The organism is Archangium lipolyticum, from assembly GCF_024623785.1.
Lineage (GTDB): Bacteria > Myxococcota > Myxococcia > Myxococcales > Myxococcaceae > Archangium > Archangium lipolyticum.
Genome location: NZ_JANKBZ010000002.1, coordinates 1 through 57,671, shown reverse-complemented (window position 1 = coordinate 57,671; position 57,671 = coordinate 1). Strand labels below are relative to the sequence as shown.

Annotated in this window: 48 protein-coding genes (1 of these 48 running past the window's edge); 23 read left to right on the top strand and 25 right to left on the bottom strand. The window is 68.6% G+C overall.

The window, feature by feature from the left end; genetic code table 11:
• A protein-coding gene (locus NR810_RS03905; RefSeq protein WP_257447935.1) for an extracellular catalytic domain type 1 short-chain-length polyhydroxyalkanoate depolymerase crosses the window boundary here: on the top strand, positions 1-528 show its 3' end. The gene continues 1,581 nt to the left of window position 1, outside the view; 528 of the gene's 2,109 nt are visible here — the last part of the coding sequence; its start codon lies beyond the left edge, outside the window; the stop codon is at positions 526-528.
• A 207-nt stretch (positions 529-735) separates the two neighbouring features.
• Positions 736-1,473, top strand: coding sequence for a CBM21 domain-containing protein (locus NR810_RS03900; protein WP_257447933.1), 738 nt, complete (start codon positions 736-738; stop codon positions 1,471-1,473).
• 3 nt (positions 1,474-1,476) lie between these two features.
• On the opposite strand, the gene NR810_RS03895 is transcribed toward NR810_RS03900, so the two are convergent.
• Positions 1,477-2,334, bottom strand: a complete 858-nt coding sequence (locus NR810_RS03895) for a hypothetical protein (RefSeq protein ID WP_257447930.1) — start codon at positions 2,332-2,334, stop codon at positions 1,477-1,479.
• Positions 2,335-2,512: 178 nt separating this feature from the next.
• Between NR810_RS03895 and NR810_RS03890 the strand changes: the two genes are divergently transcribed.
• On the top strand, positions 2,513-3,232 hold the full coding sequence (locus tag NR810_RS03890; RefSeq protein WP_257447928.1) for a sterol desaturase family protein: 720 nt from the start codon (positions 2,513-2,515) through the stop codon (positions 3,230-3,232).
• 215 nt (positions 3,233-3,447) lie between these two features.
• Positions 3,448-8,433 carry a protein kinase domain-containing protein gene (locus tag NR810_RS52000; protein WP_306817875.1) on the top strand — a complete coding sequence of 1,662 codons (4,986 nt, stop codon included), beginning with the start codon at positions 3,448-3,450 and terminating at the stop codon, positions 8,431-8,433.
• Here the strand turns inward: NR810_RS52000 and NR810_RS03865 are convergent.
• Positions 8,430-9,371, bottom strand: coding sequence for a class I SAM-dependent methyltransferase (locus NR810_RS03865; protein ID WP_257447926.1), 942 nt, complete (start codon positions 9,369-9,371; stop codon positions 8,430-8,432). The two genes, NR810_RS52000 and NR810_RS03865, sit on opposite strands and share 4 nt — an antisense overlap.
• Positions 9,372-9,645: 274 nt before the next feature.
• On the opposite strand from NR810_RS03865, the gene NR810_RS03860 reads away from it, so the two are divergent.
• Complete coding sequence (locus NR810_RS03860) at positions 9,646-10,776, top strand: LysM peptidoglycan-binding domain-containing protein (RefSeq protein WP_257447924.1); 1,131 nt, start codon at positions 9,646-9,648, stop codon at positions 10,774-10,776.
• Here NR810_RS03860 and NR810_RS03855 read toward each other — a convergent pair.
• Positions 10,743-11,288 (bottom strand): GspE/PulE/PilB domain-containing protein, encoded by a 546-nt coding sequence (locus NR810_RS03855; RefSeq protein ID WP_257447922.1) that lies wholly within the window; start codon positions 11,286-11,288, stop codon positions 10,743-10,745. The two genes, NR810_RS03860 and NR810_RS03855, sit on opposite strands and share 34 nt — an antisense overlap.
• A gap of 331 nt (positions 11,289-11,619) precedes the next feature.
• On the opposite strand from NR810_RS03855, the gene NR810_RS03850 reads away from it, so the two are divergent.
• Positions 11,620-13,557: a S9 family peptidase gene (locus tag NR810_RS03850; RefSeq protein ID WP_257447920.1), complete on the top strand. Its 1,938-nt coding sequence runs from the start codon at positions 11,620-11,622 to the stop codon at positions 13,555-13,557.
• Between the two features lie 49 nt (positions 13,558-13,606).
• Here the strand turns inward: NR810_RS03850 and NR810_RS03845 are convergent, their stop codons facing one another.
• The 3 genes from NR810_RS03845 to NR810_RS03835 form a co-directional block, all read right to left on the bottom strand.
• Positions 13,607-14,233 carry a hypothetical protein gene (locus NR810_RS03845; RefSeq protein ID WP_257447917.1) on the bottom strand — a complete coding sequence of 209 codons (627 nt, stop codon included), beginning with the start codon at positions 14,231-14,233 and terminating at the stop codon, positions 13,607-13,609.
• 28 nt (positions 14,234-14,261) lie between these two features.
• Positions 14,262-14,669 (bottom strand): hypothetical protein, encoded by a 408-nt coding sequence (locus tag NR810_RS03840; RefSeq protein WP_257447915.1) that lies wholly within the window; start codon positions 14,667-14,669, stop codon positions 14,262-14,264.
• 174 nt (positions 14,670-14,843) lie between these two features.
• Positions 14,844-15,170, bottom strand: a complete 327-nt coding sequence (locus NR810_RS03835) for a hypothetical protein (RefSeq protein WP_257447912.1) — start codon at positions 15,168-15,170, stop codon at positions 14,844-14,846.
• Positions 15,171-15,350: 180 nt separating this feature from the next.
• On the opposite strand from NR810_RS03835, the gene NR810_RS03830 reads away from it, so the two are divergent.
• From NR810_RS03830 to serA, 3 genes are all read left to right on the top strand, one after another.
• Positions 15,351-15,728: a SpoIIAA family protein gene (locus NR810_RS03830; RefSeq protein WP_257447910.1), complete on the top strand. Its 378-nt coding sequence runs from the start codon at positions 15,351-15,353 to the stop codon at positions 15,726-15,728.
• Positions 15,729-15,878: 150 nt separating this feature from the next.
• Positions 15,879-17,576, top strand: a complete 1,698-nt coding sequence (locus NR810_RS03825; RefSeq protein WP_257447908.1) for a trypsin-like serine peptidase — start codon at positions 15,879-15,881, stop codon at positions 17,574-17,576.
• 116 nt (positions 17,577-17,692) lie between these two features.
• Complete coding sequence (serA, locus tag NR810_RS03820; protein WP_257447905.1) at positions 17,693-18,943, top strand: phosphoglycerate dehydrogenase; 1,251 nt, start codon at positions 17,693-17,695, stop codon at positions 18,941-18,943.
• 60 nt (positions 18,944-19,003) lie between these two features.
• On the opposite strand, the gene NR810_RS03815 is transcribed toward serA, so the two are convergent.
• Together NR810_RS03815 and NR810_RS03810 are read right to left on the bottom strand one after the other, a co-directional pair.
• Entirely contained in the window at positions 19,004-20,404 is a 1,401-nt protein-coding gene (locus NR810_RS03815) for an FAD-binding oxidoreductase (protein WP_257447903.1), read from the bottom strand.
• A gap of 76 nt (positions 20,405-20,480) precedes the next feature.
• On the bottom strand, positions 20,481-21,395 hold the full coding sequence (locus NR810_RS03810; protein WP_257447901.1) for an SRPBCC family protein: 915 nt from the start codon (positions 21,393-21,395) through the stop codon (positions 20,481-20,483).
• A 204-nt stretch (positions 21,396-21,599) separates the two neighbouring features.
• On the opposite strand from NR810_RS03810, the gene NR810_RS03805 reads away from it, so the two are divergent.
• The gene (locus NR810_RS03805) at positions 21,600-22,292 is read left to right on the top strand and encodes an autotransporter outer membrane beta-barrel domain-containing protein (protein ID WP_257447899.1); all 693 of its coding nucleotides are present in this window, start codon (positions 21,600-21,602) and stop codon (positions 22,290-22,292) included.
• An 11-nt stretch (positions 22,293-22,303) separates the two neighbouring features.
• The gene (locus tag NR810_RS03800) at positions 22,304-22,870 is read left to right on the top strand and encodes a hypothetical protein (protein WP_257447897.1); all 567 of its coding nucleotides are present in this window, start codon (positions 22,304-22,306) and stop codon (positions 22,868-22,870) included.
• Here NR810_RS03800 and NR810_RS03795 read toward each other — a convergent pair.
• From NR810_RS03795 to NR810_RS03785, 3 genes are all read right to left on the bottom strand, one after another.
• The gene (locus NR810_RS03795; RefSeq protein ID WP_257447895.1) at positions 22,860-23,456 is read right to left on the bottom strand and encodes a hypothetical protein; all 597 of its coding nucleotides are present in this window, start codon (positions 23,454-23,456) and stop codon (positions 22,860-22,862) included. The genes NR810_RS03800 and NR810_RS03795 overlap by 11 nt on opposite strands.
• A 77-nt stretch (positions 23,457-23,533) precedes the next feature.
• Positions 23,534-25,135: a hypothetical protein gene (locus NR810_RS03790; protein ID WP_257447893.1), complete on the bottom strand. Its 1,602-nt coding sequence runs from the start codon at positions 25,133-25,135 to the stop codon at positions 23,534-23,536.
• Between the two features lie 81 nt (positions 25,136-25,216).
• Positions 25,217-25,858: a hypothetical protein gene (locus tag NR810_RS03785; RefSeq protein ID WP_257447891.1), complete on the bottom strand. Its 642-nt coding sequence runs from the start codon at positions 25,856-25,858 to the stop codon at positions 25,217-25,219.
• 141 nt (positions 25,859-25,999) lie between these two features.
• On the opposite strand from NR810_RS03785, the gene NR810_RS03780 reads away from it, so the two are divergent.
• Positions 26,000-26,551, top strand: a complete 552-nt coding sequence (locus tag NR810_RS03780) for a CBS domain-containing protein (RefSeq protein ID WP_257447889.1) — start codon at positions 26,000-26,002, stop codon at positions 26,549-26,551.
• Positions 26,552-26,569: 18 nt separating this feature from the next.
• Here the strand turns inward: NR810_RS03780 and NR810_RS03775 are convergent, their stop codons facing one another.
• On the bottom strand, positions 26,570-27,187 hold the full coding sequence (locus NR810_RS03775) for an RNA polymerase sigma factor (RefSeq protein ID WP_257447872.1): 618 nt from the start codon (positions 27,185-27,187) through the stop codon (positions 26,570-26,572).
• A gap of 334 nt (positions 27,188-27,521) precedes the next feature.
• Here NR810_RS03775 and NR810_RS03770 point away from each other — a divergent pair, with 334 nt between their 5' ends.
• Complete coding sequence (locus NR810_RS03770; protein WP_257447869.1) at positions 27,522-28,571, top strand: hypothetical protein; 1,050 nt, start codon at positions 27,522-27,524, stop codon at positions 28,569-28,571.
• 6 nt (positions 28,572-28,577) lie between these two features.
• Here the strand turns inward: NR810_RS03770 and NR810_RS03765 are convergent, their stop codons facing one another.
• Genes NR810_RS03765 through NR810_RS03745 form a run of 5 tightly spaced genes read right to left on the bottom strand, consistent with a single transcriptional unit; the run spans position 28,578 to position 32,782 of the window.
• Entirely contained in the window at positions 28,578-29,651 is a 1,074-nt protein-coding gene (locus NR810_RS03765) for a 3-deoxy-7-phosphoheptulonate synthase (RefSeq protein WP_257447866.1), read from the bottom strand.
• 56 nt (positions 29,652-29,707) lie between these two features.
• Positions 29,708-30,028 (bottom strand): hypothetical protein, encoded by a 321-nt coding sequence (locus tag NR810_RS03760; protein ID WP_257447863.1) that lies wholly within the window; start codon positions 30,026-30,028, stop codon positions 29,708-29,710.
• Positions 30,025-31,449 (bottom strand): radical SAM protein, encoded by a 1,425-nt coding sequence (locus NR810_RS03755; RefSeq protein WP_257447860.1) that lies wholly within the window; start codon positions 31,447-31,449, stop codon positions 30,025-30,027. Before NR810_RS03755 ends, NR810_RS03760 begins: the two co-directional genes overlap by 4 nt.
• 16 nt (positions 31,450-31,465) lie before the next feature.
• Positions 31,466-32,260: a prolipoprotein diacylglyceryl transferase gene (locus tag NR810_RS03750; RefSeq protein WP_257447856.1), complete on the bottom strand. Its 795-nt coding sequence runs from the start codon at positions 32,258-32,260 to the stop codon at positions 31,466-31,468.
• A gap of 24 nt (positions 32,261-32,284) precedes the next feature.
• A complete protein-coding gene (locus tag NR810_RS03745; protein WP_257447853.1) occupies positions 32,285-32,782 on the bottom strand; it encodes a sterol desaturase family protein in 498 nt (165 codons plus the stop codon).
• Between the two features lie 136 nt (positions 32,783-32,918).
• Here NR810_RS03745 and NR810_RS03740 point away from each other — a divergent pair, with 136 nt between their 5' ends.
• Both NR810_RS03740 and NR810_RS03735 read left to right on the top strand, forming a co-directional pair.
• Complete coding sequence (locus NR810_RS03740; RefSeq protein ID WP_257447841.1) at positions 32,919-33,626, top strand: TetR/AcrR family transcriptional regulator; 708 nt, start codon at positions 32,919-32,921, stop codon at positions 33,624-33,626.
• Between the two features lie 11 nt (positions 33,627-33,637).
• The gene (locus tag NR810_RS03735; protein ID WP_257447838.1) at positions 33,638-34,300 is read left to right on the top strand and encodes a lytic transglycosylase domain-containing protein; all 663 of its coding nucleotides are present in this window, start codon (positions 33,638-33,640) and stop codon (positions 34,298-34,300) included.
• On the opposite strand, the gene NR810_RS03730 is transcribed toward NR810_RS03735, so the two are convergent.
• Positions 34,288-35,577 carry a CotH kinase family protein gene (locus NR810_RS03730; protein ID WP_257447836.1) on the bottom strand — a complete coding sequence of 430 codons (1,290 nt, stop codon included), beginning with the start codon at positions 35,575-35,577 and terminating at the stop codon, positions 34,288-34,290. The genes NR810_RS03735 and NR810_RS03730 overlap by 13 nt on opposite strands.
• A gap of 169 nt (positions 35,578-35,746) precedes the next feature.
• Between NR810_RS03730 and NR810_RS03725 the strand changes: the two genes are divergently transcribed.
• Entirely contained in the window at positions 35,747-37,885 is a 2,139-nt protein-coding gene (locus NR810_RS03725; RefSeq protein WP_257447834.1) for a DUF3160 domain-containing protein, read from the top strand.
• A gap of 44 nt (positions 37,886-37,929) precedes the next feature.
• Here the strand turns inward: NR810_RS03725 and NR810_RS03720 are convergent, their stop codons facing one another.
• From NR810_RS03720 to NR810_RS03695, 6 genes are all read right to left on the bottom strand, one after another.
• The gene (locus NR810_RS03720) at positions 37,930-39,795 is read right to left on the bottom strand and encodes a type 2 lanthipeptide synthetase LanM (protein WP_257447832.1); all 1,866 of its coding nucleotides are present in this window, start codon (positions 39,793-39,795) and stop codon (positions 37,930-37,932) included.
• A 91-nt stretch (positions 39,796-39,886) separates the two neighbouring features.
• Entirely contained in the window at positions 39,887-40,036 is a 150-nt protein-coding gene (locus NR810_RS03715; RefSeq protein ID WP_257447830.1) for a hypothetical protein, read from the bottom strand.
• Between the two features lie 81 nt (positions 40,037-40,117).
• Positions 40,118-41,440, bottom strand: coding sequence for a cupin domain-containing protein (locus NR810_RS03710; RefSeq protein WP_257447828.1), 1,323 nt, complete (start codon positions 41,438-41,440; stop codon positions 40,118-40,120).
• 3 nt (positions 41,441-41,443) lie between these two features.
• Positions 41,444-42,688 (bottom strand): cupin domain-containing protein, encoded by a 1,245-nt coding sequence (locus NR810_RS03705; protein WP_257447826.1) that lies wholly within the window; start codon positions 42,686-42,688, stop codon positions 41,444-41,446.
• A complete protein-coding gene (locus NR810_RS03700) occupies positions 42,685-43,290 on the bottom strand; it encodes a DUF6624 domain-containing protein (protein WP_257447824.1) in 606 nt (201 codons plus the stop codon). The genes NR810_RS03705 and NR810_RS03700 overlap by 4 nt, the downstream gene beginning before the upstream one ends.
• Positions 43,291-43,306: 16 nt before the next feature.
• Positions 43,307-44,503 carry a cytochrome P450 gene (locus NR810_RS03695; RefSeq protein WP_257447822.1) on the bottom strand — a complete coding sequence of 399 codons (1,197 nt, stop codon included), beginning with the start codon at positions 44,501-44,503 and terminating at the stop codon, positions 43,307-43,309.
• A gap of 346 nt (positions 44,504-44,849) precedes the next feature.
• Between NR810_RS03695 and NR810_RS03690 the strand changes: the two genes are divergently transcribed.
• Both NR810_RS03690 and NR810_RS03685 read left to right on the top strand, forming a co-directional pair.
• Positions 44,850-46,121, top strand: a complete 1,272-nt coding sequence (locus tag NR810_RS03690) for a ThuA domain-containing protein (RefSeq protein ID WP_257447820.1) — start codon at positions 44,850-44,852, stop codon at positions 46,119-46,121.
• 94 nt (positions 46,122-46,215) lie between these two features.
• Positions 46,216-46,950 (top strand): copper homeostasis protein CutC, encoded by a 735-nt coding sequence (locus tag NR810_RS03685; protein ID WP_257447818.1) that lies wholly within the window; start codon positions 46,216-46,218, stop codon positions 46,948-46,950.
• 147 nt (positions 46,951-47,097) lie between these two features.
• Here the strand turns inward: NR810_RS03685 and NR810_RS03680 are convergent, their stop codons facing one another.
• A complete protein-coding gene (locus NR810_RS03680; RefSeq protein ID WP_257447816.1) occupies positions 47,098-48,264 on the bottom strand; it encodes an ankyrin repeat domain-containing protein in 1,167 nt (388 codons plus the stop codon).
• 368 nt (positions 48,265-48,632) lie between these two features.
• Between NR810_RS03680 and NR810_RS03675 the strand changes: the two genes are divergently transcribed.
• The 5 genes from NR810_RS03675 to NR810_RS03655 all read left to right on the top strand — a co-directional run.
• Positions 48,633-49,298, top strand: coding sequence for a hypothetical protein (locus NR810_RS03675; protein ID WP_257447814.1), 666 nt, complete (start codon positions 48,633-48,635; stop codon positions 49,296-49,298).
• 142 nt (positions 49,299-49,440) lie between these two features.
• Entirely contained in the window at positions 49,441-51,069 is a 1,629-nt protein-coding gene (locus NR810_RS03670; protein ID WP_257447812.1) for a peptide-N4-asparagine amidase, read from the top strand.
• 219 nt (positions 51,070-51,288) lie between these two features.
• The gene (locus NR810_RS03665; protein WP_257447810.1) at positions 51,289-54,114 is read left to right on the top strand and encodes a GxGYxYP domain-containing protein; all 2,826 of its coding nucleotides are present in this window, start codon (positions 51,289-51,291) and stop codon (positions 54,112-54,114) included.
• 93 nt (positions 54,115-54,207) lie between these two features.
• Complete coding sequence (locus NR810_RS03660; RefSeq protein WP_257447797.1) at positions 54,208-56,979, top strand: AbfB domain-containing protein; 2,772 nt, start codon at positions 54,208-54,210, stop codon at positions 56,977-56,979.
• 62 nt (positions 56,980-57,041) lie between these two features.
• Positions 57,042-57,671: helix-turn-helix domain-containing protein (locus tag NR810_RS03655; protein WP_257447794.1), on the top strand; the 630-nt coding region annotated here is incomplete at its 3' end.

Genomic DNA, 57,671 nt, shown 5'->3' with positions numbered 1-57,671 from the left:
GACCAGGGCTCGGTGCGCTTCACCGAGCGCTTCTCCAACAACGGCCCCGACAACGCGGGCTGGAGCCTCACCGAGTGGGCGCTGGACGCCAGCGACCAGACGGGCATGACGGGGAGCAGATCCATCCTCGGTTCCGCCACGCCCGCCTTCAACACCGTCACCCGCACCGCGAGCGTCGCGGTGACGCTGACGGCCAACCCGCGGCTGACCTACTGGCGCAAGCTGGACCTCTCCGGTGCCAACACCTCGGCGTCGGCGGCCTTCCGGGTCGTCGTCAACGACGGCACCGACCACGTGGTGGACTCGGTGACGAAGAGCGGCCTGGGCACCGTCTCCGAGTCCAACTGGACGCAGCGCGCGGACATCGACCTCTCCGCCTACGCCAACCGGAACGTCATCCTGAAGTTCATCGTCACGGCGACGGACTCCGGCTCGAACATCACCCGCGCGAAGGCCTGGGTGGACAGCATCACCATTGGCCCGCCGAGCACCCTCAGCGGCATGGTCGACGTGACGGCGGACGAGTAGCGGGCTGGGGGGGCACTTCGCGGCGGATGTCACTCGTGCCGCACCCCCGGTGCGAGAAGAGGAAGGGACCCGGACCGTTCCTGCGGGTCCCTTTCCCGATTTCGTCGCGCTCCACCCTCTCGGCGCTTGATGCGCGTACTCCCGGGCGGCACCGTGCGCCCCCCTCGCGCCGGATGACCCGGCGCGACAGCAACGGGAGACGACAGGATGAAGGGTGTTGGAATGATGGCCGTGCTCGGCCTGATGCTGTGCACCTCGGCGGCCCAGGCCGCGGGCGAGGTCCAGCTGGTCCACGTCACCAGCTCGCAGTGCGCGCCGGCCTCCGGCTGCCACCGCACGCCGTACCTGCGCGGCACCGTCGAGGTGCAGAACCTCGCCTACTCGAAGGCGGTCACCGTCCGGTACTACTCGTGGAACACCGGCGCCTGGGCGGATGCCGCGGCCTCCTACGTGGGCCCGTCCACCACTGGAAAGGAGCTCTGGTCCTTCGACATCGGCACCGTGGGCGCCACGCGGTTCGCCATCGCCTACACGGTGAATGGCACCACCTACTGGGACAACAATGGTGGCCAGGACTACAAGGTCGCGGACTACCAGCTCGACGCGCTCCTCACGTCCCCGGACATCAGCGGCGCCACCGGCCAGCGTGACACCTCGAAGTCCGCCGTGGTGGGCAACCTCCTGGTGAAGAACCGCGGCGCCCAGAAGGCGGTCACCGTCGTGTACACGGACGACGACTGGCTCACCACGAAGAGCGCCCCCGCCGCCTACGTGGCCACCCTGCCCTCCGGCATCGAGTACTGGTCCTTCGAGGCGCCCGTGTCCACCTCGGCCGCGTCGGGCAAGGTGCAGCTCGCCTTCAAGTACGTGCACGCCTACGGCACGTCCTGGGACAACAACTACGGCCACAACTACCGGCTGGTGAACGACACCGTCAGCCGGTGAGCCCTACCTCCGCGTGGGCTCGCGCGAGCTCAACTGCTGCTCGAGCCTCTCGAGCAACGCCAGCTCCGCGCGGGTCCGCTCGGCCAGGGGCTCGAAGAGCAGGCGCGCGCGCACGCCCATGCCCTTCTCCAGCTCGAAGCGCCGCAGATCATCCGGAAGCCCGAGCAGCACCTCGGCCAGGGGACGCACCCGGTGCAACTGGTAGGAGCCGAGTGACTCCCACCGCCGCGCCACCTCCTCCGCGGAGGCCTCTTTCGCCAGGGCGTCCCTCGCCGCCTCCTCGAAGACGAGGCTGGAGCGTACGCGCTCCTCCAGATCCGCGAGCACGGCCGCCGTGCTCCGCCGGGCCTCGCGGAGGATTCGTGAGGGGTCCAACATCCGGGCCACACGCCGCCGCGCCGGTGTGCTGAGCGCGGGCGCCTGTCCCCGCACACGCGCCAGGACGGCCTCCAGGTAGCTGGCCGCGAAGCACGCCACGAAGAGCGTCTCGTCGAGCGGCGCCCGGTCCAGGTCCGCGAGCTCCTCCGCGAGGGACACCACCCCCTCCTCCGTCAACACGTAGCGCTGGCCCCGGGGCGACTTCCGGCCCCGTGCCGCGTCGTCCCTCGGCTCGGCCCACCTGCTCCGGCACAACCGCTCCAGGGTCCGGCGCACCTGCGTCAGGTCGATGTCTTGCGAGGGCCGCGTGACGTCGTGCTCCACCCAGTTGGTGAAGAGGAGGAAGAAGAAGCGCACGTCGGAGGCGCGGAAGCCTCCTGTACGGGCTCCGGCGCCATGCGCGGCCAGGAGCGCCGCCTGGACGAAGGTGGCCTGCGTGGTCACATGCCCGAGGCGATCCGCGAGCGAGGGAGTCCGGTTCATGCCACGAGGATGTCAGGTCCGGGGCCGTTCCGCGCGAACTGGTCCGATGGTCGGACCAGTTGGTGAAGAGCGGGCCCGGAGGGCCTCCTCCCGGGCCGAGGTGACACTGTCTGTACACCGGACGTGAAGCGGTGGGCCCGTCACGCGTACACCTCGCATCACTCGAAGGGGGGTCCCCATGCTTCCGCTGCTCCTCGGTATCGCCGCCATCTGTTTCGTCATCGAGCACCTCTTCCGCGGCTGGCGGCTGCCGCGCGTACGCTCCTGGCATCTGCGTGTCGTGGTCATCAACCTGGTGCAGGTGGGCGTCGTGGTGCTCGCCGGCTTCACCTGGGAGCGCTGGCTGTCGGCGCGCTCGCTCTTCCACCTGTCGCGCCACCTGTCTCCGCTGTCCGGTGGCGTGCTCGCCTACGTCATCGCCACCTTCGTCTTCTATTGGTGGCACCGGCTCCGGCACGAGAGCGACATCCTCTGGCGCCTCTTCCATCAGATCCACCACAGCCCGCAGCGCCTGGAGGTCATCACCAGCTTCTACAAGCACCCGCTGGAGATGGTGGCCAACTCCATCATCGGCGGCCTGCTCGTCTACACCGTGCTGGGGCTGAGCCCCGCGGCCGGCGCCGTCTACACGGCCTGCACCGCGCTGGGCGAGTTCTTCTACCACACCAACGTGCGCACGCCCCGCTGGGTGGGCTTCATCTTCCAGCGCCCGGAGATGCACCGCATCCACCACGAATACGGCAAGCACCGGAACAACTACGGGGACATCGTCTGGTGGGACATGCTCTTCGGTACCTACGACAACCCGCCCACGTGGGATGCCTCCTGTGGTTTCGATGACGCCCGCGAGCAGCGGTTGACCGACATGCTCGCCTTCCGGGACGTCCACCAGAAGTGATGCCCGCCCGCCTGCCCACTAGAGAACGGCACGAGCGCCCGAAGCCGTGCCGGAGGGGATGCGCGGGCGGAGAGCGCTGTCCATTTGATGCACCCTACCCTCTGGTGCACGGAGCGGCGTCGCACCCCTTGGCACCGCCCACCACGGTCCCAAGCTTGTCGATGACGCGCCGACCCCACCACCGTCGGTGGTGTGACCAGAGGGGGAGGGCATTGATGGCGGAGGGCTACGAACAGGCTGGACCCTCTCTGGAAGGGGCGCATCCCGGCAGGCGACTGGGCAATCGCTTTGAATTGACCCAGCGCATCAAGCAGGGCCGTGGCATCACCACGTGGCTCGGGGTGGATCTGCATACGGGGGCCCGGCTCGTCATCAAGACGACACCGGCCGCCTCCCTCGTGCCCCTCTCCCGGCAGAGATTGGAACACGAGGCCCAGGTGCTGCGCACACTGCACAGCCCGTACCTGGTGCCCGTGCTTCACTTCGGGACGGGGGGAGACCTCCTCTTCCTCGTCACGCCCTTCGTGGCCGGAGTGTCACTCCAGGAACGGCTCGCCAGCGGAACCCTGTCCGTGCCGGAGGCGCTCACCGTGGGCCAGTGTGTGCTGGCCGCGCTCGCCGAGGCGCACTCGCACGGCATCATCCACCGCGACGTCAAGCCCTCCAACATCATCGTCGAGGGCCGCCCCACCCTCACCCGCGCCACCCTGGTGGACTTCGGACTGGCGCGCAGTGAACGGTTGGATCCGTCCCTGCGCGACCTGCCGGTGGGCACCGCGCGCTACCTCTCGCCCGAGCAGGCCGGACTGCTCAACCGTCCGGTGGAGACCACTTCGGACCTGTACGCGCTGGGCGCCGTCCTCTTCGAGGCGCTCGCCGGCCATCCGGCCTTCGACGGCACCTCCGTGGGAGAGGTGCTGCGGCAGCACCTCACCCCGCGGCCCCGGCTGCGCGGCGTCGGCATCGAGGTACCCCGGGCCCTGGAGGAGGTCGTCGCGCGTCTGTTGCAGACGGATCCGCAGGACCGCTACCAGTCGGCCGAGTCCGCGCGCGAGGACCTGCAGGCCATCGAGAAGGCCCTGTCACGGGGCGAGCAGGACCCGGAGCTGGTGGCGGGCGCGCACGACATGCGCCACAGCCTCACCGAGCCCTCCTTCGTGGGCCGTCACGAGGAGCTGGCGCTGCTGGAGCGCGAGCTGGAGCGCACCCGCGTCGAGCCGGGACGGCTGCTGGTCGTGGAGGCCGAGAGCGGAGGTGGCAAGAGCCGGCTGCTGGAGGAGTTCGCCACGCGCGCCCGCCAGCACCGGACCTGGGTGCTGCAGGGCCAGGCGCTCGCCCAGTCCGCGCAGCGGCCCTTCCAGCTCTTCGCGGACGTGGCCGGAGGCATCGCCGCGGCGGCCCGGGAACGGCCCGCCCTGGCGGAGCTGCTGCGCGAGCGGCTGGTGGAGCAGGCCTCGGTGATCTGCACCGTGCTGCCCCAGTTGCAGCCGGTGTTGCGCCCCGCCCAGCAGCAGGGCCTGGGCCCCGAGTCCCTGGGCGAGAGCCGCGGCATCCTCGCCCTCACCACGCTGTTGGGCGCGCTGGGCACCGAGACGGAGCCCGTCGTGGTGCTGCTCGATGACTGCCAGTGGGCCGACGAGCTGACGCTCCGGGCGCTGGAGAACTGGCAGCAGGCACACCGCGACGCGGTGGGGCACGTGATGATCGTCGTGTCCTTCCGCACCGAGGAGGTGGGGCCGGGGCACGTGCTGCGCCGGCTCAACCCGGACGCCCATCTGCGGCTGGCGACCTTTGGCACGACCGAGGTGGCCCGGATGCTGGAGTCCATGGCCGGCAACCTGCCGCGCGAGGCCACCGAGCTGGTGGGGCGCCTGTCCGAGGGCAACCCCTTCATGGCCTCGGCGGTGCTGCACGGGCTGGTGGAGGATGGCGCGCTGGTACCGGGCCCGCGGGGCTGGCAGGTGGAGCCGGAGGCCATGGCCCACGTGCGCTCCTCGCGACAGGCCGCCTCCTTCCTGGTGCGCCGCCTCAAGCTGCTGCCGCCGGAGGCGCTGCGCCTGCTGTCGGTGGGCGCGGTGCTGGGCAAGAACTTCGATCTGGAGCGGGTGGCCTCCCTGTCGGCCACGCCGCGCGAGCAGGTGGCCACCGCGCTGGTGGAGCCCCGGCGGCGGCACATGCTCTGGGAGGGGGCGGGCGGCCGCTACACCTTCGTCCACGACAAGCTGCGCGAGGCCCTGCTGGGGCTGCTGCGGCCCGAGCAGCGCCGGGAGCTGCACCGGCTGGCGGCCCGCTCCATCGCGGCCAATCCCCCGGTGGACCCCTTCGAGCTGGCCTACCACTTCGACGCGGCGGGCGAGCATGCCCAGGCCTTGCCGCACGCCCTGGTGGCCGCCGAGCGGGCCCGGGAGCAGTTCGCCCTGGAGACCTCCGAGCTCAACTACCGCATGGCCGAGCGCGGCGCGGCCCATGCCGATGCCGGGACGCGCTTCCGCGTCTCCGCCGGCCTGGGCGACGTCCTCATGCTGCGGGGACGCTATGACGCGGCCCAGCAGCAGCTCCAGCTGGCCCAGACGCTGGCGCGCGACCGGCTGGAGCAGGCGCGCATCTGGTCCAAGCTGGGCGAGCTGGCGTTCAAGCGCAACAACATGGAGGAGACCATCGCCGCCCTGAAGCAAGGGCTGTGGCTGCTCGGCCGGTGGGTTCCCCGCTCCTCCGTCATGTACGCGCTCGGGGCCCTGTGGGAGCTGGTGGTGCAGACGGGACACACGCTGATGCCCCGCCTGCTGCTGGCCCGCCACTCGCTCGAGCACAGCGAGGAGGATCTCCTGGCCATCCATTTCTACAGCCGGATGACCTACAGCAGCTGGTACTTCGGCAGTCCGGTCGCGACCTTCTGGACGCACCTGCGCGAGGTGAACACGGCCGAGCGCTACCCGCCCACCGCCGAGCTGGCCCAGGCCTACTCGGAGCACGCGCCGATGCTCACGATGATTCCCTGGTTCCAGCGGGCGACCGCCTACGCGGAGAAGTCGCTCGCCATCCGCCGGGAGCTGGGGGACGTCTGGGGCCAGGGCCAGTCGCTCCACTTCTACGGGCTGGGCCTCTACGCCGCCGGCCGCTTCGAGGAGTCGCTCGAGAAGTGCCGCGAGGCGGTGCGGCTGCTGGAGCGCACGGGGGACCGGTGGGAGGTCAACAACGCCCACTACCAGTACGCCCTGGCCCTCTACCGGCTGGGCCGGTTGAAGGAGGCGCTGGAGTCCGCCCAACGGTTGCACGGAGCGGCGCTGGCCATCGACGACCAGTACGCGGTGCGGCTGTCGCTGGAGGTCTGGGCGAAGGCGTCCCTGGGGCGCATCCCGCGCAGCCTGCTGGAGGGCTCGCTGGCCAACCCCGGCCAGGACACGCAGACGCATGCCAACACCCTGCTGGCCGAGGCGCTGCGCCTGCTGCGCGAGGGAGACACGCCAGGCGCGGTGGTGCTGCTGGAGAAGGCGGACGGGCTGGTGGAGCACGCCCACCTGCGGCACGAGTACGTGGCGACCATCGTCCCCTGGTTGCTGACGGCGCTGCGCATCCAGGCCGAGGGAGCCTCGCCCCTCGCGCCGAGCGTGCGCGCGGCGGCGATGAAGCGGGCCGAGAAGGTGGCTCGCCGGGCGCACAAGCTGGCGCGCTCCTACCGCAACAACCTCGCCCACGTGCTGCGCGAGCGGGGACTGCTGGCCGCCATGGCCGGCCACCCGCGCCGCGCCCGCCGCTGGCTGGAGCAGAGCCTGGAGGTGGCCGGGGAGCTGAAGATGCGCCACGAGCACGCCCAGACGCTCCATGCGCTCGGACTGGTGGGGACGGAGTTGGGCTGGCCGGGTGCGGCCTCCCAGCTGGAGACGGCCACGCGCGAGTTGCAGGCGATGGAGCAGGACCTGGGCACCGAGCTCAGTGAGACCCAGGCGCAGCCGGAGAGCCCGGGCACCCTGTCGCTGGTGGATCGTTTCCCGCGCGTGCTGGAGGCGGGCCGGCTCATCGCCTCGGCCCTCACCCGCGAAGCCGTGTTCGATGCCGTGCGCCACTCCATGATGGAGCTGCTGCGCGCGGAGCACTGCGTCGTCTTCGAGCCGGAGATGCTGCTGCCCGAGGACGAGCTGGCGTCGGCGGGCGTGGGCCGCACCGCCATCGCCCGGGCCCTGGAGACGGGGCGCCCGACGGTGATGGGCCAGGGCATGCCCGGCGGGGTGAGCGAGAGCATGGAGCTGTTGGGTGTGCGCTCGCTGCTGTGCGCTCCCATCCAGGTGCGCGGCAAGACGGTGGCGTGCGTGTGCGTCAGCCACCGGCAGGTGGGCGAGCTCTTCGGCGAGGACGAGGAGCGGCTGGCCTCCTTCGTCTGCATCCTCGCCGGCACCGCGCTGGAGAACGCCGAGGGCTTCGAGCGCATGGCCGCCCTCTCCGAGGAGCGGGGCCGGCTCTACCGCGAGGAGCAGGAGGCGGTGCGGCGCCGCGACGACTTCCTCTCCATCGCCGCGCACGAGCTGAAGACGCCCCTCACCTCCTTGCAGCTCCACATCCAGGGTCTCATGTCGCAGGTGCGCCAGGGTCTGGAGCGGCTGCCCCCGGAGCGGCTGGGCGCCAAGCTGGAGTCGGCCAACCTTCAGACCCAGCGCCTGGGCAAGCTGGTGAACGAGCTGCTGGACATCTCGCGCATCGCCCAGGGTCAGCTGCTGGGCAAGCTCGAGGACGTGGACCTGGTGCAGGTGGTGCGGGGTGTGGTGGAGCGCTCGCGCGAGGCGCTGGCACGCGCCGAGTGCGAGCCGCGGCTCCACCTGCCTCCCTCCCTGGTGGGCCACTGGGACGCCATGCGTCTGGAGCAGGTGGTGGTCAACCTGCTCACCAACGCGTCGAAGTACGGCGCCGGCCGGCCCATCGAGGTCACCGTGGAGGGCGACGCCACCCAGGCGCGGTTGCGGGTGCGCGACGAGGGCATCGGCATCGCGCCGGAGGACGCCGCGCGCATCTTCGAGCGCTTCGAGCGCGCCGTGTCCGTGCGCCACTACGGGGGCTTCGGCATCGGGCTGTGGATCGTCCGGGAGATCGTCCAGGCGCTCGGGGGCACCATCGAGGTGGACAGCGCCCCCGGACAGGGCGCCACCTTCACCGTCACCCTGCCGCGCCGGGGCCCCGAGGAGCCGCGAGGCGGGAACGGCCCGCACTAGCGGCGGGTGAGCACCATGTAGATGACGTTCTGCACGCTGTCGCGGAACATCTCCACGTCGGCGAGCTGCGCCGGGTCGATCTCCGAGGCGAAGGCCCGCACCTGGTTCTCATCGCGGTAGATGAGGCTCCAGTCCATGAAGGCCTCCAGGAACCCGGCGTCCGGGGTGCGGACGGCGAAGTTGGCCACCAGCAGGCGCCCACCGGGGCGCAGCATCCCGAAGAGGAGGCGGGTGAGGCGCGCGGCCACGGACTCGGAGAGGTAGTCGTAGAGACCCGCCGAGTAGACGAAGTCCATGTCCGGGAACGAGGCCTTGCCCAGCAGGATGGAGCGAACCGAGCCCCGCACGGGCTGCACGAGCTTGCCCGGGTGCTGCCGCTCCACCACCTCCAGGCTCAACGGGTCCTGATCGAACGCGATGAGCTGGCCGATGCGGCCCTCGGCCACGGCGCGGGAGTGCTCGGCCTCGCGCAGGTGCCCGCAGGCGACGGAGAGGACGCGGGGCTTGTGTACCCGCTCGGCGACGGCGTCGAGCTCCTGGGCCAGCAGCTCCCGCCGCTCGCGGACGCTCCGGGGGCCGGATTGCCGCCACAGGAAGTGGTAGATGTCCTTGCCCAGCTGCGTCGTCCCGCTCGACCGCAGCTCCTTATAAAGGTAGTCGATGAGCACCGCGTCCCCCGCGTAGCCCCGAGGCTTGTCGAAGCCATGCCGGGTGTAGGGACACTGGTGGATGAGCTCGCGCAGGGGGTGGGTCCGCACGATCTCCAGGCAGAAGCGGGTCCACTCCTCGCGGTCCCACTTGCGATGCAAGAGGGTCAGCCCGCGGAACAGGGACTCCAATGCCGCATGCAGCTGTCCGCCCTGGGCGATCCGCCAGTGGATGTCATCCAACCAACCGGCGGCCCGTTCCAGGGCATTGCTCCAATCCACCCACTCCATCACTGGGGCAGCCAGTGCGTTGCGGGAGAGTTTGGAATCGCTGGGAAGAGCGGCATCGCTCACGGCGGAAGTCGAGGAGGGAGGTCCTTCCATCGCCACCAAAACGACGAACCCTTCCACTCCCTTCCCCTGGAGAGAGCCAACGGAGCAGCGCTCGTCTGGTGAGCGGGGAGGAAGCCGGACAGGGGGGTTCTCGAAAATCGAGAGGAGGCACGCAACTCCCGGGGGCGTGCGTCCGACAATCCTTCCAGACGCCTACCTACACGGGGACACCATGGCCGTGCACACCATCCGTCAGGGCGACACGCTCAGCGCCCTGGCCCGGAAGTACAACACCTCGGTTGACGCACTGGCGAAGGCCAACAACATCCGGGACCCGAACCGCATCATGGCGGGTCAGCGGTTGGTCATCCCGGATGGATTCGACGCCCCCAACCGTCCGGGAGCGGCCGGCCCGGCCGGGTCCTCGGACCGTTTCGAGACGCGCGCCTACACGGTGCGGGCAGGTGACACGCTCAGTGGGATCGCCGGTCGCTACGGCACCAGCGTGAGCGCCATCGCCCAGGCCAACGGCATCTCCAACCCCAACCTCATCTACGCCGGCCAGCGGCTCAACATCCCCGGCGCCTCGGCCCCCAGTGCTCCGGCCCCCACGTCGCGAAGCTACACCGTGCAACCGGGCGACACGCTGAGTGGGATCGCCGGTCGCTACGGTACCAGCGTGAGCGCCATCGCCCAGGCCAACGGCATCTCCAACCCCAACCTCATCTACGCCGGCCAGCGGCTCAACATCCCGGGCGGCTCGGCGCCCTCCACGCCGAGCGGTCCCGTGACCGGACCGGGGCCGGTGAGGGGCCCGAGCGAGCCGGGCACCGCGGGCGGAGTGAGCGTGCAGCAGCTGCGCGCCATCATGCCCAACCTCTCCGAGGCGCGCGCCAACGAGCTCCTGCCGCACCTCAACTCGGCCATGGCCGAGGCCGGCATCAACACCCCGCGCCGGCAAGCGGCGTTCCTCGCGCAGCTGGCGCACGAGAGCGGCCAGTTCCGCTACATGGAGGAGATCGCCTCCGGCGCCGCCTACGAGGGCCGCTCGGACCTGGGCAACACGCAGCCGGGCGATGGCGTGCGATTCAAGGGCCGCGGTCCCATCCAGCTCACCGGCCGCGCCAACTACCGCGCCGCGGGGCGGGCCCTGGGCATCGACCTGGAGAACAACCCGACGCGCGCCGCCGACCCCGATGTGGGCTTCCGCACCGCCGCCTGGTACTGGAACAACCGCAACCTCAACAGCTACGCGGACGCGGGCAACTTCGACGCCATCACCTACCGCGTGAACGGCGGCTACAACGGCAAGGCCAGCCGCGACGCCTACTACGCCCGCGCGCTCCAGGTGCTCGGCGGGTAGCTCCGCGCGTCCGCGTCCGACGCGTCCAGCTCCAGTGAGCGGGGACGCGTGTGGAGGACGCCGTTGCGGCGCAGCACGTGCTCGATGTCATCCGAGAGCGCCAGCACCGGGCGCACCGCGCACCCGGTGGCGAAGGCCATGTCGTCGAGCACGTACAGGTTGCCCGGCTCGCTGGTGGCCACGAAGACGGTGCCTCGCACCTCGTCCCGCCACTCGACACGCAGCGGACAGACGCGCAGCCGCGCGAGCACCCGCGCGGGCACGCAACGCATCAGCCCCGCGGGAACGCGCTCCAGACCCTCACGGCGGATGAAGGGCACCTGGAGTTGCTGCGCCAACGTGATGAGGAGCTGCTCCGGCGCGAGCAGTCCCAACCGCACCGCGGCCTCCCCCAACCTGCACCGCCACCGACCCTGACAAGCGAGCGCCTCCTCCACCTGCGCCGACGCCAACAGCCCGCTTGCAACCCATTGCTCGCCCAGCCGCATCCGCCGCACGCCCACGACGCCCACCCCCACCGCCACACGCCCCGACGAACCGCACGCGCTCGGGCGCCCCCCGAACCCACCCCACCGTCCACACCCGCCCGAGCGCTCCAACCCCGATCCCCACCACCCGCGCGCCCTCCATTGCGCCTCGCGTGCCAGTACGCACCTCATGGATTCCGAGGGGTTGGCCAGGCCTCGCGCCCCGGCCGTGCCGGAACGCTGGAAGATTTTCAGGGACCTGACGGTGGGAAATCAGCCTCGGTGGTGACTCGTACCGTGAAGGCAGCCGTGCCAACGTGCACCCGCCCAGGCGACTCCCCCCGCTCTGGACGGTTCCTCTTCACGTGGAGAATCCATGCAGCTCAGGACCACCCTCTTCCGAGTGCTGGCGGCGGCCACGCTCGTGCCCACCCTCGCGCTCGCCGCGCCCAAGGCCGAGGCTCCGGCCAGGAGCGTCTCGCGGCCCTCGAAGCAGTACACCGTGGAGCAGTTCATGGCGACGACGAAGCTCTCCGGGGCTTCCTTCTCGCCGGATGAGAAGCGCGTCCTCTTCTCCTCCAACCAGAGTGGCATCTTCAACGCGTACACCCTGCCGATCGCGGGCGGAAAGCCGAAGGCGCTCACGCAGTCGAAGACGGACTCCACCTACGCCGTCGCCTTCTTCCCCAGGGACGAGCGCATCCTCTTCACGCGAGACCAGGGCGGCAACGAGGCCAACCACCTCTACGTCCGCGCGCCGGACGGCAAGGAGCGCGACCTCACGCCCGGCCAGAAGCTGAAGGCCCAGTTCGTGGGCTGGAGCGGGGACGACTCCGCCTTCTACGTGCTCACCAACGAGCGCGACGCGCGCTTCTTCGACGTCTACCGCTACGACGCGAAGACGTACGCGCGCACGCTCGTGTACCAGAACGACACCGGCCTCTCCTTCTCGGCCGTGTCGCCCGATGGCAGGTGGCTCGCCTTCGACAAGACGCGCACCAGCTACGATACGGACCTCCACCTCTACGACGTGGAGAAGAAGGAGCTGAAGCACATCACCCCGCACCAGGGGGACGTGTTCTTCGACGCCAGCACGTTCGATCCAGGTTCCACCGCCCTCTACTTCCTCACGGACCAGGGATCCGAGTTCAAGCGGGTCGCCCGCTACGAGCTGGCCACCGGCAAGGTGGAGGACGTGGAGCGCGCCGACTGGGACGTGATGTACACCGCGTTCTCGCGCAAGGGCGGCTACCGCGTCACCGCCATCAACGAGGATGGCCGCACCGTCATCCGCGTGCACGACGTCAAGGCGGGCAAGCCCCTGGCGCTGCCCCAGCTGCCCGCGGGTGACATCACCTCCGTCACCATCTCGGACAGCGAGAAGCGGATGGCCTTCTACCACAATGGAGACCGCTCCCCGTCCAACCTGTACGTCTATGACTTCGGCACGAAGAAGGTCACCCGCCTCACCGACTCGCTGAGCCGGGAGCTCGACGCGGAGGACCTCGTCGAGGCCCAGGTGGTGCGCTTCAAGTCCTTCGACGGGGTGGAGATTCCCAACATCCTCTTCAAGCCCCACCAGGCCACGCCGGAAGCCAAGGCGCCCGCCATCGTCTGGGTGCACGGCGGCCCCGGTGGCCAGACGCGCAAGGGCTACTCGCCCGTCATCCAGTACCTCGTCAACCACGGCTACGTGGTGCTGGGCATCAACAACCGCGGCAGCTCCGGCTACGGGAAGACCTTCTTCACCGCGGATGACCAGAAGCATGGCCGCGAGCCGCTCCAGGACTGCCTCGAGGCCCGGAAGTACCTGGCCAGCCTGCCCTACGTGGACGCCGAGCGCATCGGCATCGCCGGCGGCAGCTATGGCGGCTACATGGTGCTGGCCGCGCTCGCCTTCCACCCGGACGCCTTCAAGGTGGGCATCGACATCTTCGGTGTCTCCAACTGGCTGCGCACGCTCGAGAGCATCCCGCCCTGGTGGGAGGCGCAGCGCGAGTCCCTCTACAAGGAGATTGGAGACCCGGTGAAGCAGGCGCAGATGCTGCGCGACGTCTCGCCCCTCTTCCACGCGGAGAAGATCTCCAAGCCGCTGCTCGTGCTCCAGGGCGCCAACGACCCGCGCGTCATCAAGCCCGAGTCGGATGAGATCGTCGAGGCGGTGAAGAAGAACGGCGTGCCCGTGGAGTACGTCATCTTCCCGGACGAGGGCCACGGCTTCACCAAGAAGAAGAACGAGGTGGAGGCCTACTCGCGCATGCGCGGCTTCCTGGACTCGCACCTGAAGGCCGCCAGGCCGTCCGCGGTGAACTGAGCGCCTCGCGCCCCGCCCGCCGGTGCCGGAGGGCCGGCGGGCTCCGCCCTCACCACGTCATGCCGAGGTTGAGCGTGCCGGAGTAGCGGCCGCCCCTGCTGATGGAGAGCTCCGACAAGTTGCCCGCGTCGGGAGCGGGCGTCCCAGCGGCGAACCGCTGATCGAAGAGCACGTTGTAGCTGAGGCGTGCGTCGGCGGTGAGGACCCCGAGGGACGTGCGAACCCCCGCCCCCACCGGGACGTTGCCCACGATGTCGTCCCCCAGCGCGGGCACGGCCCCGCGGACGTTGTAGCTGCTGAAGCCCAGGCCGCCCATCACGTAGGGCTGGACCCGCGAGGAGAGCAGCCCCACGGAGGCCGCCGCGTAGGCCCCGTTGCGCACCAGGTCCGCGCCGCGCCTGCCCGCCACCCGCGTGTCGAGCTCGTTCACCGCGCCCGAGTAGCCCACCTCCAGGCCCACCTCCAGACCGAGGAGCGGCTCCGGCCGCACCCCCACCGACACCCCGTAGGTGACACCGGGGTCGACCAGGGGGGCCAGCATCTGGGTGTAGCCCTCCACGCCACTGCCCACCATCACGGACCAGTCGTGCAGGTTGGACAGGAGCGACGTCTGCGCCGAGGCGCTCCCCGCCACGAGAGTGAGAACCAACACCGACGCCGCCCGCCTCCCCTTCATCGACCCTCCCCTCCCGGACGGGCCAGGACTACTGCTGGCCCTGAAGCTCGGCCTTCGCCTTCACCTCGCCGGCCTTCTCGCCGGTGAGCACCTCGACCTTGTACGTCTTCTCGGGGCCCGTGGCCGGCTCGAAGCTGACACGCACCGGCGTGCCCTCGGAAATGTCGTCGAGGCTCACCAGCCGCCCCTCGCGCTCCATCTTCGTGTCCGGGGTGAGCGCGAACCACGCGGGGGGCGCGGACGGGTCGTCCACGGACTTCACGGCGATCAGGTTGCCGTCCTTGTCCACGTTCGTCACCACGCCCTCTTGCTTCTGCGAGAGCCCCGGCACCGCGGACTCGACGTCGCGCGCCGCTTCCTTCGTCCCCGCGCATCCCGCGCCGCCCAGCACCACGCCCAGCATCACCACTCCCAGGACCTTCGTTCCCGTCTTCATGTCCGACCCTCCAGGGCCCGACCTCGAGCAGGCACGGGCCCTGCTCCAGTCCTCAGCGAAGCTAGGAACCCCGGGAGACGTGCGCCAAGAAGGGCCACGCCCCGAGGCCTGGCCGCCCGGTCCCCAGAGGGTGGGACAGGCGGGCTTCCAGGCCCCGGAGCGGACCGGTCACATCTACGCCCGGAGCGGATTCACGCTCCGGGGACAATGCCAATAGGTGTACTCGCACACCTCCGTGGAGGCATCGCACGGCACCTTCATCTCGGTGATGAGCTCACACGGGTGCACCGGCACACCGGGCTCCCGGCCCGCCGGCACCTGCGCGGGCGGCAGGACCACGGCCCCACCACCCCCGGCGGGACGCTCCACCCGCCGCGACGTCCCACCCCGAGGCTCCTCCTCGCGCTTGGGCGAAGAAGGCTCCCACGGAGTGCACGCCACCGGCAGCAGGGCTGGCGCCGTCCCCAGCACCGCACCCAGCACATACAACTTCGTGTTCATGAAACCCCCTTGCCGGGCTGCGACCACCCCGACGCTCCTGGCGTCCGGGCTCCGGTCCAGCCGGCAGGGACGGTACGTAGCAACGAGGTCTGACAGGTGTTTTCGACTCGGGCCCCTCTGGCGTTAGAGTGCGCGCCACGCGCGGCCCCACCCCGCGCGCCCGGGAGCACCGAGCAACACATGCCCTTCCAGATCTCCGTCTACGAGGCAGACCGCATCATCGACGTCGTCTACCCACCGCAGCCCAGCGCGGAGGATGTCACGGACTACCTCAAGCGCATCCGCGAGACGATCATCCGCATGGGCGGCCCGTGGAGCGCGCTGGTGGACCAGGGAAAGCTGCGGGTGATGCCGCCGGAGATGGTGGCCACCATGGCCAGCCTCAACGCCTTCGCGCAGCTGCACGGCATGAAGCGCTCGGCGCGCGTGGTCAGTGATGCCGCCTCCGGGCTCCAGGCCTGGCGCATGACGAAGAAGGCCATGCTCACCATCCCCACGCGCACCTTCGAGACGCGCGAGGCCGCCCTGGCCTGGCTGCGCAATCCCGACGACGAGTAGGACCCGCTCCACTTCGGGTCGTTCTCGTCTTCACGCTCCGTCTGAACCGGCGCTTCCCACGCCCCGCCTGGGGCATCATGCCCGGGTCGGCCTCTTCCGGGCTGACGGCCTTTCCCGCATTCCGAGAAGGCAAGACAGGAGCGAATCCCCATGCAACATCGCAGGTTCGTGCCGCCGTTGCGTCCTCTCGCAGGCGGGCTGGCGTGCGCCCTCACGCTCGTCTGGGGCTGCGGCCCGTCGGAGAAGCCGGGCGCGGATGCGTTCGGTACCCGGGAAGAGGCCGTCGTCTACGGAACGGATGACCGGCAGGACGTCTACGCACACCCGGACGCCACGCTGCGCACGCGCGCGCAGCAGTCCACGGTGGCGCTGATGAAGGCCACGGATTTCGACGCGACCAACCCGGACAACGTCACCTTCAAGGGCGAGAACCTGGGCAGCCTCTACGACCTGTGCCCCACCGAGCGCTTCCTGGCGGATCCGACGGCGGCCTCCTGCTCCGGCACGCTCATCGACGATGACCTGGTGCTCACCGCGGGCCACTGCGTCTACAACGCCGCGGAGTGTGCCGAGACGCGCCTCGTCTTCAACTACTACCGGCCCGAGGAAGGCACGCTGCGGACGGTCACCACCGAGGACATCTTCAAGTGCTCCTCCATCGTGGCGCGCCAGTTGGGGACGGTGGGCTCGCAGAACCTGGACTACGCCATCCTCAAGTTGGACCGGGCCGCCACGCCACGCTTCACGCCGGCGCCGGTGCGCACGAGCAACACCGCGCTGACCGGCGGGCAGAACGTGGCCGTCATCGGCAGCGGCAGCGGCATCCCGTTCAAGATCGACTCCGGCGGCGCGGTGCGCGACGCGCGCGCGAGCACGCTGGACTACTTCGTGGCCACCACCGACACCTTCGGCGGCAACTCGGGCTCGGGCGTGTACGAGACGAGCACCTACACGGTGGCGGGCATCCTCGTGCGAGGGGCGACCGACTACGTCTACAAGGACAGCTGCTACGAGGTGAACGTGTGCGGCGAGACGGGCTGCCGGGGCGAGGACATCACCTATGTCTACCCCGCCCTGCGCGATTACTGCGCGGTGTCCGAGAACCCCAGCACGCGGCTGTGCGCCGACCTCCCGCCCCCACCGCCCCCACCGCCCCCACCGCCCCCGCCGGCCAACTCGTACCCCTACAGCGCGAGCGACACCAACAGCGCCCAGCAGAACACGGTGGACAAGGCGCTCCCGCTCGCCGCGGGTGACGTGGTGGAGGTGGGCACCTGCGGCCTGGAGGGCGCCTCGGGCAATGGCGACACCTACCTGCGCTTCAACAACCGGTCGGGCATCGAGGTTGCCGCCAACGACGACGCGAGCTCGTGCGGCGCTGGCGTCCGCTCCTCCTACTTCAAGTACACCGTGCCGTCGGCCGACACCTTCACCCTCCGCGCCGGTTGCTTCTCCAGCGGGAGCTGCGGCGGCACCGTGGTGTGGAAGGTGACGCCGTCCAGCGGCACGGGCGGTAGCGGCACCAGCGGCTCGTTCAGCTTCAGCGCCAGCAACACCAACAGCGCCCAGCAGAACACCGTCAACAAGGACGTGACGCTCGCGGCCGGCCAGGTCATCAAGCTGGGCACCTGCACGGTGCCGGATGCCTCCGGCACGGGCGACACCTACCTGCGGCTGTACAACAGCCCAACGGGCACGACGGCCGTGGCCTTCAACGACGACGCCTGCAACCAGCTCTCCTACCTCACCTACACGGTGCCGGCGGGCGCGGGCGGCACGTATCAGATCCGCGCCGGTTGCTTCTCCAGCAACAGTTGCAGCGGAACGGTGGCCTACACCGTCCAGTAGCACACCCGTCTGACGGAGCAGGCGGTCCGGGCCGCTCGCCCTCGTGGCGGGCGGTCCTCGTGTTCCCACAGCCGACGCTTGACAGGCCGGGGGGCGGGATCTAACGCGAGGGGCATATGAGCACGCCCAAGTTCCCGTCGCCTTCCACACCGGTCTCCATCGATGGTCCCCTGAAGGTCCTGTTGCTCGAGAACATCCACCCGTCCGCCGAGGAGATGCTCAAGGCGGAGGGCTTCTCGGTGGAGCGGCTCAAGGGAGCGCTCAAGCCGGACGAGCTGGAGCAACGCATCCAGGGCGTCCACCTGCTGGGCATCCGCAGCAAGACGAACGTGTGGGAGCCGGCCCTGGCCAAGGCGCCCCACCTGCTGGCGGTGGGGGCCTTCTGCATCGGCACCAACCAGGTGGACCTGAAGGCGGCCAACACGCACGGCGTGCCCGTCTTCAACGCCCCCTTCAGCAACACGCGCAGCGTGGCGGAGCTGGTGATCGCGGAGATCATCATGCTCACCCGCCAGCTCGGAGACCGGAGCCGGGAGGTGCACGCGGGCCAGTGGCGCAAGGTGGCCACGGGCAGCCACGAGGTGCGCGGCAAGACGCTGGGCATCATCGGGTACGGGCACATCGGCTCGCAGCTGGGCGTGCTGGCCGAGTCCATGGGCATGCGCGTCATCTTCTACGACGTGATGACGAAGCTGCCGCTGGGCAACTCGCGCCCCACGACCTCGCTGAACGAGCTGCTGGAGACGGCGGACTTCGTGACGCTGCACGTGCCGGCCACGCCGTCCACCGAGTGGATGATTGGGGAGCGCGAGCTGGCGAAGATGCGCCAGGGCAGCTACCTCATCAACGCGAGCCGGGGCACGGTGGTGGACATCGGCGCGCTGGCGAAGGCGCTCAAGTCGGGCCACCTGGCGGGCGCCGCGGTGGACGTGTACCCCGAGGAGCCGGAGACCAACAGCGACGGCTTCGTCTCCGAGCTGCAGGGGCTGCCCAACGTCATCCTCACCCCGCACATCGGCGGCTCGACGGAGGAGGCGCAGGCGTCCATCGGCAAGGAGGTGGCCACCTCGCTCATCAAGTTCGTGAGGAACGGGGCGACGACGGGGGCGGTGAACTTCCCGCAGGTGGAGACGCCGCTGATTCCGAACACGCACCGCATCCTCAACGTGCACCGCAACACGCCGGGCGTGCTGCGCGACATCAACAAGATCGTCTCGGATCTCAACGCCAACATCCACGCCCAGGTGCTCAGCACGGACGCCAACATCGGCTACCTGGTGATGGACCTGGACCAGGACGTGGCCAACCCGGTGTGCCAGGCGATCGCCGGCCTGCAGACGGACATCAAGACGCGCATCGTGTCCTGACGCGAGTCCCGGCCCGTGTAAGCCCCCTCTCCCTCTGGGAGAGGGCTGGGGTGAGGGTCTTCAGACCTCGAGGATCTTCCCCGGGTTGAGGATGTTGTTCGGGTCCAGGGCGCGCTTGAGGGTGCGAAGCATCTCGAGCTCGGCGGGAGAGCGCGAGAAGGACAGATAGTCCTTCTTGAGCAGGCCGATGCCGTGCTCGGCGGAGATGCTGCCGCCGTGCTTGCGCACCAGCTCGAACATGGTGGGGTCGGCATGCTTCGTATGAGCGAGGAACTCGGCCTTCTCCATGCCCTCGGGCTTCATGATGTTGATGTGGAGGTTGCCATCCCCGATGTGCCCGAACAGGGCGATCTCCCAGCCGGGGTAGCGCGCGCTGAAGACCGCGTCCAGCTCGGAGCAGAAGGCCTCCAGGTTGGCCACCGGCAGGGACACGTCGTTCTTGTGTGGAAGCCCCGTGGCGGAGAGGCTCTCGCTGATACCCTCGCGCAGGGCCCACAGCTCGCTGGCCTGCGAGGGGCTCTGCGCCATGGTGCCGTCCGTCACCAGCCCCTTCTCGAAGAGCGAGCCCAACCAGCCCTCCACCTCGGAGGGATCCTTCCCCTCGGCCTCCATCAGCACGTAGCAGCCACTGGGGGCCTCGAAGGGCGAGCGCAGCTTGCGGTGGCGCTGAAGCCGGGCCAGGCACTTGTCGGTGAAGAACTCGTAGGCGCTCAGCAGCAGCGGGGCGCGGCGGGCTTCGCGGAACAGCCGCAGCACGGCGGCCACGTCCGGCACGGCGAAGAGGAACACGTCCTGCTTGCCCGGCAGTGGCGCCAGCTTGAGCGTGGCCTCGGTGATGATGCCCAGCGTGCCCTCGCTGCCGATGAAGAGCTGGCGCAGGTCCGTGCCGGTGTTGTTCTTCTCCAGCGCGCCGTTGAGCTCCAGCACCTGGCCCTTGGCCGTCACCACCTGCAGGCCCAGCACCCACTGGCGGGTGAGGCCGTAGCGGATGACCTTCACCCCACCCGCGTTGGTGGCGATGTTGCCGCCCACCTGGCTCGAGCCCTTGGAGGCGAAGTCCACCGGCCACGTGAGGCCATGCTCGGCGCAGTGGTGGTGCACGGCCTCGGTGATGGCGCCGGCCTGCACACGCACCGTGTTGCCGAGCAGGTCCACCGGGTCCATCCGGGTCATCCGCCGCAGGGACAGCACCAGCTCACCCTTCGCGGCCACCGCGCCACCGGCCAGGCCCGTGCGCCCACCGGAGGGCACCACCGCCACCCGGTGCTGGTCGCACAGGGCCAGCAGGCGCGCGACCTCGTCCGTGGTGCGAGGAAAGGCCACCGCCGAGGGGGCCGGTGAATAGACGCGCGTCCAATCGCGCCCGTACTCCTGGAGCTCGCCCGGCTCTCGGGTGAGGAAATCCGCGGGAAACCCATCCGCGATGGCGCGGAGGAATGCTTCGGGAAGCACGTTGGCCATACGGGGAGCACTAGTGCAGGGGCACGCCCGCCGCAAGCCGACAAGCGGGGAAAGGAGCGCTTTCACCCACCTCGTCTCATCCCGCCCGTTTCAGCTCGGCGGAGCCCGCGTCCACCGCCGGAGCCGGAGTCGAGGTGGGAGCCAGCACGGGCTCACCCGAGGAAGCCGGTTGCGAGGGAGCCGGCTCGACCGGGGGAGCCACCACTCCCGGGGAGGCGGGAGCCTGCTCACCGGAGGGAGGAGTCGTGGCCGACGGCGTGGGCGCCACCTCCCCCGGAGCGGCCGCCTGCGAGCCCTCGGGTGGGATCACCTGCGTCCCGTCCGTGGAACCCGTGGCCGGCGGAGTGCCCTCCACGAGCGGGGCCGGAGGCGGCTGCTCGGAAGCGGGCGGCTGCGCGGGCGCCGCGACCTGCTCCCCCGGGGAAGCGGAAGCCGGGACGGGCGGCGCCTCGATCGCGAGAGGCGGGCCCGACTCCAACTGCTTCTTCAGGTTGGCGAGACCCTCCTCGAGGTGAGCCCCGAGCCTCGACTTGATGAAGGGAACGGCGTAGTGCGCGAACGGGTTGCCGCCGATGTCGCCCTCGTCCACCCAGGTCACCCGGGTGCCGGACTCCACGGCGGCGAGGGAGATGCGGCCGTGCATCAGGTACCTGCCCTGCTCCACCGAGGTGTCATAGGCCACGCCCGTCTTGGGGTCCGCCTCGGTGAGGGAGAGGGTGCCGCGGCCCACGTCCTCGCCGCTCCAGCTGCGCACGGCACCGACGCCCACGGCCGTCCCACCGAACACCCACCGGATGCCCGGGTACGTCTTCACGTTCCACGAGGACCAGTCCTGCCAGCGCTGGACGTTGGCCACGGAGGCGTACACCGCCTCGGGCGGAGCGTTGATGGTCGTCGAGCGCTCGACGCGGAACTTCGACGGCAGCACGAGGCCAATGAGGAGGACGAGCCCCCCGAGGGCCGCGAAGGCGAGCAGGATCTTCTTGAGCATCGAGCAACTCCAGGGGCCGGATGCACCCGGGCGGTACACCGTAGCAGACCGCGCCGATCGGTCGAGCCCTCCCGGAGGGAGACCGCCTACTCCTGTCCATGTGCCTGCCTGCCCTGCCGGTAGGAGAACCGTGTCTTCGTGACTTCCTCGTGCCTTCATGACTTCTTCCCTGAACCTGGGGGTAGCCCCGGAGGGGACGGAGCGATGACCACATCAGTCAATCCCAGGAGCGCCCGGTCCGTGTGCGTGCTCGCCAGCATGCTCACCCTGGCGGTAGCGCCGTGCGCCCGGGCGCAGGTGCAGGAGGAGCCGGACGTGCCGGCCTCGGAGTCAGAGGGCAGCGTGACCACCCCGGTGACGCCCTCCGACCCCGACACACAGGAGCCCCCTCCCTGGAAGACGCGGTTCGGCGTGGTGGCGGAGGCAGGCGCTCCGGACGGAGTGGGGCTCTCGGCGCTCGTTCATCCGATGCGCCGGATGCGAGTCACCGCCGGGGCCGCGAGGAACCGCCTGGGCTTCGGGGTGCGAGGGGGCCTCACGTTCATCCCATTCGAGCTCTTCCTCTCGCCCAGGCTGGACATCGGCTACAGCCACTACTTCAAGGCGGACTACGGCGCGCTGCTGAACCAGCTCCATGGCCAGCCCACCCCGGTGGCCACGGGCATCCGCGAGCTGGACTACAACCTGGTCACCGGCAGCCTGGGCCTGGAGTACTCGCCCTCGCGCTACGTGACGCTCTTCGGCGCCGTGGGGTACAGCTACTGGTTCGCCTCGGTGCGCGACGTGGCCCTCTTCATCCGCGATGAGGCCAGCACCCCTGGCATCACCGCGAAGCCCCTCTCACTCAGCCTCACCAGCCCGGTGGCGAAGCTGGGCCTCCTCATCTACTTCAACTGACGGGGACCTCCATGCGTGCCCTTTCCCGAGTGCTCCTGCTGTCCGTCACCACGCTGCTCGCGCCAGGCTGCAAGAAGATCGCCGACACCTTCTTCGTGGTGGACGCGGAGAACGAGGAGATCTGCAAGACCGAGCAGGGAATCGGCTTCACCGCCGCCGCGCCGGGCTCGCAGACGCTGAGCCATACCTTCGTGTTCCCACTAGGGGAGATTGGCGCGGACCTCCCCGAGGGGCGGCTGGATACGGAGTTCCGGCTGCGCCTGTTCGACCTCGCCGCCACGGGGGGCGAGGTGGACCTGAACGGAATCGAGTACGCGAAGGTATCGCTGAGGCGAGAGGGCTCGACGGAGATCATCCGGACGCTGCTCGAATATCGCCGCTCGTCGCAGCCGGTCTCGCCCACGCGGCTGACGTTGCGCGGAGGGGAGGCGGCGAGCGTGCCGCAACTGGCGCGAGCCGACCGGCTGGAGCTGGTGTTCGAGGCCCAGGGAGAGCTGCCACAACAGGCGTGGACGGCGGACATGAAGGCCTGCGCCGGACTGTGGGCCCGGGTGCACTACTTCCACATCATCTTCTGACGGAAGCGGCCAGCACCTGGGAGACCCACTGCCGGGCATCCACGTTCTTCTCCATCAGGAAGTCGAAACGCCCGGCCCGGAGCATCTCCACCAATGGGAGGTCCTCGGCGAGGATTTCAGGCACGCCCCAGGGGAACGAGAGAGCAGCGGCTCCATATTCTTCGTAATCAGGGTCCGCGATGAGGACCTCGAGATAGCGGGCATAGGAGGAGAAGAAGCGGTCGATATTCGACGCGAGAGGCAATGCGTAGGGCTCTTCATAGACATTGGCTTTCACGACTGGCTGTAGCCCCTCGGAGCTCTTCAAACACGGAACAGTGGCGTAGTAATAGGCCAGCGCATGCTCCTTCGCGAATACGAGGAGCGACCGAACGGGTTCGGGCCAATCCCGGCGCCAATCTTCGTTCACCGAAACGAGATCGAATTTCTGGGGATCAACAAGCCGCAGCAACAAGACTCCCTCGTGCATGCGCAGATAGCCGACACGGGCATGAAGGGCCGCGAGCAGGGGATCGCAAGGCTGCCCAGCAATGAGGGTCTCACTGTCGAGAATGGCCTGGGTTGGAGGCTCTTCCTCCGCGAGCAATCCATGGAGCCTGCACACCCTCAGGAATCGCGCGAGTCCGGGCAGTGAAGAGTCGGGTCGCATCTCGTGTGTTCCTTTCACGGACTGGGGAAGAGACTCCTCACCTCTCGCTTGGCGGCATTCATGGCCATTTCCAGCTCCGAGGTAGAATCACCTCGCGCGTATGGCTTTTCATACCAACGAGCAAACTGCTCATCAATGATGGACGTCACTCTTTCCACATCAGCACGACTGACGTCGCTTCGATATTTCCGGAGCTCTGTCCAGACACTGCTGATTCGTTGATGAACCTCTTGACCCACTGCTTTGAGATTCGCGCCAGCATTGATGTCCTCCGCCGGAAAGAGGTGGGCATATTCCAGAGGGCAGCGGTGATGGATTTCATATGGGCCTCTGATATTCATCGCCTTCTCGAGCACGGGCTGTGACCTCTGGAAGTACCGTCGAGCAGCATCTCTGAGCGCGGACCTTTCGTGCTCGTTCAACGGTGTCCGGATGAGCCGCTCGATACGATTCATCAACGCGAGCAGTTCATCTCTCTCGGCTCGGGAAAGCGCCTCGCCACCCTCCATCTGCACCTTCATCCAGAGGCGCTCGAATGCATGTCTCTCGGCTCGGGGAAGCCGGACGAGCGTGGTGCGGAACCAGCCAGCGGCAGCCATGCCGCCTCGAGTCAGTGCGCGCATGACCATGGGTGCGACGGCCTCGAAGAGCAGACCCGTCCCGCGAGCCAGGACGCCGCCCACGAACCAGAGGGACATCTCCTCCAGCGAGTAGTGCGCCAACAGTTCCGCGCCCTCCCGCACGCCCTCGCGCCAGCGGCGCAGGATGTCCTCGTGCAATGCGCGGTACTCGGCGGCGAAATCCGGATCCACGTTGGATTCCGGGATCAAGTGAAGCGTGCGCGCCTCCGGCACCAGACCGTGCGCGAATGCCTCGCCTTCTCGGGTTTCGCCCCGTAGTTCCAACGCAACCGTGCGCCGGCCCACGCCGTGCGTGAAAGGCAGCAGCACTCGAGCAATCTTCTCCACGAACGCCTCGGAGAGCGCACGAGGTGAGCCGCCACCCGCCACCACCTGATAGCCGCGGTGTTCCCATCCGGTGATTCGATCATCTTCGAAAACCACCTCCATCCGCAGCGAGGCGGCTCCGCCAGAAGGCACTACCAACAGGCTCGCCAACTTGGAGGCAACCTCCGAGGCCTCGGCCAATGTCTCCGCCGGTACGCCACGGCGGTTGACGGGCTGCGTCTTGGCTTCTGGTGGCCGTGAGCCCTGGGCGGTGGCATCGGAATCCACCGCCCAACCGGACTCGCGCCTCATCAACGTCAGCACCACCTCTCCGGAGCGCCCGCGTACGTACTCGGTGAGGAGAGGCCGCAGTTGCCGGGCAAAGGAGTCCTCCGCCACCCGCCGGCCCTCTCGATGACCTGGTTCCTCCCGGTACCTCAGCAGCGTCAACGCCCCGTTCTGGGCCCAGAAGGTGAAGACCAACCGAGCCCCCACCTTCTTCTCTTCACCGGCTACGCTCCACAGGTGCCCGAGAGCCGTCTCGACTTCCGCCCGTCGTGCGTCCGCCTGAGCCTCGACCTCCATCCTGCCCAGGCCACCCCCGCTGCCCTCGGCTCCCGCCACTCGCGCGCTCGCGCATCCCGCCATCAGCAGGACAGCCAGCATCACCAGCAGCCCTCTCCAGACAAGGCTTCGGAGCATGATTCCCGTAGCGTAGCCCAGGGAGGGAACCTCCCTTCCTCCCCACCGTCAGAAACGAACGCGCATCAACCGCTCCGTCCACTCCCGCGCCCGGGCGTTCGCCTGCATCAGGAAGTCGAAGTGCCCGGCCCGGATCCTCTCCACCAGCGCCCGGTCCCGGGCGATGACCTCGGTGGCACTCCAGGGAAAGGCCCGGAGCAGAGGCTCACCCTCCTCTCCGTCCGCCGCCTCCAGGTAGCGCGCGTAGGTGTCGAAGAACTGGTCGATGCTCGAAGCAACGGGCACGGCATACAGCGCCTCGTAGACGTCGACCCACACCACCGGCTGGGGTTCCTTCCCGCTCGCCAGCCCTGGCACCGTGGCATAGACGTAGGCCAGCCGGTCATCCTTGGCGAACACGAGCAACGAGCCAAACGGCTCGGCCCAATCGCGCCGCCAGTACTCGTTCACCCGGTGCAGGTCGGGCCTCTGCTCGTGCCTCTCCGGGAACAGATACAGCTCGTCCCTCACCCACAGGTAGCCCACGCGCGCGTGCACCGCCGCCAGTTGTGAGTCCATCTGCAGACCCGCCACGTACGTCTCCACGGGGCTCCCGGGCGCGAGCGGTGGCTCCAGCTTCAGGGGATGGGCCCGCCTCTGACACACCTCCAACAGGTGCTCGAAGCCGGGTAGCGCGGTCACGGGCTGCATTGCTGGGTCTCCCTTGCATGTTCTACGCGGTCACCTCACTGTAGATGACCGGCGAAGTCATGTCACGAAGCACGCCCGTTCTCCTGGCTTGATGGCATCATCGGGGCCGACGCCCCACGTTCACCCTGGAGGTTTGTCCCCATGTCGCATGTCGTCGATGACTTCATGACCCGCGCCGTGCACACCATCGGCACGAAGAGTCCCCTGAGCGAGGCACACCGGCTCATGAACGACCACGCCATCCGCCACCTCCCCGTGTTGGAGGGAGGCAGGCTCGTGGGCGTGGTGTCCATGAGGGATCTGCACCTCATCGAGACGCTCAAGGGCGTGGACCCCAAGGAGGTCATCGTCGAGGAGGCCATGTCCCAGGATGCCTACACCGTGCCTCCTGGCACCTCGCTCTCCGAGGTGGCCCGCACCATGGCCGAGCACAAGTACGGCTCCGCCGTGGTGGCCCGCGGTGGCCGCGTGGAGGGCATCTTCACCACCATCGACGCGCTGAAGGCTCTGGACGCGCTCCTGTCCTCTTCCCGCAAGCCCGCCAGGAAGAGCACTCCGAGGAAGGCCAAGACCGGGAAGAGCACCCGGGCCACGACGAAGCGCCCGGCCGGAAAGCGCGCCACGAAGAGCCCCGCTCGCAAGGCCGCTCCCGCTCGCAAGGCCGCTCCCGCTCGCAAGCGTGGGGGACGTTAGGACGAGACCATCCCCGCACTACACCGGGAGCTGCGCCCGGCCCTCGCTCCAGCCCGTTCCACGAGAACCCATGCCGCCCTCCTCCACCTGCGGCGGCATCAGGAGATCGCGAAGCTTGCGCCGCGCGCGGATGAGCCGCGTGCCCACGGTGGCCTTCGGGATGCGCAGCTGCCGGGCGATCTCCTCGTAGGAGCGGCCCTCGAGCGAGTGGAGCCGGTACACCTCGCTGAACTCCACCGGAAGCCGCTCCAGCGCGGCGTGGATCTGCTCGAGCGAGAAGGCCGCCCAGGCTTGAAGAGGCTCGGCCTCGGGGGCCGCGAGGTGCTCCTGCATGTCCTCCACGGAGACATCGCTCCGCCGCTCACACGTCCGGCTGCGGCACCGGCTGATGAAGCAGTGGCGCAGGATGGTGAACAGCCAGGCCCGGCCATTCGTGCCCTCCTGGAAGCGGTCGAAGTGGCGCAGCGCGCGCTCGAAGGTGTCCTGCACCAGGTCGCGCGCATCGGCCGCGTTGCCGCACAGGCGCAGGGCAACGGCGTGCAGCGCGCGCTCGTGCTGTTGGACGAGGCCGTGGAACCCGAGGACCCCGGGAAGAACGGCCACGGTGGGCTGGGACGACACGCAGATGGAATTCATGGGACGAGGCTCCGGGCGACGCGCCCTCGAACCGAGGGCTGACCCACCTGCCCAGAGCAAGGGGCGCACCAGCACCGGAACCGCCAGCAACGGGGGGGTTTCGGGCAAGGATTGCCCGGTGGAGCCGGGGTGCTTCGGGCAAGCCCTGCCAGGGCGGGCAAGGATTGCCAGGACAGAAGCCAGTAGCCGGACAGGCCCACGGTAGTAACGCAGCCGCCGCGATTTCCTCCCGCGCGCCTCGAAAATTCTTGGGAAGTTGGAGTCCCCCCAGGAGGGTGGCGTCATATGGACTCGTGTACGCTCCCGTCTCCCGAAGCGGAGGACGGAAGGACGCATGCGATCGACAGGTCTGGTGGTGGTGTTGCTCTTGAGCGGCTGTCGGCAATCGGCCCCTGCCGGACCGGCGGCGGACGCTCCCACGCCGGAGGGCGTGCTCGAGCAACCCGCCGGCCCCGGCCCGGAGAACACCCCGGGTGCGGAGACCGCGCTCCCAGGCGCTCCCGGCGAGCCCCAGAAGCCCGCGGGGGAGGAGGTTCCTGATCAGACGTGGTCGGCGCGCTCCGCGAACGGGAACGCGGAGGTCCGGCAGACCGCGCTGCGAAACGGGAAGGAGCGCCGGTGCACCCTCGTCTCGACGGTCTCCCCGCTATCGGGTGAGAGGAGCGTGGTGTCGCATTGGGACACCTGCATCGCCCGGCGTGAGCAGCTCAAGTTCGTCTCCCCGGAGGGGACGCGGGTGGTGGTGATCGATCCGTTCCCGGCCCCCATCCAGGGCGACTGGAGGAACGTGGAGGTCGCCACGCTCTACGAGCACGGCTTGCGGGTGACGGGTACGACGGCCGGGGAGCTCGTCGGCGCGCTGGACGAGGCGCGGGAGCCCACCGCGCGCTTCGCCTGGGTGAAGGGCGAGGCGGGCCTGCCCGGCACGCCACCGCGCTACTCCTCCGATGGGAAGCTGGTCGAGCTCGAGGCGGTGGACGGACGCTCGGTCCGTCTGGGCTTCGAGGGCCAGGGCTTCCCGGAGCCGGCCGCGGGAGCGGGCACCGCCAGCGCACCGACCATGTACCAGTACGAGGACGGCAAGGGGACGCGCCACTTCGTGAGCTCGCTCAGCGAGGTTCCGACCCGGTACCAGTCCCGGGCGGTGGCGGTGAAGGCCGAGGTCGGCATCGTCCCCGCGAACACCCCCGTCGCGAGCGGGGAGCCGCGGCCTCCCGAGGCCGGGCCGGAGGGCACCGCCTCGGCCGGTACGGGCAAGGCCGAGGCGCCTCTGGACCTTCAGAACCCCTCCCCCACCGAGCTCATCAAGCGGGCCCGCGACGAGGCGAAGAAGCTCGAGGAAGCCCAACGCGACAAGGCCAGGCAGTTGGACACCCTGCGCTGAACGGACCTACTTCGCGCCGCGCTTCGACACCACCTCGCGCAGCACCTCGTGGGCGCGCAGCAACATCTCCTCGGTGGTGTCCCAACCCACGCAGGCATCGGTCACCGAGCAGCCGTAGCGCAACTGCGAGAGGTCGGCGGGGATGGGCTGATTGCCGGCCTCGATGAAGCTCTCGATCATCACACCCACCACCGAGCGGTTGCCCTCGCGGATCTGATGCACCACGTCGCGCATCACCAGCGGCTGGAGCTCCGGCTTCTTCCAGGAGTTGGAGTGCGAGCAGTCGACGACGACGTTGCACGGCAGCTTCGCCTTGGTGAGCGCCTGCTCGGCGAGGGAGATGGAGACCGTGTCGTAGTTGGGCCGCCCGCCTCCACCGCGCAGCACCAGATGCCCGTAGGTGTTGCCGCGGGTGCGGATGATCGCCGACGCGCCATCCTCGTTCAGACCCAGGAAGCTGTGCGGGCGCGAAGCGGAGAGGATGCCGTTGACGGCCGCCTCCAGTGAGCCATCCGTGCTGTTCTTGAACCCCACCGGCGTGGAGAGCCCCGAGGCCATCTCGCGGTGGGTCTGGGACTCGGCCGTGCGGGCGCCGATGGCCGTCCAGGAGACCAGGTCGCCGTAGTACTGGGGGGCGATGGGGTCGAGCGCCTCGGTGGCGGCCGGGAGACCGGCCTCGGCCACGTCCAGCAGGAAGCGGCGGCCCCGCTCCATGCCCTCCTCGATGTGGAAGGAGTCATCCATCCGAGGGTCGTTGATGAAGCCCTTCCAGCCGGTGGAGGTGCGAGGCTTCTCGAAATACACCCGCATCACCACGTGGAACGTGTCCCGCACGGTGTCGGCGAGCTTGCGCAGCCGGCGCGCGTAGTCGAGGCCGGCGGCGGGATCATGGATGGAGCACGGGCCCACGATGACGAAGAACCGGGGATCCTTGCGGTCCAGGATGTCCATCAGTGCGCGCCGGCCGGAGAGCACGGTGTCGGCCGCACGTGCGGTCAGCGGCACCCTCGCCTTGATCTCCGAGGGAGAGGGCATGTGATCGAAGCCGACGACATTCAGGTTTTCAGTGCGAGCAGTCATGGCGGCAGGCTCAATCATAGCAAGGAGCGATCCGGGACTCCCGCCCGCTCCCTCGCTCACCTCATGTTGCTGGAAGCGAGCATGCCGCCGCAGATGACCAGGGGGAGCAGCAGGGACAGCCCCACGAAGAGCGCCAGCCCGATACCGCTGCCCTCCGACCGCTCGGGTGGCGTCCTCTTCCTCATCATCACGTACGCGATGATGGGCACGGCGAAGTAGGAGAGCGGCCCCAACCAGAACACGAGGTTGTTTCGGGCGGCGGAAGCCACCGCGATCACCAGGCCAGCGCTCACCACCCCGAGGAGGAAGAAGAGGAACATGCCGAGAATCGCCCGCAGCAGCACGTCGCCAGGGCTGGGCTCGCGAACCGGGCTCATACCCACCCCGCCGCGCCGAGGGCCTCGCGAAGGGGCGCCAGCCGCGTGCGCTCCAGGTCATCCCGGTAGAAGAGGTTGTAGGTGTCGAAGGGGATGATGCGCCCATCCGGGTGAGCGATGTGCACGCAGCTCTTCTTCACACTGCGCAGGTCGAAGGCCTGGGCATCGATGAATTGCATGATGAGCACCCTGAAGACGTTGCGGTACGTCAGCCCCCCGGGCACCTGGACCTGGGGCAGGCAGCACAGCAGGTCCGACAGGCTCCGCGAGGAGGACTGGGGGGAGTGGTTGGTGGAGAAGAGCTGGAAGAGGCGCTGCTGGAGCTGGGTGTCCTTCTCGTAGACGATGGTGTTGCGCGCCCCCTCCACGAGCAGCTCCGGTGGCACGTACCGGGTGAGCGGAACCACCTGGCCTTCCTGCTTGAGCGCGTAGCCCATGCACAGGCTGTCCGGATGGCAGGGCACCGGGATGAGGTCCTCCGGAGCGAACAGGGACGTCTGCTCGAGGATGCGCCGCCGCACCTCCGTCAGCGTCAGCCTGTCCCTGGCCGGGTCATAACCCTCCAGCCGCCCCGCCTCCTGGATGGGCTGGAAGGTGACGCCGCGCACGCAGGGCTGCTGGGCCGCGAAGTCCACGATGCGGCCCACCTCTCCGTCGTTGAGCCCCTTCTTCAGCGTCACCACCAGCGTGGTGCTCACATCCAACGCGTTGAGGCGCTCGAGCGCCTGCTGCCGCACCGAGCGCAGATCCGCCCCTCGCAGGGACATCAGCGGCTCGCGCTCGAAGGAGTCGAACTGCAGGTACACCTCCAGCCCCTTGCGGTAGGACGCCAGGCGCTCGGCGAAGGCCTCGTCCTTCGCGATGCGGATGCCGTTGGTGTTCACCATCAGGTGGCGGATGGGCCGCTGACGGGCCTCCTCGAGGATGCGGAAGAAGTCCGGGTGCAGCGTGGGCTCACCGCCACTGAGCTGCACCACGTCCGGCTCGCCCTCGTTGGCCACCACCGCGTCCAACATGCGCACCACCTGCTCGAAGCTCCGGTGGGTGAGCCGCTCCGGACCGCTGGAGGCGTAGCAGATGGGGCAGCGCAGGTTGCATTGGTCGGTCAGCTCCACCAGCGTCAGACAGCTGTGCTGCTCATGGTCCGGGCAGATGCCACAGTCGTACGGGCACCCCCAGCGGATGGGCGTGTTGTAGCGCTGCGGCTGCTCGGGAGGCTTGATGAAGATCTCCCGGGCGCGCTTGTAGTAGTCCACGTCGTCCGCCAGCAGCACCCGCTCGAAGCCGTGACGCGGGCAGCGCTTCTGCAGCAGCACCTTCCCGTCCGCGAAGAGGATCTTCCCCTCCACGCGCTGGTAGCAGGTGGAGCAGATGGAGATGGCCGTGTCGTAGAAGAGGTAGGGGCGGACGCGATGGCTCATGGGCGGGCCCGCCAGCCTACAGGAGCACGCTCGTGGCACAAACGAGGAGCACCACCACCGCGCCCGGTTGGACCCGCCGGAGCCACAGCCGGGGGAAGTCCCGCGCGTAGTAGAGCAGGCCCGCCACACAGGCCCATTGAATGGCACTCATGCCCAGCCAGAGGCGGGGGTCCGGCTTGAGGAAGTCCACTCCGAGGCGGAAGGCCAGGTCCAGCACCATGAAGCGGCGGAAGAGGTCTCCCTCCCGGGCCTCACGCTGGCGCAGCGCCAGGCTCATCGCCGCCACCAACACCATGAAGGCGGCCTCGTAGAGCTGGGTGGGGTGGCGGCTCAGGCCATCTCCGAAGTCCACGCCCCAGGGCAGCGAGGTGGGCAGCCCATAGGTGTGGTCCTCCAGCCCGGTGAAGAAGCAGCCCAGGCGCCCCAGGAAGATGCCCAGACACAGCGGCAGCACGAAGAGGTCCCCCGTGCTTCGCGTCTCGCCCAGCATCCGCTTGGCGATCTCGACCCCCAACAGCCCTCCCAGCAACCCCCCCACGAGCGACTTGCCCGTGAGCAGCTGCAGGCTCGTCACCTGGCCCGCGGCCCACAGGGGCAGCTCGTCCAACACATGCACCAGGCGGGACCCGAGGCCCGCCCCCAGGGCCGCTCCCGCCACCACGCCCAGCCGCGTCGCGGGCTGCAGCGGGTCCGCCCACCGCCGCTTCAGCCAGAAGAAGAGCCGGGCCGCGAGGAAGTACGCCAGCGCTTCGAAGACGAGGTGGGGGTGCAACCGCCAGGGGCCGAGGGGGATGAAGACGGGAAAGGTCATGGGCGCCAGAGCGCCCAGCCTAGCTCAGGCGGCGGGAACCCGGGCTTCGGCCATCGCGGGTGCTCCCAGGTACTTCCTGCGCGTGCCCAGCACGTAGTCGAAGAGCGGGAACGTCACGCACCAGTTCGCGTTCTGGTCCCTCCCCATGTGGTGGTCGTAGTGCCACGGCAGGTGCTCGCGTGCCCACTCCGGGTCCAGATGCGCCCGCCGGTGCACGATGTAGTACAGCACTGTCGAGGCCCACACCGAGGCCACGAAGCCCGGAGCCCACTTCAAGAACGGCAGGTGCCCCAGCACGACGGCCGCCAGCCCCAGCACCTCCTTGCTCTGCGGAGCCCATTTCCACATCGGCCCCCTGTACTGCTCGTCCACCATCTCGTGGCGGCGCGAGCGCTGGTGATGCTCGTACCAGTGGAAGCTCCAGAAGCTCCCGCGCTTCTTGCCCAGCCCGTGCAGCACGTACCGGTGCAGCAGCCACTCCCCGAAATTGGAGTACACCAGGCCCAGTGGAATGCCGATCATCTCGCACCTCCTCCTGGAACACCCCCCACTCGGGTGCCCCGCATGAAATGATGACCACCTGGTCACCAAGAAGAATGACCATCTGGTCACCAAGAAGAATGACTACCTGGTCACCTTTTGTGAGGGGAGCGAGGCCATGGCCACCCGAAAGCCCTCGGAGCATCCGGTCCCCCCGGGAGGAGTCCGGGAGGCCAGACGCCGCGAGCGGGTGAAGGTGCTCTGCGACGCGGCCCTCGAGCTCTTCCTGGCGCGCGGTCTGGACGGCGTCACCATCGACGACATCACCCAGGCGGCCGGCGTGGCCAAGGGCACCTTCTACCGGTACTTCGAGGACAAGGCGGCGCTGGTGGATTTCCTCCTGGAGCCGGTGCGCCGCGAGCTGCTCCAGGGGCTGGTGGCCTGCGGCGAGGCGTTGGAGACGGCGCGTGACGTGGAGGCCATGTTCGAGGCCTACCGCGCGGTGGCCGCCATCATCGCCGGCGCCATCGTCCAGCACCCGGGCGTGGTGCGGCTCTACCTCCAGGAGTGCCGCGGGCCGGCGGTGGGCGCCCGGGTGAAGCTCGTCGAGGTGGCGCGCCTCATCTCCCATCACGCGGTGGACATCACCCGCAAGGCCCACACCCACGGGCTGCTGCGCCCCATCCGCCCCGCCGTCAGCGGCCTGGCCGTGGTGGGCGCGGTGGAGCGCCTGCTGCTCGCCGTCCTCAGTGAGGAAGAGGACGTCGGCAACCCCCTGGAGCTGCCCGACGCGCTCACCACCCTCGTGTTGGATGGACTGCGCCTGCCCCGCCAGGGCTCGCCGTCCGGCCGCCGGAAGTTGGACGGGAAGCCCGGCCGCCCGTAAGGAAGGAGGTGGTGCGGCGGAAACGGGCCAGCGGGGTTCCTTGGGTGAAGGTGGGGCTGTGGGCCCTCGCCCCTCTCGTGCTGCTCAATCTCGCGGTGGCCTTCTTCGGCGATACCCGCGTGTCTCCCCTCTCCCTCTCCTTCCTACGGGAGAAGGCACACGCCCTGGCCGCCTACGCGCGCCACCGTCCCTCCTGCCTCCTCGAGGGCCATCCGGAGCTCGAGCCCCTCATCCGTGACGCCGAGCGCCGCAACCGCCTGCCGCCCGGCCTGCTGCGGGCGCTCGTGGAGGTGGAGTCCGCCACCCGGCCCCACCGCATCTCCCCCGCGGGCGCCATGGGCCCCGGCCAGCTCATGCCCGCCACCGCGAGCCAGCTCCGGGTGGAGGACCCCTTCGAGCCGGCGCCCGCCCTGGACGGCAGCGCGCGCTACCTCGCCGAGCAACTCGCGCGTTACAGGGGCGACGTGAGGCTCGCGGTGGCCGCCTACAACGCCGGGCCCGGCAACGTGGCCGGCCGCGTGCCTCGCAACGGGGAGACGGAGTTCTACGTGGAGAAGGTGCTCACCGCCTACGAGCGCTTCCGGCCCCGCCCTCCTCCACGGCCCACGACGCGGCCCGCCCCCGCCGCGAAGCGCCAGGCCCGCCCCGCCGTGTCCCGCGCTCAGGGGAGCTGACGCTCCAGCGCCCCCCAGTGCGTCCGTACCCACCACCGGAGGTACTCCACCTCCTCGTCGAAGGTGGTGAAGTCCGTGCGGGTCTTCCACCGCTTGAAGCCCAGGTACTCCTCCCTCCACCGGGCCTCGTCACGACGGGCCGCGGAAGCCACCTCCCGCTCGAACTGGTCGATGAGCCCGAGCACCACCTCCGCGCGCAGCTCTCCCTGGAGCAGCGCCCGGTAGCGCTCGCGCATGGGCGTCGCGATGGAGGGATCCGCCAGCATCCGGGTGAAGAGGTGGTTCTTGGCCGTGAAACGGGGAGGATCCTCCGGCGCGTTGCGCCGCGTGTCCCAGTCCTGGCCGAAGCTGGCATCGAGATCCCACGGGATGTAACGCCACCGGCCTCCGGGACCTCGCTCCCGGTAGTGATAGGCATTCTTCGACACGGAGTCGCTGGCGAAGACGAGCGTGGAGAAGATCCACCAATCCTCGTACTCGCGTGTGTTCATCCACGCGTGGCGCTCCTCCCGGAAACGCGCCTGGCTCGAATCGATCACGAAGGCCGTGAACGCACGGATGCTGTCGTAGGCCTCGGGGCCGGACTCGGGGAGGCCGGCCTTCTTCTCGAAGCCCTGCCGCAGGTCGAGCTTGGGATGGCCGTCGACGTCCAGCGGGGAGAAGTTGGCGTCATCGCCCCAGCCCTTGAACAGGTCCCCCTCCCTGTCCAATCCCTGTGCCGCCAGCAGGTGCTTGTCGAGGTGATCGGCCACCGTGTACAGGCCCTGGTAGCTCCCATTCAGGTAGACGACGGCGCTGTAGGTCTTCACCTGGATGTGCTCCGGTGACATCCGGTTCCACAAGGCGAAGGCGAGCCGGTGCCGCATGTATGAGTTGTCATTGAAGGGGCTGATGAGCACCACCTTGCGCCGGCCGGTGAAGCCACCCGCGAGGAGGGGCTCGTCGAAGGGAGCATCCTTCGGGAAATCGAGGGTGAAGCTGCGCTTGGGGAAGAAGCGGGAGGTGTTCCCGCGAAACCTCACCCACAGCCGCTGGCAGTGCCCGCGGTAGACGAGCCGCGCCACGAAGTAGCCGTCCGCATCCGGAAGGGACTGCGAGATGAACAGGTTGAACACCGGCAACCCATCCTCTTCGACCCGGCTCGTCCCGGTGGATTCCGCCGCGGCGGGCTCCCGGCACTCCGCGGGCAGAGGTCCGGTCCATGCGTCCGTGGAGGTGCAGGACAGCAGCACCCCACCCGCCGCCAGACACAACAAGCCCCGTGCGCCCCGTGACATGCGACCTCCGCCAGGAGCGCACGCTAGGGAGTGGGGAGACACGCCACAGGCTGCCCTCCAGGGCATTGTCTCGGGACGAACGGGCTCATCGTCGTACAGGTGCCACCGCGCGGGCGTACGCTCGTGTATTGCGGCCCGCTTCCACGGCATGCGAAGAGCGGGCGTGACCATGAACTCACGCATTGCTCTCCGTGTGCTGCTCGTCTCCGGCCTCCTCCTCGGATGCGCCGGTGAGCGCCGGGCCGCGCACCTCCTCGAGGTACCCGACAACACCCCCGTGCTGGAGGGCAGGTCGCTCAGCGCCCAGGCCGAGACCGTGCTGGGGTCCAAGGGTCTGGTCATCTCGACTGGCCCGAACATCGCCAGCTTCCACCTCGGCTACACCGGGCTCTTCAAGGCGCACCACCCGATGTACTTCACCGCGGACAGCTTCCTGTACGCCTTCCACCGCTCGTACGACCGCATCCTTCAGGACGTGGAACGCGGTGCACTGATGGGAGAAATGGGCGCGCTGATCGCCGAGCTGCGCCGCGCGCTCCCGGAGCACACGGGAGGAACCCCCGAGGCCCGAGCGGAGGTGGACCTGTTCCTCGCTGTCGCCGAGAGCCTCCTGACAGGGAAACCCGCTTCGCCGGTCGCTGGCGCGCGTCCCGAGGACATCGCGTACTGGGTCACCGCCATCCAGGCCGAGACGCGCGGGGCGCTGGCGCACGAGGCCCTGTACGGCGAGGGCATGAGCAACGCGGAGATCAGGGAGCACCTGAGGCCCATCCCCGCGGCGGAGCGGCTCGAGACGCCGTGGACCCTGAAGAGCATCGCCAGGATGGACCTCTCCATGCTCCGGCCGCGCGGGCACTACACCACGAGGCTCGACCTCGCCCGCTACTTCCAGGCGATGATGTGGCTGGGGCGCGCGGAGTTCCGGATCGCCGAGTGGGATGCCCGCGGGCGCGCCTACACCATCAACCGGTCGGCGCTGGAGGCGGTGGTGCTCCTGGACGCGCTCTTCACCGACAGGGCCCAGAAGTCCTGGACGCGCCTCGACAAGACGACTCGCGCCTTCGTGGGCCCCCCGGACTCCCTGTCCTTCCCGGGACTGCGAAGGGCCGCCAGCGCGCGGGGCCTAGCGGACATGAAGGGGCTGCTGCGGCTCGATGATGCGGAGCTGGTCACGGTGCTGGAGCCCGAGGCGGGTCAGCGGATCCTCAGCCGGCTGGCGATGAGGCCCGAGGCCGACAAGCCGGCGATCGAGTTCCTCGTCCTCGGCCAGCGCTACGTCTTCGACAGCGAGGTGCTCTCGGCCGTCAGCTACGGCCAACTGAGTCAGCCGCGGATGATGCCCCGTCCCCTCGACGTCGCCTGGGCGGGCTTCCGCAACCCCGCGGCGCTGACCCTGTTGGAGCCCGAGCTGAAGAGCTACCAGTACCGGGATGCACTGGAGGCCGTGGCCACACGCGGCGAGAAGGCCGGAGCGGAGCTGTGGCAGGGCAGCATCTATCACCTGTGGCTGGGAGCACTGCGCGGCCTGTCACCGGATGAGGCCCGGGACACGACGCTTCCGGCGACCCTCCGCTCCGAGCCGTGGCAACGCCGGATGCTCAACGCACAGCTCGCCTCGTGGGCGGAGCTCCGGCACGACAACCTGCTCTACGCGAAACAGTCCGTCTCCTCGATGAACATCTGTGAGTTCCCGGATGCCTACGTGGACCCGTACCCGGAGTTCTTCCGGAGCTTCGAGACCCTGGCGGCCCGGGGGAAGGCCCTTCTCGGCCAGCTCGAGTTCGGAAAAGCCGAGGACAAACAGCGCGTCACGGCCTACTTCGAGCGCCTCGGCGAGATCTCCGAGCGCCTCCGGAAGATCGCGGAGCATGAGCGGGAAGGCAGCCCCCTCACGGCCGAGGAGCTCGACTTCATGAACCACGCGGTCTCGGTGGACGGCAAGACGGCGGGCTGCGCCCGGGTGTGGGAGGCGGGCGGCTGGTACGCGGACCTCTTCTACTCGCGCGAGGACGCACTCGCGCACGAGCCGGTCATCGCGGACGTGCACACGCAGCCCGCGGCGGCGGGGGGAGTGGCGGTGGGCCTGGTGCTGCACGCCGCCACGGGACACCCGCGCCTGATGACGGTGACGCTCGACCTGGGCCAGGGGCCGCGTACCTACCGGGGATTCGTGTCCTCCTACTTCGAGCACACCACCCGGGACTTCGAGCGCCTCACGGACGAGGAGTGGAGGGCGCGGATGTGGCGGGAGCGCCAGAACGGGTTCCCGGCGGAGATGCCCTGGCTGAGCGATCTCCTCGCGCGGTGAGGCCCCGCCATTGTTCATGAAACCTGAGCATAGGACCGGGCGGCCTACAGCGCGTCCATGCTCACGCGGATCTCCCGCTGGTTCCACGAGTACGTCAGGCGTCTCCCCACCTGCGGCCAGTCGAAGGACACCGTGCCCCGGTGGGTGTCCCGCAGCTCCATCCGGACCCCCCTGCGAGGATCCTCGGAGACGGGATGGCGGACATCCCTGAAGACGAAGGCAACGGCGTCACGCACCGCCACGCCCAGCTTCATCAGCGAGATCTGCTCTCCGCCCAGCACCCGCTTCGAGGGCTGGAAGTTGGACGCCATGTACCGCTGCCGCCCCGCGCGCTTCCACCCGGACGCCGCGGGGGGCGAGGCCATGTAGAGCAGCGGCCCTCCTGACGCCTGCTGGAAGAAATACGGGACGTCGAACCGGCGGAGCTGTTCCCGCTCCTCCTGGCTGAACCCGGCACGGCCCGCCGGGGGCGCACCGCCGGGCGACAGCATCATCCGCTCCAGCTCCGCACCGTATGTGGCGCTGTCCTTCACCAGGACGCGAACGAAGCGCCGCCTGGAGGTGCGCCGCAGGAACGCCACCACCCGTGACCGCTCCAGCAGCAACAACGTCCAGACATCGAACATGCCGCGCAGGTAGGGCAGGAGATAGGCACCGAAGCCGGCGTTCCCTTCGGTGTCGGCGATGACGGAGCGGGTCTCCTCCCGGCCCCAGGGCCGCGTCCGCCGCCGCAGATGGAGCCCGCCGCCCCGTGACGGGAAGAAACACACCACGGGGCCTCCAGCGGTGCACCAGCGGGCCTGGCGCTCGAACCCCACATGGTGGTTTCCACGCTCCCGCGCGTCAGAGATCAGCCCTGTCTCCTGGAGCCGCTGGAGACGGCAGAAGAAGACCTCCATGTCCACCGGGTAGGGCAGTGGCTGCCGCTCGCCCCGCCGGGCGCCGACCAGGACGTTGTCCGCGAAGAGGTCCGCGACCCCCAGGGCGAAGCACGCGGCGGTGAGTGAGCCAGCGCGGTGCCAGAAGCGAGCGGCCTCCGGCGGTGTGAGCCGGCAGCCCTGAAGGCTCAGGTCCTCCGAGCGCCGCAAGGCCCCCCACTGCCGGGGCCGGGGGATCCACTCCTGCCAACTGTAGGCGGACCGGTCAGCGCCCCGGCCCTCCAGGATACGCAGGGTGGGCAGCCGCACGGCACCGGACGCGGCGGGCAACCGATTGAGCCACTCGAAGAGCGAGCGCGCGGCCCGGCCGCGGCTTTCGGCCAGGAAGAGGGCTTCTCCCGCCGCCGGCCGCGGCTTGTAGGCCACCGCGCCTCCCCGGCGGAAGTGGAGCCGCAGCACGCTCTGCCGCCCGTTGTGCGTCTCCTCGGGGCTGGCCCACAGTCCGACGACGGGCTCCACGAACCCCTCCCGGCGGAACACCCCCGCTCGCACATCCCGCGCGAGCCGGCCAAGGAAGAGCGAGAAGAACGACTGGAATCCCTCCAGCAGCGCGCGCAGGGCGGCGTCGGGAGGAACGTCCCCGGCCGTGGCGCACAGCGTGAACGCGTCCGAGATCAACGGACCGAACAGCTCGGCGTGGGTGAGGGTGAGCACGCGCGGCCCGAGCAGTCCCTGATACCGCGGCGCCATGCTCCGGCACCAGCGGCCGAGCTCCTCGAGGAGCTCCAGCAGCGGGCGGAAGCGCGGACCCGCCAGCACCGAGCACAGCATGCGGGCATCCTCCGGCCCTTGAAGGGTTCGCGCGACCTGGAGCGCACCCTCGGGACCTCGCCGGGCCACGGGAGGAAAGAACGCGTGGCCGCGCCCCTTTCTCACGGCCTCCACCACGCGGCGGGCCTGGGGAGGAAGGACGGGGTCCGGCCCCGGCGCCGGCGGGGGGATACGCAGCAAAAGGTCGGCCTTCCGGCTCATCGAGTCGCCACCCACCCCAGAAACACGAAGACACGCGCCGCCCGGTGAACCCCGGACCGCGCGTGTCTCGGAGACAGCACCCGCGAGCGGGTTAGACGCAGTAGATGAACCGGGAGCAGCTGCCCAGAACCTTGGCGCTCGAGGAGGCCTTGGTCTTGTTCAGCCTGCGCATCATCTTCGCGAGCTTCAGCTGGGCCTGCTTCGACGACCGGGGGGCCTTCTTGGCGTTCGCCTTCGACATGGGCACTCTCCGCGTAGGTGAGGGTTTACGGCACGTATAGCTTCAACCATCGAGTAAAAGACGTCAAGCCAGCAACTCCCATCAAACCCGCGATGCAGCCCTCCGTGAATCAAGCGCGCGGAATGCCTGAAGCCTCTCCAGCACACGTCGCATTCCCTCGCGCGTGGCGGGGATCGTGCCATCCGCTCCAGACGTCCCCGTGGCGCGTGAGCGGAACGACCGCAGCAGCTCTCCGACAGGAACCTCTCGGCCCGAGCTCAAGGTCTCGAACATCCGCGCCACGGCCTCCACGCGCCCCGCCCCGAGAAGGGCATGCCCGTTGGCGGAGCAGATCCAATGCTCCGTCCCTTCCGGCTCCAGGAGGATCGGGAAGCGGGGGTCTCCACGAACACGGTCCTCATCCTTCAGCCGGCCGCCACGCGCGGGGGGCGGCACCGGCTCGAAGCCCGCCGCGGAGAGGCGCTTGAGCCAGGTGGTCCGCAGCTGACGCCGCACCTCCCTCGGCCGGCTCAGGCCGCGCAGCTCGCCCACGCTCTCCATGAGCGCGCGGGGCAGCTCCGAGGAGAGGATCCCCTCCTCGGAGAGCACGCCGCGAGCCAGGGGCGAGGCGCCCTTCGCTGGCCCGGTGCTCGCGCTCTCGTCCCCGAAGCCGCGCAGCAGGTCATGGACGTCGTAGACCGACAGGTGCTCCGAGATGGGGATTCCGACATTCACGCTGGTGGCGACACCCCGGCCCGCGCTCTCACCCACGTGGTAGTAGCTCGAAGGCCAGTAGAGGATGTCGCCGGGCTCCACCTCCGCCACGAACGAGTCCTTCAGGTAGGGCTCGTAATCCAGGATCGTACTCACCGGCTCCTTCCAGGGCTTCTTCGGCCAGAAGCGCATCCGCTTGCGCCCATGCAGAGCGAAGAGGAAGGTGGTGAAGCGGTCCAGGTGGACGCCCACCGGGCTGTGCTCGTAGTTGCCGTGGAACAGCGTGGTGATTCCTCCGGTCATCGGAATCCCGACGCGCCGCCACAGCTCCGAGAAGAAGGCCCGCTCCCGTGCCCAGAGGCCGAACCCGGAAGCATGCAGCCGGGTGACGATGAGGGCATAGCGCCGATCGCCCAGCCGGGGCGCGAGCCGGGCGTCATACGCCTCCAGCGAGCCATCGGACTCGCGTGGGAGCCACGGCGCGAGGAAGACCTGCTGCAGCCGGTCGATCGTGAACTGGAGGTGGGGAAGACTGTCGGGGGCGTGGCTGCTCCGCAGGTAGCTCCGGGCCGCTCCCGTGGCCGCGTCGAAGACATCCCCCGGCTCGAATGGCGAGGCGGACGTCCCCTTGTAGAGCACCGGGCGCTTGTTCCAGTAGCGCCGGACGAAGGTGTCCCAATCGAACGTCGTGGAGATCTCGATCCGCGGCATCCGTCAGCCCTCCACTCCAGAGACGACCTCGAGGGCACGGAGTGCGTGGAGCGTCTCCAGCAACCGGCGGAGCTCCGTGCGTTGGGGGGCTCGCCGCGCCACCCGGCACAGCTCGCCCACCCGCACCGCGTCACCGGACTCCAGGGACTCGAGGACCTGGAGGGCCTCGGTGCTTCCGGGCATGGGAAACGCGTGGCCGTTGACGGCCCAGATCCACTGACCCGGGCTGTCCTGCATCCGCACCACGCGGCCGTGCGGCGCGCCGCGCACGAGCGTGGAATCCTCCAACGGCGGAGCCTCATGGGGGGGCGGAACCGGTTCGAGCCCACAGGCGCTGACGCGCTGGGCCCAGATGATGCGCAGGGCCTGGAGAAGCTCGGGGCCACGAGCCAGCTCCTCGAGCCCCTCCGCCGTGCGCACCAGCGAGGGGACCGAGGCTCCGGCGCCGCCACGCCTGCGCCGCCAGGGGTACTCGAGATAGGGCACCGCCCCCTCCTGGGGAAGCTGCTGGCCCAGGAGCGTCACGAGGACGTCCTTGACCGCGTCGGCCGGGCGGCTTCCCTTCACGGGGATCCACAACCGCACGGCCATGCAACTGCCCCGGCACTCCTCCAGGTGCCAGGAGCGCGAGGGCGCATACAGGACATCCCCCGCCCCGGCCTCCAGCGTCGTGGCCTCGGAGAGATGACGGCGGAAATCCACGGCCTCGTTGGGGGACTCGCCCCAGAGGCGCTTCCAGACACGGACCCTCAACCGGCCCTGGAGCACCAGGGTGAAGACCGAGTGGTGTGGCCGTCTGGCGAGCCCCTGGGGCGCGCGGGCGAAGTCCCCCAGGAAGACGTCGCTGACGATGGGGAGCACCGGAAAGCCGACACGCTCCAGGAGCCCGCGGACGAAGACCCGGAGCCTGTCCCAGAGGGCGAAATCGAGCAGGAGCGGCTGCTCGACGAGGAGCTGGAACTGCCGCTTCCCTACTTTGGAGGCAACACGGCGGACGTAGCCGTCCACGTCGCGATCCCCGTCTCCGGGCAGGAGCTTGCCGGGGGAGCGGAGCTGGGCACTCCCCGCGAGGAACTTCACGTTGGGGAGCGCCTTGAAGCGCGTTCCGAAGCGGAAGGGCTCGCTGGCCTCGACGACGGTCCGGAACACCTGATCCGGTGGAGCGACAGGTTCGCCCAGGGACAGCAGCGCGGGAGTCTTCTCCCAGTGGTGCCGCACGAAGTGGCCCCAATCGAGCCCGCGTTTCATCGCCGCCTCGTCCGCCGTGGCGGGAACCTCCGCCGTAGGCGTCGAGCGTATGCGGCCAGGGGTTCCAGCTCCATCTGTTTTCTGCGCGCGTCCACCTCGGCTTCCTTCTCGATCGGGTACGGGACGAGCTCGCCGTCCACCTCGCGGAACTTCGTCCCGAAGAGCTGCTTCCGTCCCGCGCGCAGGCGCACCACGTCGGTGAGATAGGCCACGTGCCTCAGGGGAACATCGCCCCGCGCCGCGGCCTCCTCGGTCAGGCGCAGACAGCGGCGCTGGAAGGCCAGGGAGCACTCGGCATGCTGGATGAGCCGGCTCGCGGCGTCGGCGGCCCTGCTCCCCACCAGGCTCCGCCCGGGCCACCCGTGAAGCGAGATCACCTCTCGCAACCACTCGATGCCCGCGGCGCTCAGCGCATCGAGCTTGCGCTGGAGCCCGCGATCCTTGAAGCCGCTCTGGACCCAGCGGGAGCGCAGGGCACTGTCGATGCGGTCCAGTTGCAGCAACTGGGCGCGCGCCTCTCGATCCACCCCGGAGGCGGCGGCCGGGCGGCCCGTCCGGGCTCCGCTCCGCGACCGCCGCCGTGTCCCTGTCGCATCAGCCATCCGTCAAGCCTCCACCTCAACCCGGCAGCACGGTGAGCGGCAGCACCGTGGGCCCACGGACGACGATCGACGCGTGCCACTGCACGGGCGCGGCGTCGCGAACCAGGCCGCCGCACCGGTCGAGCAGTGCATCCAGGGCCAGCCGCGCCTCCAGCCGGGCCAGGGGGGCGCCGAGGCAGAAGTGGATGCCGTGGCCGAAGGGCATGGTCTGCTGGCCCTGACGGTCGAGGTCGAAGCTCTCACTGTTGGGGAACTGGGCCTCGTCGTGGCAGGCCGAGCCCAGCAGCAACATGATGTGCGAACCCGCCGGCAGCCGGACGCCACACAGCTCCGTGTCGGCGGTGGTGAGCCGCAGAATCGTCTGGGCGACGGGCTCGTACCGCAGCACCTCCTCGATGAACCGGGGAATCAGCGAGCGGTCCGCGCGCACGCGCGCGAACACGTCCGGGCGCTCGGCGAGCACCAGGGCGGAGTGGCCCAGCAGGTGGACGGTGGTCTCCAGGCCGGCGATGAGCAGCAGGAAGAGGAAGCCCAACAGCTCCGCGTCCGTGAGGGCTTCACCCTCGATACGGGAGGCGAGCAGATCACTCACCATGTCCTCGCGAGGGGAGCGGCGGCGCTCCGCGATGACCTCCTTGAGGTACTGCTCCATCTCCGTGTAGGTGCCCCGGATCTGCGCGTGCCACTCATGCGCATCCGGAGGGGTGGAGGTGGTGTTGTTGATGTCGTCCGCCCAGCGCTTGAAGCGCGGGTGCAGCGAGGGGTCCAGGCCGAGCAGCTCGCCGATGACGGCGGCGGGCACGCGCAGGGCGAAGGAATCGACGAAGTCCACGGTGCGGCCGAGGGACAGCTCGTCGGCCGCCTGCCGGGCGTAGGCGCGGATGCGCGGCTCCATCCGGCTCAGGGCGGTGGGGCCGAAGGCGCGGTTGACGAGCGACCGGAGGCGGGTGTGCTGGGGCGGATCCACCATGACCATGGACTGCGCGAACGGGCTGCTGCGCCCCAGCCACTCGGGCTCCGCGGGTGCTCGGTGGCCGGTGGAGGAGAAGAGCTGGGGATTCTTCAGGACGTGCAGGATGTCGGCGTACCGGGAGACGGCCCAGAAACCGAGCGGATCCACCTGGGCGAGCCCGAGCTGGCGCCGCAGCTCGGCGAAGAAGGGATAGGGATTGGCACGGAACTCGGGCGTGAAGAGATTCAACCGGACGGACATGTGGACAGCTACCCCCCAGGGGTGGTGAAGAAGTGCCCGGATGCTACCCCAGGTCCCTGAGGCGGGTACGCGCAGCCCCGTCGAAGGAGTCATTGTTGCGGTACCACTGGCGAGCATTCGAAGTGTCGGAAGAGTCCAAGCCCCCTGAGGACCAATCCGTCGCACCTTCCTCCGCACTGACGCGTGGATTACTCGACAAACCGGAATGTCTTGAGTCGCGTCGTGAAGCTGCGATAGCCAGGGACGTGCCCGGTCCCATCCAGGGGCCGGCCACTCCCTGCGGGAAGGACGCAGCGCCGCGCCGTCCGCCGCCACGTCGATTCCGCAGAGAACCGGAAGGTTCCGCATGATCGCAGGCCTCAAGAACGACCGAGTGGTGCAATCGCTCGCAATGCTCGCCGTGTGTTTCTTCCTCGCATCGAGCCCGGCGGTGGCGCAGACGCCGAGCTTCAAGGTGCTGGCCTTCTACAACGGCACCTGGGACGCGGCCCACATCGACTTCGTCAGGGAAGCGAACATCTGGTTTCCCCAGATCGCCACGCAGAACGGCTTCTCCTACACGGCCACCAACAACTGGGACCAGCTCAACGCCAGCAACCTCGCCCAGTACCAGGTCGTGATGTTCCTGGATGACCAGCCGCAGACCGCGGCCCAGCGCTCCGCGTTCCAGCAGTACATGCAGGGCGGCGGCGGCTTCATGGGATTCCACGTCTCCGCGTTCACCACGTCCCCGGACAGCTGGAGCTGGTACCACAACCAGTTCCTCGGCTCTGGTGCGTTCTGGTCGAACACCTGGGGCCCCACCACCGCCGTGCTGAAGGTCGAGAACCAGACGCACCCGTCGACTTCGCACCTGCCGGCGACGTTCACCTCCGCGGTGAGCGAGTGGTACAGCTGGAGCAACAACCTGCGCAACAACCCAGACATCCAGGTGCTCGCCTCGGTCGATCCCGTGAGCTTCCCGCTGGGTACCGATCCCAACCAGTCCTGGTACAGCGGTGACTATCCCATCCTGTGGACCAACAAGAAGTTCAAGATGCTGTACGCGAACTTCGGCCACAACGCGATGAACTACTCCAACAACACCCCACTGTCCTCGACGTTCGCCAGCGAGATCCAGAACAGGTTCATCATCGACGGGCTGAAGTGGCTGGGCGGAGCCGGTACAACGCCTCCGCCGGGACCCATCTCGCCCACCGCCTGGTACACCGTGACCGGCAAGGGCGCCGGCAAGTGCGTGGATGCCAGGTCAGCGGCCTCGGCGAACGGCACCGTGGTTCAGCAATACACCTGCAACAACACCTACGCGCAGCACTACCAGTTCCAGGCGACCAGCAGCGGTTACGTGCGGATCAACAGCCGCCTCAACAGCACCCAGGTTCTCGACGTGAAGGACGTGTCCACGGCCGACGGCGCGCCGATCCAGCTGTGGGCCTATGGCGGCGGCAACAATCAGCAGTGGCTGCCGGTGGTGGAGGCCGGTGGTTCGTACCACTTCGTCAGCCGTCACAGCTCCAAGTGCCTCACCACCGTGGGTTCCGCCGACAGCGCCCAGCTGGTGCAATCCTACTGCAACGGCAGCGCTGCCCAGTCGTTCACCCTCACCCAGCAGCCGTAGTACCTGGAGCGGTCCACGGAGTGGAGGTGCCGGGTCTCGGCCCCTCCGCTCCTTTCCGCGCCTCGGTGGCATCCACATCCAAGAGGGCCGTCTCATGCCGCGTATCACCCTGGAAGTCTGTGTGGATGACATGGCCGGCCTGGTAGCGGCGGCCGAAGGGGGCGCCGACCGGATCGAGCTGTGCGCCGCGCTGGAGGTGGGGGGCCTCACCCCGTCGCGAGGGCTGATGGCGCGGGCAGCGACGCTCGGCCTGCCAGTGTTGGCGATGATCCGGCCGCGGGCGGGCGACTTCGTCTACGACGCGGCGACGCTGGACGTGATGCGCGCGGACATCGACGCGGCACGCGAGGCGGGACTCACCGGCGTGGTGCTGGGCGCGAGCCGGCCAGACGGGCGGCTCGACGCGGACGCGCTCGCGGCGCTCGTCGCACATGCCACCGGGCTCGAGGTGGCGCTGCACAGGGCATTCGATCTGGTGCCCGACCCGTTGGAGGCGCTGGAGACGGCCGTGTCGCTGGGGTTCGCGCGGATCCTCACCTCGGGGGGATGCGCGACGGCGCTCGCCGGGGTGGAGACGATCGCGGCGGTGACACGGGCAGCGGCGGGCCGGCTCTCCATCATGCCGGGCAGCGGCGTGCGGCCCGACACGGTGTCGGAGTTGCTGGCGAAGACCGGCGCGCGTGAGGTGCACGCATCATGCTCGGTGCCACACGTGCCGGCCGATCCGCGCGTGGCGGCACTCGGCTTCGCGTCTCCCCTCGCCCGGCGCACCGACCGGGCGGCCGTGGAGGCCCTGCGGCACGCGCTGAACGGCCCCTCCGCCCTTTGAACAGGTGGCTGAGAACATCCTCGGCCGGGGCACCTCCCCGCGGGGCTTCGCGAAGGCCAGCCCACCTGCAGGAACCTGCCGCTGGAGCTCGAACGTCCTTCTCAGCGGAGAGCTTGTGGCGGCTCCCACCATGGCGAAACAAGGCGGTCAACCGCCCAGCAACCGGACGATGTCCTCGTGCTTCTGGTGCTCCGCGAGCGAGCGCGGGGTATGGCCTTGCGCGGCCGGGTCGGGCCGGGCGCCTCGCGCGAGCAGGATGCGCACGCACTCGAGGTGTCCCATCTCCGCCGCGCGGTGCAGGGCGGTGAAGCCCCGCGCATCCACGGCGTTCGGGTCCGCGCCATGGTCGAGCAGCCAGGAGAGCAGCTCGTCCCGGCCGCTCTGGGTGGCATTCATCAGCGGGGTGGCGCCCTCGACGGAACGTACGTCCACGGGAGAGCCCTTCGTCAGGAGGTGCTCGAGCATGGCCGTACCCTGGCGGCTGACGAGGGCCCAGTGGAGTGGCGTCAGTCCGTCCCGGGCCCACACGGTGAGGGGGACGCCCGCGTCGAGCTGACGGTCGACGGTGTGGGTATCGCCTCGCGCGACCGCGATGTGGAGGAGCGAGTCGGTGCGCAGCATCGCCTCGGGCGGAGTCGGGGGGAGAGGATGCGGCGTCGCGAAGTGCACCTGGTTGCCGAACATCGACATGCACCACGTGGCGGCTGCCTTTGGCTCGGCCTCCAGTCCTTCCGGGAGTGGCGCCGGGTAGGGGAGGGAGAGAGCATGGGTGCGCAAGAGGAAATCGAGCACGAGGACGGTGAGGCTGGGAGGCTCCTCCTGACCGGTGAGAGCGCCGGCGATGCTCGTGATGACGAGGGTGTCTCCCCGGCGCTCGAAGTCCGCCACGGCGTGCACCTGGCGCGTCCAACTGCGCACGACGAGGAGATGCGGGTGGAGGAGATAGAGCCCCCATTTGTGCTCCATCTCCCGAGGGGAGAAGAGGACGCCATCGGGCAGCACGGCATCCACGCGGAAGCGGAGGTCCGTGGTGATGCGGCGCGGAACGAGGGGCTGGGCCCCGATGAACACGGTGCCGTCTTCCTGGCCCATGGAGACGAGGTTCGTGGCGGCCTCGGGGGACTTCGAGGCCGACAGCATGCCGAGCGTCACCGGGCGCACGTCGAGCACGGGCACGCCCCAGGGATTGGCTTCCGGCTGGAGCCACGGGATGTCGGGCAGGCTCGCGAGGCCGCCATCCGCCTTCGGTGGAGGGCGTCCACTCGGGTCGCCCGGACTTCTCGAGAACCAGCGCTTGATGCGTTCCCATCCCATGGCCGCATCGAATGGGAAAAGACGGTGGCGGTCAATTGTCGCCGCAGTAGGTCTGGCCGACGCACTCGCAGCAGTACCCGAGCAGCGCCAAGGGTCATTTCCAGGCGCGATTCCAACTCGGTCAGCTGAAACTCATTCACCATCTCATCGGTTGCGACCTGCACCTCTTGTCCGGACTTCAATTGCGGCAAACTGGAATTTGCCGCAACGACAGGCTCCATTGCGGCTCACCGGCCGCAGCTTGGGGTGCTGTGCCAGCGTCTGGGTAATCCCACGGGCAACGCGCGCTCACGCCGTGTCACAAATCCTCCGGATCCAACATCTAGAGAACGAGGGCTCACGCACGCCCTCCTTCCAAGGATGACCAGATGATCCAGCTGACAGACAGGAATCAGGAACTTTCGACCTCCGACATCCAGACACTCCTCGGTACCTTCGAGGTCGGAACGGGAAGGGTCTGGACCTTTCCCCACCCGAGCGAAGGCGATGGCCGGGTCGGCAAGCTGTGCGTCTCCACCTTCCGGCGCATCCCCGTGGCCGGCGCCACCCAGGATCTGGCGTTGCACGTGACGTTCCAGATTCCAACGCTGATCATCCCCAGCATCGGTGGCGTCCGGCGCGACAGGCGCGTGGACGTACGGCTCACCGTGAGCAACCTCCACCTCACGGCACGACCGGTCAGCAGCCAGCTCATCATCAGTGAGGATGGAAGCTCCGTCGTCCAGTCGAAGGTCTCCATCCATCGTGGCGCCAACAATGCCTGGTCCCGCCTCGGCGAGGCGGACAAGATGACGGACCTGGCCGCCGCGCTGGGGATGTCCGTGGCGAATGCCCAGACCAACATCCCGACGGCACTGGCGGACTACAACGGAGTCTACATCCAGGAGCTCGGCCCACTGCTCGTCACGCGCCTGGAGCGCAAGATCAAAGACAGACTGGGCATCTCAGGTCCGATCGACCCATCGGACCCCAAGAAGGGGACGCTCGATTCCCTCCCCTTCACTGTCATCGTCACGCCCACCAACTGGGTTTGACGGGTACCTGGCGACCTCGAGCTGAGGCTCTGCGGCACGTGCTGGACGGGCTCTCCTGCCGTTGATCAGACACCGGAGGTCATTGCCCGAACGTACCGCAGGTCCTAGGCTTCGCGCTCCCCCCGCTTACCAGGAGAAAACAGTGAAACGTCTTTCCGCAGTCTTCGCCGCCGTGAGCCTGTCACTCGGCGCGATGACCCCCGCGTTGGCCGCCGAGCCGCCCCCCGAGTTCGGCACCGACTGGGATGACCCCCGCACCGCGGCCCCCGCGGTGGAGAAGCCGGCGACGTCCTCGTGCACCGTCCAGATCGTCGACGAGAAGTTCGACGACTTCACGCCCTACACCAGCACCTTCACCCCGCCCGCGGACTGCCCCGGACCGTGGAACAAGGTGGTGCTGCGCATGGAAGGCAAGGTCCAAGGCGTCCAGTACGACCGGCTCGGACACCTGGAGGTGGGCGGCGTGACGATCTTCAAGACGTCCACGCCCGAGCCGTCGCGTGAAGGCATCGCCTGGTCGGTGGAGAAGGACGTCACCGCCTACGCGCCGCTGCTGGCCCGGCCCCAGCCCGTCTGGATGCTGATTGGCAACGTGGTCAACGACACCTACACCGGCGTGCTGGACGTGCAGGTGTACCTGACCTTCTACCAGGCCGAGGGCCGGTACAAGCCGGCCGACACGGCCAGCGACGTGCTCCCCCTGACCAACCCGCGCCGCGAGGGCAGCGCGCTGCTGGGCGAAGTGACGGTGCCGCGCAACACCGAGCGGCTCGTGGCCGAGGTGTACGCGACCGGCTCGGGCGGTGGCTGCGAGGAGTTCTGGTACTTCACCGTCCCGACCACCGTGCCGTACTCCTGCCCCGCCGACTCGGGCCCGTACCGCGAGGTGCAGATCGAGGTGGACGGCAAGGTGGCGGGTATCGCCATGCCCTTCCCGCATGTCTACACGGGCGGCTGGGCCAACCCGTTCCTGTGGTACGTGCTGCCGGCGCCGCGCGCCTTCGACGTCCGCCCCATCCGCTATGACCTCACCCCGTTCGCCGGACTGTTGACCGACGGCAAGCCGCACCAGATCGCGGTGCGGGTGCTGGGTGTACCCGAGGGCCGCCCTGGCTGGGATCTGCCGACCAACGTGCTCGCCTGGCGAGACCCGCGTGCCTCGCGAGTCATCGGCGGTCTGATCGAGCACCGGGTCGGGCCGCTGGCCAATGACTCCACGCCCGCGCTGGTGGACGGCTGGAACCAGCTGGACACGCAGGGTAGCCATCACCTGCGCGTCTCCGGCTTCCTGTGGACCTCGCGCGGGTGGGTGGTGACGACCGTCGAGCAGTCGGTGTCCAACTCGAGCATGCACCGCTGGATGGGCGACGCGGAGAACCCGGATGGAATCACCGCGACCTGGAAGGACACCAGCACCGTCACGGTCGCCGGCCTCGGCCACTTCCCGACCGTGAGCCGCTCCGAGAAGCGCTTCACGCTCGATGGGCTCATCAGCGTGACGCCGCAGAACCGGCTCACCACGACCATCACCCTCCACGACGAGGCGGACGAGCGCACCACCCAGGGGCTGCGCACGGTGGCGCACCGGAAGCTCAGCGACCTCTACACCGGTGAGGCCGCCTATACGTCCGGCGTCCCGCGCGCGCAGCGGAACGCGGTGGGAACCTCCACCCACCGCTACCGGCTGACCGGGGACAAGCACACCTGCTACGACCGCGCCATCACCACCCGCAACGGCTTCGTCACCGGGGACCTCCAGCACTGCGACTGAAATAGGCCCCGAACAGAGAGGCCGTAAGCCAGACAATCGGGTCAACGGAAACGTGGGGAGGGGGGCCCCACTCCGTCCACCGTGTGGAGATGAACAGGCGCCGTTGATTTTGAAAGTCTGCGTATCCGTGTTTTCCTGATATTACTTGTTGAATCCCTGCTCATGGGATACACCGCCGTGCACGTCAGGGGGCGGTTCTTCATGAAATGTATTCGGTGGATGCATCCAGGTTTCGCATGCGCCGCGACGCTCGCGGCGGCGGGGATGCTCTCCTCTTGGGAAGCCTCGGCGGCCGGACTCTCCTGGCCCGCGCGGCAGGTGCTTCCCTCCTTCTCCGCGCCGGCGGCGACGCTGGATCTGATCGATGTGACGACCAGCGAGTTCCGCTACGAGGGCGAGGGGCCGCAGCTGAGACACGGCACCGGGCATCTGGACGGCAATGGCTGGCTCGCGCAGACGTCGATCGATGCACCCAATCAGTTCATGATCTACGGCCCCTACGCCACCGACATCCCGCCCGGTGACAACACGGCCTTCTTCGATCTGGCCATCGACAACAACACGGCCAACAACGCCCTCATGGTGACGGTCGATGTCCGGGACAACACGACGGGAACCGTCCTGGCCAAACGAGACATCTATCGGATGGACTTCACGAAGGTGGGCTCCTTCCAGAGGTTCCTGCTCCCGTTCAACAACCCCGCGGCCGGGCACGGAATCGAGTTCAGGGTGTTCTGGTACGGGGGCGCCTACATCAAGGTCGACGCAGTGGGGGCTCCGAACCAGCTCAAACACGACGAGGAGGTGCTCTTCGCGACCTTGAAAGGGCTCGTCAACAGGACCCAACCCCGTATCTACAGCTACGACGACACGGTGCGGGGAAACGAGGGCAAGTACAACTGGCTGAATTCCCTGGGGCTCGGGTACACGGAGGTCACCGACAAGTGGAGCCTCCTGACCAGATACAAGAGCGAGATCGCGGGTATCGTCATCTACGACAACGCGGTGCCTGACACGCTGAACCTGGCCACCACGATCGCCAGCCTGAGGAATGGCATCGTCGCGTCCCCCTCGCTCGCGGCCAGGCTGACCGCCGCCCCGTACTACTTCCCCGTCCTGCAGGACCTGCGCGGCTCCTTCACGTCGAAGACCCAGGTCTACCAGCACCTGTACGACTTCTACTGGTCCCAGGTGACGCACCGGTTGCTCGTCGGCCTCACCCCGGAGATCAAAGGCAACCTGCGGGAGTACGCCGCGGCGACCCAGACGGCGGTCGTGTGGCTCGACCCGAAGATCCCCTCGGAGGACACGCTGCTGAGGAAGTTCCTGGCGGGCATGCCCTACGGGAACGGCATCTACATGGGCTGGTGGCCGGACGAGGCGGCGGGCATCCAGCGGGTCTCCGAGTACGGCGTGTCCACCATCGCCAGCGACTTCTCCTCGAACCTGACGGTGTTCGGTGGGACATCGCGGACCGTGAACGTCAAACCCGTTCCCAACAAGCCCACGCTGAACAACAAGATCTACGTCACCCTCATCCTGAGCGATGGGGACAACATGCAGTACCTGGAGCATCACTTCAAACGGCTCTGGGACAGCCCCAACCGGGGACAGGTCCCCCTGGGGTGGACCATCTCCCCGGCCATGCTGGACGCCATGCCCGGCCTGTTGAACTACCTGTACAACACGGCCACTCCCAACGACAACCTCATCTCGGGCCCGACGGGGATTGGCTACACCTATCCCAACTACTGGGGCAACCAGACCTATCTGGACAGCTATATCGCGCTGACCGATGACTACATGAACCGCGCGGGGTTGAAGGTCCTCACCGTGTGGAACACGATCAACGGCGGCACGAACACCAACGTGGGGAACAGCTTCGCGTACAACGCGCCGTCCCTGCTGGGATTGACGGCCCAGAACGCGGGCGGCGGCATCACGGTCTACAACAACGTCATGCCGAGCCAGGGGCTCAATGCCACGTACTGCCCCACGGAGAGCTCCATGATCTCGGAGATCAACAAGACCATCTCCGGATGGAACGGCACCGCTCCCCGGTTCGTCAGCATCCAGGCAAACCCCTGGGAGGGCAACACCTACCAGAGCTTCATCAATGTGGTGAACACCTACAAGAGCAACGGCAACATCGTCTTCGTGCGGCCGGACAACTACTTCCAGCTGATGCGGGAGTACTACAACCTGCCCACGGACACGTCGGCCATCGTGAAGACGTACGAGGCGGAGAATCAGAACTACGCCGCCTCGCCGTTCTCGCACGCGGTCGGCCGTTCCTACGACAACGGCTGGACGGCGAACGTCACGGACGACGGGCCGGGAATGATGCTGTACGGCCCGTATGTCACCACCTTCCCGGCCGGTCAGCTGACCACGACGTTCAAGATGAAGATCGGCTCCATCGCCGGCAACAACGACAACGTCGTGACGCTCGATGTGAGGGATGCCACCACCGGAGTCGTGTTGACGTCGTTCGACGTCTACCGACATCAGTTCAAGGCGGGCGGCGTGTATCAGGACTTCAGCCTGACCTATCACAACGTCGCCGGGCACCAGCTCGAGCTCAGGGCCAACTACAAGGACAAGGCCTCGATCAACATCGACAAGGTCACGACGACGACCCGCCTCGGTCAATACGAAGCGGAAGGAGCCGTGGTGGCTCATGGCACCGGGCGCTCGAGCGGGGACGGCTGGCAGGCTTCGCCTTCCCTCGACGCGGCCGGGCACATGGTCTACGGCCCCTACGACGCCAACGTGCCTGTCGGCACCCACAGGGTCACGTTCCGGCTGAAGACCGACAACAATTCCCTTGGCGCTCAGCCCGTCGCGGGAATCGATGTGAGAGACGGCACCACGGGACTCAGTCTCGTGAGCATGGACGTGACCTCACAGCAATTCACCACCGCCCACCAGTACCAGGACTTCAGCCTGAGCTTCCATCACACGACGCTCAATCATCCCCTGGAGTACCGGGTCTACTTCCACAAGAGCGCGACGGTCACGGTCGACAAGGTGCTCATCCATTGAGCCTACGGAACCGGCCCATGGAGGAGCCCAGAGAGGGATTTTGACCCGCTCCGGGCTCCACCCGCCTCTTCACTCCATCCCGCGGAGAACATCATGACTCGCCCCCCCCGACCCACGCGTGCTGGCAGCGTCGCCCTCCGGCTGATGCCCCTGCTCTGCTACCTGCTCTCGCTCCAAGGCGCTCACGCCGCCTGGGCTCCCAAGCCCCCTCCCCTCTCCACCCCGTGGACCTCCCAGGTCTCCACCACCAACGCCCTTCCGGACTATCCCCGTCCCCAGATGGTCCGCTCCGACTGGCTCAACCTCAACGGCGAGTGGCAGTTCGGTAACGCCACCGCCGGCCAGACGCCTCCCTTCGGCCAGAACCTCCCCGAGAGCGTCCTCGTCCCCTTCCCCATCGAGTCCGGCCTCTCCGGCATCAAGCGGCACCAGGACCGCATGTGGTACCGCCGGACCTTCACCGTCCCGGCGGCCTGGAGCGGCCGACGCGTCCAGCTTCACTTCGGCGCCGTGGATTGGGAGTCCACCGTCTACGTCAACCGCCAGCTCGTGGGCACGCACCGCGGCGGCTTCGACTCCTTCAGCTTCGACATCACCAACCACCTCAACGGCGGCACCAACGAGATCATCGTCGGTGTCTATGACCCCACCGACGCGGGCTCCCAACCCGTGGGCAAGCAGACCAACAATCCGCAGGGCATCGAGTACACGGCCGCCTCGGGCATCTGGCAGACGGTGTGGCTGGAGCCCACGCCGTCCGCCCGCATCACCCGGCTGGACATGACCCCGGACCTGGCCGGCTCCACCCTTCGTCTCACGGTGCGCGGCGCGGGACTCTCCGGCCAGACGGTCGAGGCCGTGGCCTTCGATGGCACCACCCCGGTGGGCAGCGCTACCGGCAGCGTGGACGGGGAGATCCGCATCCCCGTGCCCAACCCCAAGCTCTGGTCTCCCGAGAGCCCCTTCCTCTATGACCTGCGCGTCTCCCTCAAGAGCGGCTCCACCGTCGTCGACCAGGTGACGAGCTACTTCGGCATGCGCTCCGTGGGCCTCAAGCTCGTGGGCGGCGTGGTCCGCCCGGTGCTCAATGGCCAGTTCGTCTTCCAGATCGGCACCCTGGACCAGGGCTACTGGCCCGATGGCATCTACACCGCTCCCACGGACGAGGCGCTCAAGTTCGACATCCAGAAGCACAAGGACCTGGGCTACAACCTCATCCGCAAGCACATCAAGGTCGAGCCCCAGCGCTGGTACTACTGGGCCGACAAGCTGGGTCTGCTCGTCTGGCAGGACATGCCCTTGATGGACTCCGGCAAGACGCCCGATGCCGCCGCGCGCACCCAGTTCGAGCTCGAGCTGCGCGAGATGATCGACGAGCACCGCAGCGCCACGTCGATCATCACCTGGGTGGTGCAGAACGAAGGCTGGGGCCAGTACGACCAGGCCCGGCTGGCCGACCTGGTGAAGAGCTGGGACCCCAGCCGCCTGGTGGACAACATGAGCGGCATCAACTGCTGCGGCGCCGTGGATGGCGGCAACGGAGACTTCGCGGACTGGCACGTCTACGTGGGCCCGGGTTCTTCCCGTCCCTCGGGCCTGCGCGCCGCGGTGGTGGGTGAGTTTGGCGGTCTGGGCCTGATGGTCGACGGCCACGACTGGAGCCCCAACGGCAGGTTCTTCTATTACGAGCTGGTCCCCGACAGCGCGACGCTCACCTCCCGCTACGTGGGCCTCATCAACTCCATCCACCGCGTGATGAACAGGCCCGGCCTGAGCGCGGCCGTCTACACGGAGATCACCGACGTGGAGGGCGAGGTGAATGGTCTGTTCACCTACGACCGCGCCATCCTCAAGGTGGATGCCAACCAGGTGCGCAACGCCCACCTCAACCTGATCGCCGCCTCGCGCCAGCTCAACAACCTGGGGCTCATGCAGTTGGGCCAGTACCGCTCCCTCCAGGTGACGACGCCCGGCTACACCCACCGCTATCTGCGCCACATCGACAGCCTGGGCTTCACCGAGGTGGTGAACAGCGCCAGCGGCGGCACGCTCAAGCAGGACGCGACCTTCAAGGTCGTGGCGGGCCTGGCGGATGCCTCCTGCTACTCCTTCGAATCGCGCAACTACCCCGGCAGCTATCTGCGGCACTTCAACAGCCGCATCCGCAAGGACGCCCGGGATGGCTCGGCGCTCTTCGACCAGGACGCCACCTTCTGCGCCCGCCCGGCGCTCGATGGCTCCTCGTCGAGCGTGTCGCTGGAGTCCAGGAACAAGCCCGGCTTCTATCTGCGCCACCGCAACGGCGAGGTCTGGGTGGACGCCCTCGAGAACACCACGGGCTTCCGTCAGGACGCGACCTGGGGCATCTCGCCCCCCACGTGGTGGAGCGAAGCGAACGTCCCCATGGGCGCGTACCAGTCCCTCCAGGTGACGACGCCCAACTACACCAACCGCTACGTGCGCCACATCGACAGCCTGGGCTTCACCGAGGTGGTGGACGGCGGCAGCAATGCCACGCTCAAGCAGGACGCGACCTTCAAGCTCGTGCCCGGTCTGGCCGAGTCCAGCTGCTACTCCTTCGAGTCCCGCAACTACCCCGGCCAGTACCTGCGGCACTCCAACAGCCGCATCCGCAAGGACGCGCGGGACGGCTCGGCGATCTTCGATCAGGACGCCACCTTCTGTGCCCAGCCAGGGCTGTCCGGCACCGGGGTCTCGTTCCAGTCCTACAACTTCCCCGAGCGCTACATCCGCCACGCCGCCGCCGAGCTGTGGATCGCCTCGGGGTTCGGGTCCACCTGGGACTCGCCCGCCAGCTACAACGCGGACGCGAGTTGGAACGTCGCGGCCCCCTGGGCTCCCTAAGCCATGTGAACTAAGTTCTTTCAGGGGGTAACATCGCCGCTGAGCAGGAGAGAGGAGCGGCGATGTCCTCTGAGCAGCGTAGCATCCGGCTGACACCCCGGCAGAGGCTGGCACTACAAAGGGCTACGCGGCAGAGGGGCAAGGCAGGGGTGGCACTGCGTGCCACCGTCGTGCTGCTGAGTGCGCAGGGGCAGAGTGCCGCCAGCATCGCCCGGACGCTGGGGCTTACCACCCGCACGGTGCATGAGTGTCGCCGACGTTGGCGGCAGCTGGGAGTGCGGGGGTTGGAGGATGCACCACGCTCGGGCAGGCCCAGAAGAGTGGAGTCCACCTACCTGCAGCTGCTGCTGCGCACAGTGGAGTCGGACCCACGCCAATTGGACTTCGCCTTCACTCGCTGGACACGCGCACGCCTGGCGGAGTACCTGCGGCAACGTACAGGCACTGACGTCAGCCCTGATTGGGTGGGCAGATTGCTGCGGCGGCACGGCTACGTGTGGCGCCGCGCCAAGCCCACCACTCGTCACCTGCGCGAGGAGGGGGAAAAAACGACGCGCCGCCCGTTGCCTCAAAGCCCTGCGCACTCGCAGTACCCGCCCGACAGCCAGGTTCGAGCTGTGGTACGCGGATGGCGTGCGCTTCGACCTGCTGCCGGTGACGCGCTCCATGTGGAGACGCAGGGGGCGACGCCT

Coding starts and splice junctions, on each gene's coding strand:
- NR810_RS03900 (WP_257447933.1), top strand. CDS start 736: ATGAAGGGTGTTGGAATGATGGCCGTGCTCGGCCTGATGCTGTGCACC.
- NR810_RS03895 (WP_257447930.1), bottom strand. CDS start 2,334: ATGAACCGGACTCCCTCGCTCGCGGATCGCCTCGGGCATGTGACCACG.
- NR810_RS03890 (WP_257447928.1), top strand. CDS start 2,513: ATGCTTCCGCTGCTCCTCGGTATCGCCGCCATCTGTTTCGTCATCGAG.
- NR810_RS52000 (WP_306817875.1), top strand. CDS start 3,448: ATGGCGGAGGGCTACGAACAGGCTGGACCCTCTCTGGAAGGGGCGCAT.
- NR810_RS03865 (WP_257447926.1), bottom strand. CDS start 9,371: ATGGAGTGGGTGGATTGGAGCAATGCCCTGGAACGGGCCGCCGGTTGG.
- NR810_RS03860 (WP_257447924.1), top strand. CDS start 9,646: ATGGCCGTGCACACCATCCGTCAGGGCGACACGCTCAGCGCCCTGGCC.
- NR810_RS03850 (WP_257447920.1), top strand. CDS start 11,620: ATGCAGCTCAGGACCACCCTCTTCCGAGTGCTGGCGGCGGCCACGCTC.
- NR810_RS03845 (WP_257447917.1), bottom strand. CDS start 14,233: ATGAAGGGGAGGCGGGCGGCGTCGGTGTTGGTTCTCACTCTCGTGGCG.
- NR810_RS03840 (WP_257447915.1), bottom strand. CDS start 14,669: ATGAAGACGGGAACGAAGGTCCTGGGAGTGGTGATGCTGGGCGTGGTG.
- NR810_RS03835 (WP_257447912.1), bottom strand. CDS start 15,170: ATGAACACGAAGTTGTATGTGCTGGGTGCGGTGCTGGGGACGGCGCCA.
- NR810_RS03830 (WP_257447910.1), top strand. CDS start 15,351: ATGCCCTTCCAGATCTCCGTCTACGAGGCAGACCGCATCATCGACGTC.
- NR810_RS03825 (WP_257447908.1), top strand. CDS start 15,879: ATGCAACATCGCAGGTTCGTGCCGCCGTTGCGTCCTCTCGCAGGCGGG.
- serA (WP_257447905.1), top strand. CDS start 17,693: ATGAGCACGCCCAAGTTCCCGTCGCCTTCCACACCGGTCTCCATCGAT.
- NR810_RS03815 (WP_257447903.1), bottom strand. CDS start 20,404: ATGGCCAACGTGCTTCCCGAAGCATTCCTCCGCGCCATCGCGGATGGG.
- NR810_RS03810 (WP_257447901.1), bottom strand. CDS start 21,395: ATGCTCAAGAAGATCCTGCTCGCCTTCGCGGCCCTCGGGGGGCTCGTC.
- NR810_RS03805 (WP_257447899.1), top strand. CDS start 21,600: ATGACCACATCAGTCAATCCCAGGAGCGCCCGGTCCGTGTGCGTGCTC.
- NR810_RS03800 (WP_257447897.1), top strand. CDS start 22,304: ATGCGTGCCCTTTCCCGAGTGCTCCTGCTGTCCGTCACCACGCTGCTC.
- NR810_RS03785 (WP_257447891.1), bottom strand. CDS start 25,858: ATGCAGCCCGTGACCGCGCTACCCGGCTTCGAGCACCTGTTGGAGGTG.
- NR810_RS03780 (WP_257447889.1), top strand. CDS start 26,000: ATGTCGCATGTCGTCGATGACTTCATGACCCGCGCCGTGCACACCATC.
- NR810_RS03775 (WP_257447872.1), bottom strand. CDS start 27,187: ATGAATTCCATCTGCGTGTCGTCCCAGCCCACCGTGGCCGTTCTTCCC.
- NR810_RS03770 (WP_257447869.1), top strand. CDS start 27,522: ATGCGATCGACAGGTCTGGTGGTGGTGTTGCTCTTGAGCGGCTGTCGG.
- NR810_RS03765 (WP_257447866.1), bottom strand. CDS start 29,651: ATGACTGCTCGCACTGAAAACCTGAATGTCGTCGGCTTCGATCACATG.
- NR810_RS03760 (WP_257447863.1), bottom strand. CDS start 30,028: ATGAGCCCGGTTCGCGAGCCCAGCCCTGGCGACGTGCTGCTGCGGGCG.
- NR810_RS03755 (WP_257447860.1), bottom strand. CDS start 31,449: ATGAGCCATCGCGTCCGCCCCTACCTCTTCTACGACACGGCCATCTCC.
- NR810_RS03750 (WP_257447856.1), bottom strand. CDS start 32,260: ATGACCTTTCCCGTCTTCATCCCCCTCGGCCCCTGGCGGTTGCACCCC.
- NR810_RS03745 (WP_257447853.1), bottom strand. CDS start 32,782: ATGATCGGCATTCCACTGGGCCTGGTGTACTCCAATTTCGGGGAGTGG.
- NR810_RS03740 (WP_257447841.1), top strand. CDS start 32,919: ATGGCCACCCGAAAGCCCTCGGAGCATCCGGTCCCCCCGGGAGGAGTC.
- NR810_RS03730 (WP_257447836.1), bottom strand. CDS start 35,577: ATGTCACGGGGCGCACGGGGCTTGTTGTGTCTGGCGGCGGGTGGGGTG.
- NR810_RS03725 (WP_257447834.1), top strand. CDS start 35,747: ATGAACTCACGCATTGCTCTCCGTGTGCTGCTCGTCTCCGGCCTCCTC.
- NR810_RS03720 (WP_257447832.1), bottom strand. CDS start 39,795: ATGAGCCGGAAGGCCGACCTTTTGCTGCGTATCCCCCCGCCGGCGCCG.
- NR810_RS03715 (WP_257447830.1), bottom strand. CDS start 40,036: ATGTCGAAGGCGAACGCCAAGAAGGCCCCCCGGTCGTCGAAGCAGGCC.
- NR810_RS03710 (WP_257447828.1), bottom strand. CDS start 41,440: ATGCCGCGGATCGAGATCTCCACGACGTTCGATTGGGACACCTTCGTC.
- NR810_RS03705 (WP_257447826.1), bottom strand. CDS start 42,688: ATGAAACGCGGGCTCGATTGGGGCCACTTCGTGCGGCACCACTGGGAG.
- NR810_RS03700 (WP_257447824.1), bottom strand. CDS start 43,290: ATGGCTGATGCGACAGGGACACGGCGGCGGTCGCGGAGCGGAGCCCGG.
- NR810_RS03695 (WP_257447822.1), bottom strand. CDS start 44,503: ATGTCCGTCCGGTTGAATCTCTTCACGCCCGAGTTCCGTGCCAATCCC.
- NR810_RS03690 (WP_257447820.1), top strand. CDS start 44,850: ATGATCGCAGGCCTCAAGAACGACCGAGTGGTGCAATCGCTCGCAATG.
- NR810_RS03685 (WP_257447818.1), top strand. CDS start 46,216: ATGCCGCGTATCACCCTGGAAGTCTGTGTGGATGACATGGCCGGCCTG.
- NR810_RS03680 (WP_257447816.1), bottom strand. CDS start 48,264: ATGGGATGGGAACGCATCAAGCGCTGGTTCTCGAGAAGTCCGGGCGAC.
- NR810_RS03675 (WP_257447814.1), top strand. CDS start 48,633: ATGATCCAGCTGACAGACAGGAATCAGGAACTTTCGACCTCCGACATC.
- NR810_RS03665 (WP_257447810.1), top strand. CDS start 51,289: ATGCATCCAGGTTTCGCATGCGCCGCGACGCTCGCGGCGGCGGGGATG.
- NR810_RS03660 (WP_257447797.1), top strand. CDS start 54,208: ATGACTCGCCCCCCCCGACCCACGCGTGCTGGCAGCGTCGCCCTCCGG.